The organism is Bacillus hominis (genome assembly GCF_030348325.1).
In the GTDB taxonomy this organism is placed as follows: Bacteria; Bacillota; Bacilli; order Bacillales; family Bacillaceae_G; genus Bacillus_A; species Bacillus_A hominis.
Window position 1 is genome coordinate 1748424 of the sequence record NZ_JAUCFS010000005.1, and the last position, 57671, is coordinate 1806094.

Sequence of the window (57671 nt, forward strand, 5' to 3'; positions counted from 1 at the left end):
ACTGTGTTTTATGAGGGAGCTGTTAATAGGGTATCCTTTTTTTGTGTCAATTTTAAAAACGTATTTCACTATCTCAAATAAGTTTGAACAAAATTTCATAAGTGTATTTACATTTGTTCAAACTGGAGTTAGAATGAAGTTGTTAAAAGATATGAGGAGTGAAGAAAATGAACATTGCAAAGTTAATTGATCATACAGTTTTGAAACCAGATACTAAGAAAGAAGATGTTATGAAAGTTTTAGAAGAAGCAAAGAAATATAATTTCGCTTCTGTTTGTATTAATCCTACATGGGTAAAATTAGCTGCTGAAGAATTAACAGGCCATGATGTTGATGTTTGTACAGTTATTGGATTCCCCTTAGGTGCAAATACAACTGAGACAAAAGTATTTGAAACGAAAGATGCTATCGCAAAAGGTGCAACTGAAGTTGATATGGTAATCAATGTAGGTGCTTTAAAAGATGGCGACAACGAATTCGTTGAAAAAGACATTTATGAAGTAGTACAAGTAGCAAAAGGAAAAGCTCTTGTAAAAGTAATCATTGAAACTTGCCTTCTAACAGATGAAGAAAAAGTTCGTGCTTGTGAATTATCAGTAAAAGCTGGCGCTGATTTCGTAAAAACTTCAACTGGATTCTCAACTGGCGGAGCAACTGCTGAAGATATCGTATTAATGCGTAAAACAGTAGGACCAAACGTTGGTGTAAAAGCATCAGGTGGTGTTCGTACACGTGAAGATGCAGAAAAAATGATTGAAGCTGGAGCTTCTAGAATTGGCGCAAGTGCAAGTGTTGCAATCGTATTAGATGACAAAAATAGCGTTTCAGATAATTACTAATCAATAAAAGCTAGAAAGAAATTGGGGAAAACCAGTTTTTTTTCCTAATTGTGAAAACGAATACATTTTAATAAAGAAATAAATTGTACAGATTACTCGATATGTGAAACGAGTAGGAATTTTAGTTGGATTATAGTTCTTGATGGTTAAGTAAATCAAAAAAATAGAAATGGGGATATTATAATATGACAACAGCTCATAATACCGCGAAAGTTGGAGAAATTGCAAAAACAGTTTTAATGCCAGGAGATCCGCTACGTGCGAAATACATTGCGGAAACATATCTAGAAAATCCAGTGCAGTTTAATAGTGTACGTAATATGTTTGGTTATACAGGAACTTATAAAGGAAAACAAATATCTGTAATGGGATCAGGTATGGGAATGGCAAGTATTGGAATCTACTCATACGAATTATATAAATTTTATGATGTGGAAAATATTATCCGTGTTGGTAGTGCAGGAGCTTATACAGAAGAACTAAACATACATGATATTGTGCTTGTAGATAGTGCATGGAGTGAATCAACATTTGCAAAGGCTCAAGCAGGAGTAAATGGTGATATTCAGCTTCCTAGTGAGTTATTAACGCAGAAAATTGAAGATACTGCAAATAGCATTCATTCTCCTATTGTTAGAGGTAGAATTCATTCAAGTGATGTATTTTATCATGAAACTAATGTTCCAAATCATGTTGATTTTTATAATGAACATAATTGTATTTGTACAGAAATGGAAAGCTATGCATTATTCCATACTGCAAGAATATTAGGAAAACAAGCGGCGTGTATACTAACTATCTCAGATTCTTTAGTAACCCATGAGCAAATTAGTGCTGAAGCAAGACAAACATCATTCGATAAAATGATGAAAATTGCATTAGAGGCTTGTTTGTAAAGTTTAGAAATATGAAATGTCAATACATGTAAGAGCATGTATTGACATTTATATTTTCGAAAATAGGAGCTTTTTGAGTACCGTCATATGCCTATCAAGCTAATATTTTGAAGTATTTCCGTATCCATCAACTTAAGAGAAATAAAGGCACCAAAGATGAAAGAATGAGCTGAATTCTCAGAGGAACTTTCTGTAGAGAAAGAAAATTTTCTTTTAGGGGATATATGAAAACATTAGCTTAATAGTGATATGACGAAACCCTTAGAATGGCTGGGCGATTTTTTGTTATTTATGAAAACGTTTCCTTTTGAACGCCATAAGAAGAAACGAACAAAAATCGGCATAACTGTGCACAAGGAAGCCTCACTAATGAAACAACAGGTGTAGAAATTACTGAAACGATTCTTTTACAAAAGGATCAATTGGTAGTTATAGGCCAGATAATCATGAATCAGGGAGACAATTTCCTGAACAACAAGAAAAGAGGAATATAGCTATGTCTATCATTAATGAAGATGTGAGCATGAAGAAAACTCAGGAATATAGTGCTAAGAAAGCAGTACCCGTAATCTTACTGTTATTTCTATTATGTTTGGTAATTGACAATTCGTTTAAGATTATTTCTGTTGACATGGCAAAGGATTTCCACATTTCAGTGACAACAGTTAGCTGGCAAGCAACACTAGCTGGTCTTGTAATTGGAATTGGGGCAGTGGTTTACGCAACTTTAGCGGATTCCGTTAGTATCAGAAAACTTTTTAGCATTGGTATTATTTTAATATGTGCCGGTTCAGCCATGGGGTATATTTTTCAACACTCGTTTTTACTAGTTGTTATCTCACGAATTATCCAAACTGCTGGTCTAGCATCAGCTGAAACCTTATACGTGATATTTGTAACAAAACATTTACCTGCAAATGAACAAAAGAAATTTTTAGGATTAAGTACAAGCAGTTTTGCTCTTTCACAGCTTATAGGTGCATTAACTGGAGGTTATGTTTCAACATATTTCCATTGGACAACTCTGTTTTTACTTTCTTTTGTAACACTTTTCACCCTTCCGTTTATTTTAAAGTATCTTCCTAAGGATGAAGCGAAAAACAGTAATGTAGATGTATTAGGATTATTTCTAGTTGGAGCCATTTCAGCATCCCTACTACTATATATTACCGATTTCAATTGGATTTACCTTCTCTTGTTTATTGTTGCAATTACCTTGTTCCTTACTTATATCAGCAAGAACTCCAAAGCTTTTATCGGAATATCATTCTTTCAAAATAAACAGTTTATCTCATTGCTTGGAGTTGCTTTTATAATTTACTCTGTACAGTTAGCATATATTTTCTTATTTCCATTTTTGCTTGAAAAGATATATGGTTTGAAGCTAGATACCATTTCACTATTATTGATTCCAGGCTATATAGCAGGTGCGATAGTCGGGGCTCTTTCTGGAAAAATTGCGAAGGTTTTGGGAAGCAAGCAATGTATTACAATCGCTATGTCTAGCATTATAGTCAGCTTACTATTAGGCGGATTCTTTGTAAAAACTTCTGTTGTTGTATTCATAATATCCATGATTTTATTCTCTAGCTCATTTGCTTTCATGTATGCACCATTACTTGATTCTTGCATTGGTACGATTGAGAAAGAAAAAACAGGAACAGCAATCGGATTTTATAATTTAACACTTAGTGTCGCTATGTCAATCGGAATTGCCTATACAGCCGCAATGATGGACCATTCCGCAATGAGAACAAATTTCCTAGGGATTATAAGCAATCCGGATGCTTCCATGTTTAGTAACATCCTATTCATTCTCGCACTCATTACCCTTTTTAGTTTATCTCTGTACTGGGTATTAGTAGGACGAAAAGCGACAAAATAGATTTATAAAAACCTTAAAATGATTATTTCATGTTAGAACCCCATATCCCATTGCTATCAGGCTAAGCATTGGTGAAAGAAGGTTTACATGATGTATACGCAGCTATTGATGCTTATACAATTAAGCCTGCCAAATCATTAGGTCTTGATAGTATAACTTATTCAATCGAGGTAGGAAAATCAGCTAAAGCTAATCTACTTTGTTTAGAGCATGGAGAAACTATCTAATTGAAAAAAGAGAGTGCCTTTTGGGAAAAGGGACTCTCTTTTCGTGTTTATATTATTGTAGCTTTGAAATAAAGGTTAATCAAAAATACCCCACAATCCAGAATTTTACAATAAAAATAAAGCATCCACTTTGAAAAAAGATTAATCCTTTGTTACTTATGTTGTTCAATAATAGTGCTCTTTAGTAGTATGTAAGAAGAATATCTCACGGGTTATTTACAAATAGTAGGGGAATATTTGACGCTTACCAAAGTAGCATCTTAATTTTGGGAAATGGCTGATTAGGAGATGTGAACAAAGCAAAAATAGCCTTCAATCAAGTAATATAGACATCGTCCGAAAAATTGAGTCGGGATAAAAAAGTTCTTTACTTGAGGAAGTTTCAAAACTGACTGTAGCTATATAAATAAAAGATAAAAAAGTTCTTTACTAATTTGAAAAACGCAGTAATTACACTACTTATTAGTAAAGAACTTTTTTATACAAAGACATAAGTGGTTTTAACAAATAAAAAAGTGCTGTACTAAATAAAAAGCTCTTTCACGAGTAAAAGGTTCTGTAACAGGTTAGGTTTGAAAAAATATTGATAGAAAAGAAAAAGCATGACAATTATATGTCATGCTTTTCTATTTTATAATTACAGACTTTTGTGTACTAGTACTAATAATTATTTGAAATAATTGTTTGAAAAGATGGAATTAAATAGGACATTTATATCATTTTGATCATCTCTTTTATATAAAGGAAAAATAAGAAATTAGAAAATGAAAACAAGCAATGAAAAGAAGAACTGAAAGTAGCTTACGCTGATGTTTATAAAAAGTTATAAAGCATTTCTTTGAATAAGGAATGCTTTTTGTTTTTGGTCGGAACAAAATTAAACAACAAAAACATTATCTAATATAATAAAAACTTATTGTAAAACGATAAATTTTATATTAAAATCAAAATCATAATAAATAAACGACGTGCTTTTTATGGAAAAGGTAACAACGTTATTTTTTAAATTAGAGGAGGTATAAATATGGACATTAACAATTTGATTATTGAAAATATGGATAACCCTCATGAGTTGGAGAGAATGTATAGAAAAGACCCGAAAGCTTTTAAAAAATCATTCTTACACGCATGGGAACAAAATCCTGATTCTCAGGTTCTGGGTATTTGGTATGAAAGATTGCATTTCAAGGAGACGGAAAATACAGGGAAAACTTCCTTGATTCAAAAAGGTTTCTTATTCATGGGCATTTTAGCCATTCTGGCCGGGATAAGCACTAGGATCATTTTCCATTTTGTCGAACAGGAAGCAATTGCTCCAATTAACTTGGCTTTTGGTATAATTCCCTTTATTGCTGCCTATTTTGTTTACAATAATACTCCGAAAAAAAGTGTTATTTATTCTCTTGCAGCGTTGTTCCTAATTTCTGGGTTGTATCTTAATATGCTGCCATTAAATTATAAAGACAGTATTATCCTTGCTTATTTACACCTTCCCATATTCTTATGGGTTTTGGTAGGGCTTGCATTTACAGGAAATGAATATTCAAAAGGCAGTACAAGATTAGCCTATATTAAATTTAATTTGGAATATTGTATTCTCTACGCCAGCATGGCAGTTAGCGGAATGGTACTAGCAGCATTAACCATGCAGTTATTTAGATTTGTTGACTTGGATATAGAAAACTTCTATTTTAGTAATGTCGTTTTATTTGGTGCTGCCGCTCTCGCTATTGTTGCTGCATACCTCGTATCAATGAATCTTAAACTTGCTAAGAATATTACACCATATATAGCTAAAATTTTTAGTCCTCTCGTACTGATCACATTGTTGATCTATCTTATAACGGTTATATGGGTCGGGAAAAATCCATTTTTGGACCGCGATTTCCTGATAGTCTTCAACGGAATACTCCTTGGTGTATTGGCCGTTACCATATTTTCCATTATCGAGAGCGACTCAGACGAGAAAAAGGACATTTCAGATTATATAAATTTTGCCTTAATTGTTCTTGCGCTTATCATTGACAGTGTGGCTTTGTCAGCCATCGTGTTCAGACTTTCTTCTTATGGGATTACGCCTAATAGACTTGCTGTTTTAGGAGTAAACATACTTATCTGGGCAAATCTAATTTGGATTATGCTCTCCTATATGCGTTTTCTACAAAACAAATCCGGGCCGTCAACTATCCAAGATGCCGTTACTAAGTATTTGCCGGTCTACGGACTTTGGGCAGCTTTCGTTATATTTACTTTTCCTATAATTTTTTAATTAGAAAGGATTTGTTAATGTAACGAAAAGTCAATCTTCTATAACGTATAAAATCTTTAGAGGCGATAATTCAATTTTGCATTTATATAATTTCTCGACAATAAAAAACGTCCCAAAGTAGGACGTTTTTTATTATGCGTATTGCTGTTTTTTCTTAATAAGCAACAACACTTGCGAAATAGTTGCAAGTACAGGCAATTCAATCAACGGCCCAATGACTAATGCAAGTGCAATAAGGGGCTCGTTAGGAAAAGCTGTCACAGCAATAGCAAGTGCAACAGGTGAGTTTCTCGCTAATGTTGTTAAGCTAAGGCTTACTGTATCTTCATAGGATAAATGCATAATACGTCCTACAAACTGTCCTAGTATAAAGTTAATCATGAAGAATAGTAGCACTGGGATAAGTAACAATAAAACAACATTCATGTTTTGTAATAAGTACTTACCTTGTGAGGCAAACATCGCTACTATTGCTAAACTTAAAAATACAATTTGAGCAGAGCTGAAAAATGGAATGAGTTTATTCTCAAGTGCATCAGTCTTTTGTATTTTATTCATAATGAATTTCGTGCCGTGAGCTAGTAAAAATGGTAAGACTAGTACGATAACGATGCTTTCTACTAAAACAGAAATCTCTACAGTTTTCATTACATCTGCAAATAAAAATAAATAAACCGGGAGCAATAATACTTGTAAAATTAAGTTTACAGGTAAAATGGATGTAGATAATGCGACGTTACCTTTCGCGATCTCTGTGAAAATTAAATACCAATCTGTACATGGAGTAACCATTAACATAATAAAGCCAACCCAAAGTGCTGGGTGATCTGAAAGAAATAACGCGCCTAATCCCAAAGCAAGAAAAGGTGTCCATATAAAGTTAATACCAAGGCTTGTTCCAGCAAATTTTAAGTTGCGGAATCCATTTTTTATATCCTTTAATGGAATGCTGAGGAATAATCCGTAAAGCATTAAAAACAAGAAGGGGACAATAAATTTTTCCGAATACATATGTACCATATTAAATTGTCCTAATATAACCCCGAATATAACAGCTGCAAGAATGATAAAGGTTTGAATTTTTTCTAAAGTGCTCATTAATTAATCCTCTCTATAGATGAATTTCCCTCTCTAGTTGTATTATACAAGGTATTTTACTTATGTGTTTTCGGATTTATTATTTTGACTGAGGGAATATCGCTTCTTATTGTTTTTAATTCGAGATTTTTTTCTTTTTTAAAAGTTACTTGACTAAAGTAAGTGATTATAATATACTCGCTTACATAAGGTAATTAAATAACAAAAAGTTTTGGTGGTTCAACTTAATAAGGTGTCGATTGGAACTTTTTCCTAGAATAAGAATTTTTATGATGATGAATAATGAATATGATAAGAAAGTTTAGGTGAAGAGAATGGGATTATTTAGCTCATTATTTGGTAAAAAAGAAGAAATTACGAAAGTAGAGGAGAATAAAACAATGTCAAAAGTATTATTTGTAAAAGCAAACGATCGTCCAGCGGAGCAAGCAATTAGTTCAAAAATGTATGAAACATTTGTAAGTGCTTATAAGGAAGCGAACCCAAATACAGAAATTACAGAGTTAGATTTATTTGCATTAGATCTTCCTTATTACGGAAATATCGCAATTTCAGGTGGATATAAACGTAGTCAAGGAATGGAGTTAACAGCTGAAGAAGAGAAGGCAGTTGCTACGGTAGATAAATATTTAAATCAGTTTTTAGAAGCTGATAAAGTTGTATTTGCGTTCCCATTATGGAACTTTACAGTGCCAGCGCCATTAATCACGTATATTTCATATCTTTCTCAAGCTGGAAAAACGTTTAAATATACAGCAAATGGTCCAGAAGGTTTAGCTGGTGATAAGAAAGTAGTTGTATTAGGTGCTCGTGGTTCAGATTACTCTTCAGAACAAATGGCTCCTATGGAAATGGCAGTTAACTATGTAACAAATGTGCTTGGGTTCTGGGGGATTACAAATCCGGAAACAGTTGTTATTGAGGGACACAATCAATATCCAGATCGTTCACAACAAATTGTTGAAGAAGGTTTAGAGAACGTTAAGAAAGTAGCGGCGAAATTTTAATTAATGATAGTAAATGGAAAAACCAACATGGATGACCATGTTGGTTTTTTAGTCTATTTCCTATGTTAAAAAATGTATTTTTATAAAATAAAAGAAAAGTTTGAAAATAGTATTGCAAAATATTATATATCAAACTATAATGAGTTCAAGAATAGTTGATACTTAAATTAAATATTCAGAAAATTCAATTAGTTAAAATTGGAAAATGAGATAAGGAAATTTGAATGGGGGTTATATTATGGCGAATAAAGTACCGTTTTCGTTCATAGTAGTTATCGGATTAATGTTATTTGCACTATTTTTTGGAGCAGGAAATTTAATATTCCCAGCGATGCTAGGTCAATCGGCAGGAGAGAATGTATGGATTGCTAACGCTGGATTTTTAGTAACAGGAGTAGGTTTACCATTACTAGGCGTATTAGCATTTGGTTTTTCGGGTAAAGACGATTTACAGTCATTGGCAGGTCGTGCTCACCCAGTATTCGGGATTGTGTTTACAACAGTTTTATACTTAGCGATTGGTCCGTTATTTGCAATACCAAGAACGGGAAATGTTTCTTATGAAATTGGCCTTAAGCCGTTTATGCCAGAGGGATTAGGTTCTACACCGTTAATTATTTTTACAATTATATTCTTTAGCATCACTTGTTTTTTTTCGCTAAATCCTGCGAAAATTGTCGATATTGTTGGGAAAATCTTAACGCCAATTAAGTTAACATTCATCGGTATTTTAGTAATCGTTGCTTTTATTCATCCGATTGGAGATATGCAAGCACCAGTGGAAGCTTATACATCACATGCATTCTTTAAAGGATTCCAAGAAGGATACTTAACGATGGACACTCTTGCATCATTCGTATTCGGAATCATCATCATTAATGCAATTAAAGAAAAAGGTGCGAAAACGAAAACACAAATTATGGTCGTTTGTGCAAAAGCGACAATCATTGCAGCATCTATTTTAGCAATTATATATACAGCTCTTTCTTATATGGGAGCTTCAAGTGTTGCGAAGCTTGGACATTTAGAGAACGGCGGAGAAGTATTAGCGAAAGTTTCTAACTACTATTTCGGATCATATGGCGGAGTATTATTAGGGTTAATGATTACAGTAGCTTGTTTAACAACTAGTGTGGGACTTGTATCAGCATGTTCTTCATTCTTCCATAAGTTATTCCCGAATGTTCCTTACAAAGCAATTGCAATCACGCTATGTGTATTTAGTGCAATTGTTGCAAACGTAGGATTAACACAGTTAATCGCAGTTTCTGTGCCAGTATTAACAGCAATTTATCCACTAGCAATTGTATTGATTTTCTTAACATTCTTCCATTCACTATTTAAGGGAAGAGCTGAAGTTTATCAGGTGAGTTTAATCGTAACATTTATCATCAGCTTATTCGATGGATTAAGTGCAGCTGGAGTTAACATTGAAGTAGTAAGCCAAGTGTTCACTAAATTCCTTCCGATGCAGGAAGTAGGATTAGGCTGGATCTTCCCAGCGATTATCGGTGGATTTATCGGATATGGCATTAGCGTTTTAAAAGTGAAAAATCAAGTTCAACCAGCAGCTAGAGCGGATAAGAAAATAGGTTAAAGAAAAAAGTTATAGAATTTTTGATTCTATAACTTTTTTTGTTACTATTGATAAGTATAGAAAAAATAAAGTAGTAGGGGAAAAGTACATGAAAAAAACAATTGATCATATCGGGATCGCAGTTCGAGATATAGATAGTACGATACGTTTTTATGAAAAGGTATTGTTAGGAACTTTAATAGATCGTTACGTAAGTGAGGCACCAGGTGTAGAAAGCGAAGTAGCCATTCTTGAAGTTGATGGTGATAGAATCGAATTACTTGCACCTACAAATAATACGACATCTCCAATAGCAAGATTTATTAAACAAAAAGGTAAAGGTGTTCATCACGTTGCATATCGTGTTGATGATTTAGATGTAGCTTTAGAAGAGTTAAAAGAACAAGGTATTCGAACATTAGAGCATACACTTCGAATAAATAAACATGGTAGACGATTAATCTACCTTAACCCAGCGGATACAGAAGGAACGATTATTGAGTATTGTGATTATCCGGAAGAGAAATAGAAGAAGGATATTTTTTTAAAAGGTGTTACGTAATAATGTAACACCTTTTTATTTATCCCGCTAATTGTGGGCAGTAAGACCCCCACCTCAAAAGTCGGCGAATGCGAGGGAGTTAGGTGGGAGATCGACTGCCTGTAAAAGCCCTACTGATTAAAGTTTCACTTTATGTATTTCACATTTTCTTCACAAATGATTCACGAGAACTTTTCTTCTTAGGGAACTTACATAAATATATTTTATGATATAATAACAATCAGCTTTAAAAATATAAGTTATATATATGAAAGTAGTTACTATTGTATTGGAAGTTTAGAGGTGAGGGAGAAATAAAGAGTCATACTGTATAGAAGTTTATACTTAATCAGGTTAATATTTTGGCGAAAAATAAAAGTTGGAAAGTAATGAAAGTGTAGCGATGAAGAAGAAAGAAGTGAAATGAGTGTGAAAGTAATGAGAAGGTTAGGGACATGGCTATTAATAGCATGTGTGCTTATTATATTGATACCAAAAAGCGCGTCTGCTCATGCGTATGTTGTGAAATCAAATCCTGCTGAAAATGAAACGTTGAAGAAAGCACCAACTGTCGTGAAGATTGAATTTGATGAGGATATACAAGTTTCACATTTTAATACATTGTTCGTAAGAGATACCTCAGGTAAAAGAGTAGATTTAAAAGATGCTCATATTGATAAGAAAAACAAAAAATTATTAGAAGCTGGGTTAAAAGAGAATCTCAAAAATGGTCTCTACTCTATTCAGTGGAAAGCTATTTCAGCCGATGGACATCCAATTCAAGGAGTTATTCCATTCCGTATTGGATTAGCAGAAGCGGGAGCAGACGATGTACAAGTAGAAGAGATGGGGTATGTCCCGCAAATCGATATGATTATGGAACGCGGGGTTCTATATACAAGTTTCTCACTATTTTTAGGAGTTCTATTCTTTAATCTTATTATATATAAAGGGAATGCAATAGAAGTTCACTCAAGGAGTAAGAGAATAATATGGATGTCATTAATTGGTATATTCATTGGCTTACTATTCAATCTACCATTGCAAGCGAAAATAAATGCTGATGTTTCGTGGTTAGAAGCATTTGATCCACTATTATTAAAAGAAACATTACAACTATCTGTTTTTGGTTATGTATGGATAACTCAAATGGCTCTTATTAGTACGCTTATAATTGTTACATATTTTGCGGTGAAGCGTGAGAAACTTTCATCGTTTAAAGTATGGAGCATTCCAATACTATTGTTTATTGGGTTACTCGTTATGAAAGCATTTAATAGTCACGCATTTGGTTTGAAGTTTAAAGACATTGCTGTCGTTATGGACTTTATACATTTATTCGCAGCTTCGTTATGGATTGGCGGTCTATCATCAATTATTCTTCTTTTACGTAAAGAGGATGACAAGTGGACTATGTATTGGGATGCAATTAGGCGTTTTTCACCATGGGCAACAGGTGCTGTCATAGTGATTTTATTAACAGGTCTTTTTAACAGTACATTTTTTATTCCCACGATTCATTCCCTATTTGATACGAAGTACGGATTGGCCTTATTAGCAAAGATACTTTTATTCGTCTTCATGGGGATTTTGGGAATTATTCATTATGTGAAAGGGAGAATGCGAGCGCAGCAAGGATTAGGAGCTACGGTGAAAGTAGAGTTTATCATTGGAATTATCGTTTTCATAATCGTAGCTTTTATGACAAACGTACAAACACCGCCGATGCCTCCTACTGGACCTTTTACAGAGAGTAAACAATTAGATAATGGATATGAACTTACTTTGCATGTAAGTCCTAATAAGGTAGGACAGAATACATTTCATATTACTTTAAAGGATGAGAATGGACAGCCTGTTACTGATATGGAACAAATTGTATTGACGACTCAATCGTTAGATATGAATATGGGCAAAGGCTCATTTAAAGTTTCGGCAGTTTCACCGGGAGAATATGAAGCGGAAGGCATGTATATTAACATGACAGGAAACTGGAATATACATGTTCATGGATTAACAAAATCTCTTGATAGCTTCGATACAGATTATAAATTTATTGTAGGTGGCAGATAAAGTGAAACTTTAATCAGTGGGGTTTTGTTCATCCCCACTGATTATTAGCCTTCACCAATCGGGCTTTTACGGGAAGCGGGGCTTCCACCTAACTTCTTTGCTCCAGCCGAATTTTGAGGTGGAAGTCTTATTGCCCGGCGAATAGCGGGATAAAGAGAAGTTACAGATGAAAAGGAGTTAAAAGAGAATGAAACGTATAAAGAAATTAGGAACAACAATGATAGCAACAATAATTGCAATGGGAATTTTTTCGTTACCTGTTAGTGCTCACGTAACTGTGCAACCAGCAACTTCGGATGTTAACTCATGGGAGACTTACACGATAAAGGTACCAGTTGAAAAAAATGTGGCAACAACAAAAGTTACACTAAAAATACCTTCTGGCATCGAGTTTCAACAGTATGAGCCAGTGCCAGGATGGAAAGTAGAAGAACAAAAAGATGCGGCTGGAAAAGTTAAAACTGTAATATGGGAAGCAACAGGAGAAGGGATTTTACCTGGTCAGTTTCAGCGATTTACTTTCGTTGCTAAAAACCCAGATAAAGAACAAAAAGTCGCTTGGGATGCATATCAACAATATAAAGACGGAGAAATTGTTGAATGGACAGGCGATGAGAAAGCTGAGAAGCCACATTCACTTACTACAATTGCAAAAGGTACGTCCTTAACTGGAGAACATGGAGAAGTATCTAGTGTAGGAAAGAATGAAAGTACAAGTAATATGCAAACAATAGCAATTGTCTTATCTATTTTAGCTATTGTATCATCGGTAGGTACGTGTATTTTTGTAGTACGCCGTAAAAGATAAGTAACATTAAAAGGTCTCATCGAAAATAATGAGACCTTTTTTATTGGTTTTAGGGAATAGTGAAAATGAGGATAGCGAAATTGTTGTAGTCACTATATAACAAAATTTATTGATGTATGGAAATCAATTGACGATTATTACGTCTTCCGGCAGAATATCATGTTCGAGCCAGTTTTCAATTAAAGTATTAAATAGTTTGGGATTTGCTAAAGAGATTCCATGACCAATTTTAGGAATGATAATACCTGTGCAATTAGTATTACTTTCAAGGATTTCAGTCATCGAGTCTTTCATGATTCTTTTTTCGTTATCTCCAACAGTTACTAATATATTACTACTAGCATTCTTAAAACCTTTTGGTATTGTGAACGACATGTTTTCTTCTAATATCCTCACAAATGTATTTTTACTTATTTGACAACTGTCATGATAATAGTTATTAAATTGTGTTTCATCTATGTACATTGATTTTGCTTGTATTTTGGAAAATGTCTTACTCTTTATTAGGGAGTAGGTTAAGCCAAGGGAGCTTATTAATGTTTTAGCGAAGGGAATTGGTTTAACTAATGCGCTATTTACCATAGCGTATTGAATTAAGTTTGGTTTCATGCTGAGCATAGCAATTAATACTTGAGCACCTAACGAAAACCCGATTACTATAACTGTTTTGCCTTCTCCTTTTTCTTCAATTAATTCAATGATTTTTTGAGCACTAAAGTTTATTGAGAAACGATCCTTACCCCTGTTTTTCCCTTGCTCGGGTAAATCAGGAACAAGGCAGTGAAAGTTAGTAAAATGTTTAACTTGATTGTCCCACATCTATCCACTGACTCCGCCTCCGTGAATAAAAACCATAAGTGGAGAGCTTGTATCTCCAAATTCTCTATACTGTAAAACCATATAATTCCTCCCTTATGATTGGAATTGTAAGTCCATCCATGTGTATTAGAGATAATATTTTTACAACTTAATTATCATCATACAATAAAAAAGAAAAAATTTCCTTTTGTTAAGATACTAAGTGACTGTACTGATAAAATGTTAAAAAAGAAAGAGCCTACAAACGGTAGGCTCTTTCTCATATTTATTTCACTTCAACTTGCTGCCTTACAGCAAGTGTTTTCGGCTTTATATTTACAAAACAAATACTTACCACAATAAATAAAAGTCCGATGAATAAGCTAATTGTAATGGCCTCATGTAAGAAAATTGAACTTACAATAATAGCAATAAGGGGGATAAGGAATGTATAAGCCCCAACTTTACTCGCTTCACCAGCTCCGACAAGTGTGAAGTAAGCGAGCCATCCCATTGCAATTACAAAGAATGAAATAAAGAGTAGTATACTTACAAATGGTATACTCCAAGCGATGCTAGACCAGCTTTCAAATTCTGAACCAAATCCGATTAAGCAAAGTCCGCCAATAATAAGCTGAAGTGTTACCATCCAAATGGCATTAACGCGGTGTCCAGTTTTCTTAATAAATACTGTGCCGAGTGCCCAGCCGATAGCACAGCCTAAGGCAAGTAGAACACCGATAATAGAAATATGTCCAGTTAAACTACTAGAGCTAATAACCCCTACACCAATAAATCCAAGAATAAGTCCGAAAATTTTCAAGCCATACATTGCTTCTTCAAGCCAAATCCATGAGAAAATGCCGAGTAAGACAGGTTGGAGAAATACGATTGCGGAGAATAGTCCGGCGGGCATGTATTGAAGTCCGACAGTTTGTAATCCGTAAAATAAAATAATATTGAGTAAAGATGAAATAAAGTATAGATGCCAAGTTTCCTTTAAATTTAACTGTTTGTATTTCGGTAATGCGAAAATAAGTAGGATAAATCCTCCTATTAATGTTCTAATCCCTGCAAAGAGTACGGGTGGTGTGTAATGCAGAGCGAATTTAGATAACGGCCAATTAATCCCCCACATAATAACGAGAAAGGCAAGGATTATGGTAGCTTTAGTTCGAGAAAGCTGTGTCACTGTAAGACCTCCTTGTTGTCATTCATTTCACTATGATATGATATCGACTATGATAAATAAAATGAATCTTTTTTATAAGGAGTATAAGTGATTAGTTATGACCATTACACAACTTCAAGTTTTAATAAAAACAGTTGAGTTAGGGAGTTTTACGAAGGCTGCCGGGATGTTAAATATGACGCAGCCAGCTGTAAGTCATGCGATTTCAAGCATTGAGTCAGAGTTAGGAGTTACCATTCTTATACGCGATAAACGAAAAGGGCTAATCGTTACGGATGTTGGAAGTAGAATTCTTGTACATATTAGAGAAATCTTAAGCGGCGTTGAGAAGATTGAACAAGAAGTGGCGATGGAGAAAGGGCATGAAGTCGGAACAATTCGAATCGGGAGTTTTCCGAGTGCCTCGGCATATTTTTTACCGAAAATGATTAATATCTTTCGTGAAAAGTATCCGAATTTAGAAGTAGTTCTTTGTGAGGGGGCGCTTAAAGAAGTAGAGGATTGGCTATTATCACGGGTCATTGATATTGGAATTGTTATTTTGCCAAATAAAGATATGGAAATAGTCCCAGTAACGAAAGGGAAGATGGTTGTAGTATTAAGGGAAGATCATCCCCTTTGTAAGAAAAGTTCTATTACGATAAGTGATTTAGAGAACGAACCGATTATACTATTTAAAGGTGGATATGAACCGCCGATTATTGATATGTTCAAACAAGCAAACGTGCCACTTCGAGTTGAGTATGCGGTTTCGACCGTTACTACATCATTAAATATGATTCAAGAAGGATTAGGCATTGCCATATTAGCTGAATTATCTTTAACGAATTTACCAAAGAACGTGCAAACGCGAGAATTGGAGCCGAAAGTGTGGCGAGAGATTGCTTTAGCTGTTCCTTCATTAAAGGAAGCTTCACTCGCTGTTCAGTTATTTATTGAAGAATTCCAAGAGTTGTTTACAGAGTAAGAAGGGATGTCTCATATAATGTAATGAGACATCTTTTTTATTTGCTTTAAAAAATCTGTAAAAAGGATTGACTTATCTTTTAGTTGTAACTATAATGATTACATCGAGGTGGTGATCAAGATGAAAATTAGTAGCCGCTTTTCTATAGCTGTTCATATTTTATCGATTTTGAAAAACAATCCATCTTCACTTTGTACTTCGGACTATATGGCCGAAAGTGTAAATACAAATCCGGTAGTCATTCGTAAAATAATGTCTTACTTGAAACAGGCTGGATTTGTTTACGTAAATCGCGGGCCGGGTGGCGCGGGATTATTAAAGGATTTACATGAAATCACATTGTTAGATGTGTATCATGCAGTGAATGTAGTAGAAGAAGACAAACTATTTAACATTCATGAACAACCAAATCCAGATTGTCCAATTGGAGCAAATATTCAAGCAGTGTTAGAGCTTATTTTAATTCAAGCACAATCTGCGATGGAAGAAGTTTTGAGAAATATTACAATGGGGCAGTTGTTTGAATCTTTGCAAGAGAAAATGAATGCGTAAAATAATATCTATATTTTTTTGTCATTAATGTAACTATTGTGATTACAACTATAAAGGTAAGGTGTGAAAAATATGACTGTAAAAATGAAAGTATACTCAGATTTTATCTGCCCGTTTTGCTTTTTGGCAAAAGGTCCGTTAGATGAAGTAGCGAAAGAGAAAGATGTAGAGATTGAATGGATGCCATTTGAATTGCGTCCAAGTCCATATTCTAAAATAGATCCTTGGAACGAACCGGATAAGTTAGGTTCATGGGATGCTTTCATTCGTCCTACTGCAAAGAAATTAGGAATTGAAATGCGCTTACCACGTGTTTCACCGCATCCATACACACATTTAGCTTTTGAAGGATGTGAATTTGCGAAAGAACGTGGACTAGGAAATGAGTATCATCACCGCGTATTCACTGCATTTTTCCAAGAAGAACAAAACATTGAGGATATTGATATTTTAACAAAATTGGCGGTAGAAGTAGGGCTTCCTGAAGTTGAATTTAAAGATGCTTTAGTAACTCGAAAATATAAAGAAAAACATCAAGCAGCAATTCAGCATGCATATGATGAAGCGAATATTATGGCGGTACCAACTGTCATGATTGGTGATGAAGTCATTCAAGGGCTTGCTAGTAAAGAAACGCTAGAAAGAGTAATTGATAAAGAAATCGAAAAGGATAAAACAAATTCATTTGAGGGAATGCAATGTAATACGGATGGATATTGCTAATTCGTCTTACATGAAAGAATCATATTGATTTGTTTAAATAAAAAAACATATATTTGGAGGAATTATTATGTCAGCAACTACAACAAACTTAAAAGAAGCAATTGTGAACCGTCGTTCAATTCGTAAAGTAACAAAAAATGATGCAATTACGAAAGAAAGAATTGAAGAAGTTTTAAAAACTGCTTTACATGCACCAACGTCTTTCAATATGCAAAGTGGCCGTATGGTCGTATTAATGGATGGAGAGCATGAAAAGTTTTGGGATATCGTAAAAGAAACGCTTAGATCACGCGTACCAGCAGAAAACTTTGAAGCGACTGTAGAAAGACTAAAAGGTTTCCATGCAGGCGTAGGGACAGTTCTATTCTTTGAAGATCAAGCAACAGTAGAAAAAATGCAAGAAAATGCACCATTGTATAAAGATCAGTTCCCATTCTGGTCTCATCAAGGAAATGCAATGTTACAACATACTGTATGGATGTTATTATCGGCTGAAGGAATCGGAGCGTCATTACAACATTACAATCCAATCGTAGATGCTGAAGTAAAAGAAACTTGGAACATTCCAGCAGAGTGGAGCTTAGTAGGACAAATGCCATTTGGTGAGCCAAATGAACAACCAGGGGAAAGAACATTCTTACCTACTGAAGATGTAGTGAAATTTTATTAAGAAATACAGTATGTAACAAGAAGGGATTTGTTACATACTTATCCAATTTAAAGGACAGCCCATATTATAATATGGGCTGTCCTTTAGCATAATAATGAAAAAGTTGTTATAGGAACAAATTTTTAAATATGGATTGATGACTTAAAATAAAAAATCTATTGTGTTTATCCCACTATTTGAATGCAGTCCCACTGATCAAAGTTTCACTGTATTATTTTGAAATGACAGTAAACATCCCAGTCATGTTTGGTGAGTAATCTTTAAAATCATATTTTTCATAGAAAGATTCTTTACCTTGTGATGCAAACAAACCGACAAATGCCTTATCAGGGGCATTCTGATTTAAGTATTCAACCAACATATGCATTATTTTTTTCCCAATCCCACTTTTCTGATAATCTGGATGAACCACTATATCTTGAATATAGAAATAGATAGCCCCATCACCAACAATTCTCCCCATGCCCACAATTTGTTCATTATCTTTGACTGTGATGCAGTGGATAGAATTCTTCAGTGATGTTTCCACCACTTCAAAATTCATATAATTAGTCCAGCCAACAGACTCGCACAAATATTTGTACTCTTCCAATGTTGGAATGATATTTTTAAACTCATATTTCTTCAAAATGTATCCTCCAAGTCCTCAATTTCAACAAATAAATAAATTCGACATTTTTTTATCTATTCCTCTTATGCAACTAAACTTCCGTTAGCTATTGAACATAGTCTATTTAATTTAGTACAGCTTATTTGTGTTAATTTGTAAGAGTTTAGGGAAGAAATATAAGAAATGATCTGGTGAAAAAGGAAGTGGAAATATGAGTGATGAGAAAAAATATACAGTGGTAGGTACTGATGTCGAGGAGGTAAAGCGTTTAAACAAAAATTCAGGTTTAACGTATAACCAAGTGAAGGAATTGTTAGCGAAGCAAATGCAAAAAAGAAATGATTAGATTGAAATAATTAAGCTTTTCAGTTAGCAATTTTCTAGAGAGAGTTAAGTAATAGATAACTCTCTTTTTTCAATATGAAAAATCTACTAAGGAGCAACAGTCTAAAAATAGACGTTCTCCTAAAATATAGAGTTGAAAAATAGTTTTTAGAAAAGTATTAGATGAAAAATCCGACATTAAAAAAGAAAAAAAGGATTCTTTCCAATTAGTAAGAAAGATTGTCTATAGAAGTTCATAAAATGTAATATATTCAATTTCCATCCATTGAAGGGGGAGGTTAATTTTTAATGAATGAAGTGAAAAATTTCTTTCGAAGTAGAGGGTTTCAACGGTTTCTCGTTTTAATAATATTAGTGCTTGTATTGTATGGATTAAAAAGTATGATTAATTTAATATTAATTACGTTTATTCTCACGTTTTTGATGGATCGATTTCAAAAGTTTATTTCAAAAAAGTTGAAAGTAAATAGGAAAGTGGTTATTGCTGGTTTATATATTGTATTAGTGACGTTTATTGTAACTACACTATATAAATATTTGCCTGTACTAACGATACAAATTTCACAATTAATTTATCAATTTAAATTATTTTTTCAAAACCCACCTGATAACGAGATAATTAAATATGCACTTTCGACAATTAACGGAATGGAAGTATCGAAATATATCGAACAAGGTGTAGATGTCATTTATCAATCGATAGCAAACATAGGAAAAGTCAGTTTACAAATACTACTTTCTCTTATTTTAAGCCTCTTTTTCTTATTAGAAAAAGAACGCATTATAGCATTTACTTCGAAATTTAAAGATAGTAAGCTGAAAATTTTTTATGAGGAAATTGCATATTTCGGTGAAAGATTTGCAAGATCGTTCGGAAAAGTGATTGAAGCACAGTTTTTAATCGCGGTTGTCAATTGTGTGCTCACTGTAATTGCACTTGTCATTTTAGGATTTCCACAGCTTCTTGTATTGGCTGTCATGGTCTTTCTACTCGGTTTGATTCCAGTTGCTGGTGTTATTATTTCCTTGTTTCCACTTTGTATAATTGCCTATAACGTCGGTGGGGTTATGTATGTTGTATACATACTAGTGTTCATTACAGTAATCCATGCCCTTGAAAGTTATTTTTTAAATCCAAAATTTATGTCTGCAAAAACGAATTTGCCAGTATTTTATACATTTATGATTCTTATCTTTTCAGAGCATTTCCTCGGAATATGGGGGCTTATTATTGGGATTCCAATCTTTATCTTTTTATTAGATGTACTTGACGTAAATAATGATGAACCGATTAATGATAATAAGTGATAGAAAATAGCCGATGTTTTCTCTTGATGAAAACATCGGTTATTTGTTATTTTTTCTTTGGAGGAGGAAGTTTAATGAAGGTATTTGCAATTAAAGCTATAATAACAGCAGCAAAAATAAAGACTGCGATTACACCAACTCCCATACCTGCCCATCCTCCTATAAGGAAGATACTTATCGGTATTGCTAACAAGCTTAAAATAATTAGAATCAATCCGAGATTCTTATCATATTTTTTAGTTGGAAATAGAGTTCTGATGATTAAGAAGAGGAAGAGAATTAAGGCTGCTACAGCTAGTAAGAGGATGACAATCGTCCAAGAATCATTCATGAAATCACTCCTTTTTATTATAGATAATATTACTGTTTAGATTGAGGATGAACAATAAAAATATAAAAAAGCAATCCAAAATAAGTTGGATTGCTTTTTGAATATACGATTAAAGAACTGGAGCCATTGTTTCTTTCAATACTTGAACAGAGTGATCGAATTTTAATTCTTCTTCTTCACTTAGTTCAACTTCTAAAATTTCACGAACGCCTCCACGGTTTAAGACAGCAGGTACGCCAATATAAACGTCTTGTTGGCCGTATTGACCTTCAAGATAAGCTGATACAGTTAATACGCTGTTTTCATTGTTTAAGATTGCTTTCGTTACACGAAGCAGTGACATACCAATGCCGTAGTATGTAGCACCTTTTCGTTCAATAATGTGGTAAGCTGCATCACGAACGTTTATGAAAATATCATCTAAATCTTTTTGGTTATATGTGTTGTCTTTTTCAAGAAGCGTTTCTAGTTTTTGGATACCAACTGATACGTGACTCCACACCGGAAGTTCTGTATCACCATGTTCTCCGATAATATAAGCATGAATGTTATGAGGTCCAATATCGAAGTACTCACCTAACATATAGCGGAAACGAGCAGAATCAAGTGTTGTACCAGAACCAATTACACGTTCTTTCGGTAAACCAGATTCTTTCCAAGTTACGTAAGTTAAAATATCTACAGGGTTAGTTGCGATTAAGAAGATGCCATCAAATCCGCTGTCCATAATGCTACGAACGATTTGTTTAAAGATTTTAGCGTTTTTCTCAACTAAATCTAAGCGTGTTTCACCTGGCTTTTGTGGTAACCCAGCTGTAATTACAACAAGATCTGCGTCTTTACAATCTTCATAGCTACCTTTCCAAACTTTTGTTGGAGCTGGTGCGAATGGCACAGCATGGCTTAAATCCATTGCTTCTCCTTCAGCTTTTGCCTCATTTACATCGACTAAAACAAACTCTTCAGCTACAGCTTGGTTAATCATACAATAAGCATAACTACATCCAACTGCTCCTGTTCCTACTAATACAACACGGTTAATACCATTTTTCATTTCAAAATTCCTCGCAATTTCATTATTTTATTATGTAAGATAACACGTCTTACCTCTATAGTTTCATATCTATTTTATTACATTTTATAAAAGATATTCAAGTATTTGAAAATGTATCCGGGCAATTCCTTGAATGAAACATAGGAATTCTGCTAAACGAATATAATTCAGTAAAATCCTTCGTAAAAGGGGAAGTGGCATGGGGAATCCATTATCGATGGAAAAAATGCTTCAAATTATTCATGAGGGGCTTGCAAAAACAAATAACCCCAAACGGATTACTATTGCCGGTGCAGGGATATCTGGATTAGTTGCAGCATCTTTATTAAAAGAAGCTGGGCACGAGGTAACGATTATAGAAGCAAACAACAGAATAGGTGGCAGGGTGTATACAATTCGTGAACCATTTAGTGCAGGATTATATTTTAACGCAGGTCCTATGCGTATTCCGGAGACTCATGATTTAACATTAGCCTATATTAGTAAATTTAAACTACCGTTAAATCTTTTTATTAATAAAACTTCTTCAGATATAATTTATACGAATAACATTAGAACGAGATTGAATGTGTTTGAAAATAATCCAAGTGTACTTGGATTTCCAGTTTTAGAAAAAGAGAGAGGGAAAACGGCAGAAGAATTAATGTTAGAGGTGTTAGAACCGATACTTAATTATATTAAGAAAGATCCTAATAAAAACTGGATTATTGTTGAAAAAAAGTATAAAGCATATTCGCTCGGTTCATTTTTAACTGAGTACTATTCAGATGGAGCAATAGATATGATCGGAGTACTTCTTGATATGGAAGCATACATGGGAATATCTTTAATTGAAGTATTACGAGAAATGATCTTTTTCACTTCAACGACGAAATATTATGAGATAACAGGCGGGATGGACGCATTACCAAATTCATTTTTGCCGCAGCTAAAGGATAATATTTTTATGTCATATAAAGTAGAGAAAATAATGCAGGAAGATAATAAAGTGATGATGCAAGTAAACCATGAACATACGTTAGAACAATTTATAGTAACGGGTGATATTGCTATTATCACAATTCCATTTTCAGCTTTGCGCTTTGTAGAAGTCCAGCCGTATCAGTTATTCTCATATTATAAAAGGCGTGCAATCCGTGAATTAAATTACATTGCTGCAACTAAAATTGCGATAGAGTTTAAAAGTAGATTTTGGGAAAGAGAAGGGCAGTATGGTGGTAAGTCTATTACGGATTTACCTATACGTTTTACGTATTATCCGAGCTATGGCATTCGTACACAAGGGGCGGCTATCGTTTTAGTGAGTTATACGTGGGCAGATGAGGCATTAACATGGGATAGTCTCTCGAATAGAGAACGTGTTCGTTACGCATTAAAAAATTTAGAGCAAATATATGGTAACGTGGTTTATAGTGAGTTTGTAACAGGCGCATCTTTTAGTTGGAGTCAAAATCCGTATTCTTGCGGAGCATTTACAGCTTTTGAACCAGGGCAAGAGCTTGAATTATTTCCATATATTACGCCGCCAGCTGGTAGGGTGCATTTTGCAGGAGAACATACGACGTTAACACATGGGTGGATGCAAGGAGCGATTGAGTCTGGAATTAGAGTTGCTCATGAAGTGAATGAAAATGAAACGATAATCTAGCAGTTTTGTTTACAAATAGGTGTTCTTTTAATAAAATGATAAGTATAAATCGTAATAATTACGCTTTGAAGGAATTTGAAGTAGAGAAATGGATGGTCGGTCGAATGAGTAAAGTAGAAATTCATATATTAGGTGGTTTTTTAGGTAGCGGAAAATCAACATTGCTGCAAAATTTATTATTAGCAGAAAAGAAGAAAAATCGAAAAGTTGCAGTTTTGATGAATGAAATCGGTGAATATTCGGTAGATACAGATATTATTGGAAAAGAGAATGTGTTAAGGGAACTTCTGAAAGGATGTATTTGTTGTACGTTAAAAGAAGAGCTTGAAATACAATTACATTCACTATATCAACAGGAAAGACCGGATGTAATTTATATAGAAACAACAGGCGTCGCACATCCAATTGAAGTGTTAGATGCATGTGTATCACCAATTTTAGCTCCTTTCCTTGAAGTGAAATCTATAGTAGTTGTATTAGATGCAGTGAGATGGTTAAACCGAAGTATATTAAGTGCAAATGTACAACAACTATTACATGAGCAAATGAAATATGGAAGTCATATTCTCATTAATAAATCAGATTTACTAACGGATGAGGATAAGAAAAAGGTTTTAGAAGAAGTGACAGTAATTAATGAACATGCGAAATTGTATGAAACGAAGTATTGTAATATATCTTTAGAAGATATAGAAGAAGCGGTACTTGGAAGTAATGATGAACATGAGACCTTGCATGTAAAACAGCATTTACATATACAAACGATGACATATCAATTTACGAAATCAATCGATCAAGATAAATTGTATGAATGGCTTTCAAAATTACCTGATGGCATTTATCGTGTGAAAGGTTTCGTGAAATTCCATGGGGATAAATACCCACACTTATTACAATATTCATTTGGAGTACCAACTTTATTAGAACAGGATTTCGGTTTCCCGACAAACTTGGTGATAATAGGGGAAGGGCTAGATAAGAAACAATTGGTTGAAGGGTTAGAGAAGGTCGAAAATAATTAATCAATTGTTCTATTCATGTTTTTTTATGTAAGCTGCAAATAATTGACTTAATGAATGAAGTCAATTATTTGCAGCTTTTTGCGTGATGAATACTGTAATGAAACAGTAATTTCATTTGAACAACGGAATATATATTGATTGTATGTCCGTTTCCATTTAATAGGAAGGTGATTATAGATTTATGCCGAATGTAGAGGTTACTACAAGAGTTTCCATTACCAATTTTAAAGTCATGATTACGGACAGGGGAATTTGGCGTGTTTGATTCTATCGGAAAGTAAAGTATGGGGAGGATCACAATGTCGATGAAAAAACGTAAATGGCTAAGAACGGTGGTTACTGGTTGTGTTTTAGGATCGTTATTAGTAACTGCGGCTTGTTCGGGAAAGAAGACAAGTACAGAAGATGAAAAAACGATTAAGGTAGGGGTTCTTGCTTCACTAACAGGCCCGCTAGAATCGTATGGAAAACAAACGGTAAATGGATTTGAATTAGGGTTAGACTATGCAACTGGTGGAACAGGGAAAGTAGAAGGAAAGAAGATTAAGTTTGTTGTAGAAGATACGGAAACGAAAGCAGATGTAGCGGTTAAGAAGGCTACGAAATTATTAGAAGAAGAGAAAGTTGATTTTTTAGTAGGATCATCTAGTTCAAGTGATACATTAGCAGTTTTACCACTAGCTGAAGAGTATAAAAAGATTATGGTTGTAGAACCAGCAGTTGCTGATAGTATTACTGGGAAGAACTGGAATAAATATATTTTTAGAACAGGAAGAAACTCTTCGCAAGATGCGATTGCTGGGGCTGCCTCAATTGCTAAAAAAGATGTAAAGATTGCGACGTTTGCTCCAGATAATGCTTTCGGTCGTGAAGGAATTGCAGCATTTAAAGCGGGAGCGAAGAAATTAGGTGCGAATATTGTAAATGAGCAATACGCGGATACGAATGCAACTGATTTCACTGCGAATATTCAAAATATTATTAGCTCAAAACCAGATTATTTATTTATCGTTTGGGCAGGTGCGAATTCACCATGGAAACAGTTGAAAGATATGAATGTGGAAGCGCAAGGTATTAAAATTTCTACTGGTGCCCCTGATATACCAGCATTAAAAACGATGGATGCGCTAATAGGGATGCAAGGGTTTTCTGTTTATTATCACTCACTTCCAAAGAATAAGGTGAACGATTGGCTAGTAGAAGAACATAAAAAACGTTTTAATGGTGCTGTTCCAGATCTGTTTACAGCAGGAGGAATGTCAGCGGCGATTTCTATCGTCGAAGCTTTGAAGAAAACGAAGGGAGATACAGATGTAGATACACTTATTAAGAAAATGGAAGGGATGGAATTTGAGACACCGAAAGGAAAGATGAAATTTAGAGAGAAGGATCATCAAGCATTACAAACTCTTTATTCTATAACTCTGAAAAAGCAAGAGGGTGTTGATTATCCAGTACCAGTGTTAGAGCGAGAATTAACAATGAAAGAAACAGAACCGTCTGTTCAAAATAAATAGACTGAATTTTCTGTTGTTTTTTATAAAGAGGGGATACCCTCTTTATACTTATTTCTTTCATAAACATGGCTTTCAGTGGGAGGGATTTCATGACACATTTGTTAGAGACGAAAAATCTTTGTGTATCTTTTGGGGATCATCATGTTATTAAAGGTGTTAATTTAACGGTACAAAAAGGAAAGCTCATTTCAATTATTGGACCGAATGGTGCTGGAAAGACAACGCTATTCAATTTACTAAGTGGGCAAATTTCTCCGACGAAAGGCGAAGTTTATTTTAAAGGGCAGGATATTACAAAATTATCAATTTCAGATCGAACGCGCTTGGGGATTGGTCGTTCTTTTCAGTTGACAAATATTTTTCCAGAGCTAACAGTACTTGAAAATGTGCGTTTAAGTGTTCAATCGTTTGTTCAGGATTATTATAGTTTCTTTCCAAATGCAGCCAAGTTAAAGCAGCAAACTGGAGAAGCGAGACGTCTTTTGAAGACAGTACTCCTTCACGAGAAAGGGGACGTATTAGCTAAAGACTTAGCTCACGGAGAAAAAAGAAAGTTAGAGCTTGCTATGTTGTTAGCATTAAAGACAGATGTATTACTATTAGATGAGCCGACAGCAGGTATTTCAGTTGAGGAAGTTCCGGCTATATTACAAGTAATCGAAAATATTAAAAAGAATCCAGAGAGCACAATTGTACTTATTGAGCACAAAATGGATATGGTGCTAGATTTATCAGATCATCTTATCGTTTTATTTCATGGTGAGTTATTGGCTGAAGGGTTACCGGAAGAAATGATGAAAGATGAGCGTGTACAAAGTGCTTATTTAGGGGGATTATACAGTGGCACTATTACAAGTGAATAATATAGAGACGTATTTAGATCAGTTTCATATTTTACAAGGAGTGTCCCTTTCGGTTGAGAAGGGAACGATTACAGTATTGTTTGGAAGAAATGGAGCTGGAAAAACAACAACATTGCGGTCGGTTATGGGGTTTCACCGGATAGCAAATGGAGAAGTTTATTATGATAACACAAAAGTAAATGGATTATCTACACATTTAATTTCAAGAAAAGGTATAGGTTATGTGCCAGAAAATCAAGGTATTTTTCATGATTTGACAGTAGAAGAAACATTCGCACTTGCTAGGGGAAAAATAGGAAAAGAATCTGAAGAGAAAATAGATTGGATGCTCGAACTATTTCCAGATTTAAAGCAGTTTTGGAATAAGAAAAGTGGGCTCTTAAGCGGGGGACAAAAGCAAATGTTGGCTATTTCAAGAGCATTTATTAATAGTGATGGACTATTGCTTATTGATGAGCCGAGTAAAGGGCTGTCTCCAATTATGATAGAAAAATTAATGGTAGCTATTTTGAAAATGAAGGAAAAAACGACTGTTTTACTTGTTGAACAAAATTTTATGATGGCTAGTCAAATCGGTGATTATTTTTACATTATGGATAATGGGCGCATTGTGCATAACGGTTTCATGGAGGAACTGCGGGAGGATAAGGAAACATGTCATAAATATTTAGGTATTTCTTAACATTGATACGGGGGGATAGAACGTGGATGTGTTAATTAACTTATTTGTAAACGGCGTTTCGACAGGGATGCTTATTTTTTTATTAGCTTCTGGTTTATCACTTATTTTCGGTTTAATGAGCGTACTGAATTTTGCGCATGGCGGTTTATTTGCATGGGGAGCATTTACAGGCGTTTGGTTATTCAATATGACAGGTAGTTATTTATTAGCACTAATTGGAGCAGTCGCTATGGGGATGTTTCTCGGTTTCATTTTAGAAAGATTTCTTATTAGACCAGTGTATGGAAACCATGTTCGGCAGCTTCTCGTTACACTCGGAGGAATGCTCGTTCTTAGCGAGTGCATCAAAATATTTTGGGGTCCTAATCCAATTGCTGCAAAATTACCGTTATGGCTTCAAGGAAGTTTTACATTTGGAGGAGTTATCTTAATAAAATATCGCCTATTCGTTATTTTAGTTGGGATACTAATTTACATCGCTTTACTATTGCTGCTGAAAAAAACAAAGATAGGACTTATGATTCGCGCTGGTGTAATGGATAAAGAGATGGTTCAAGCTCTCGGAATTAACGTGAAAGCGATATTCTCGTTTGTTTTTTTATTAGGAGCAGGGATGGCGGCGTTAGGTGGTTTTCTACTAGCACCATATTCAGGAGTTATTTTCGCTGAGATGGGCATGCAGTATGCAATTTTAGCCTTTATAGTAGTTATCATTGGAGGATTAGGTAGCGTACAAGGTTCAGCGATAGCTTCTTTAATCGTTGGATTAGCCGGTGCTTTTACAGCGTATTATGTGCCAGATTTATCTCTTGCAATCAATATGTTAATGTTACTATTTTTCTTAATAGTGAAGCCAACGGGACTCGTTGGTGAAAAGGGGTGACATGGTGAACAGCATATCGGGTCGAATTAAAGTATACTTCGGAGTTTTTATGCTCATTTGTTTAAGTGTATTTCCATTCGTAAATGATTCACGGAGCTTGTTAATTTTGTTCACTCAAATCTTCATCTTTGCTATTTTCGCTATGAGTTTTGATGTTCTCCTTGGATATACGGGTATTGTTTCATTCGGTCATTGTATGTTCTTTGGAATAGGGGCGTATGGTGTGGCACTCTTATTTGATCGGCAAGGAGTGTCTATAATGAACTTTTTTATAGGCATAGCAGCTGCTATTATTATTTCGGCCATCGTTAGTTATATTATCGGTATGCTGTCATTACGTTTGAAAAGTCATTTTTATGCAATGTTAACGCTCGCTATTTCTCAGCTGTTTTTTGTACTTGCTGAAAAATGGCGTACGCTGACTCACGGAGGAGATGGATTTACATTTGGTGTACCAGATATATTCCGTGATCGCTTTACGTTTTATTACGTAACGCTTATATGTTTAATTTTCATTTTTATTTTGTTACGTCTTTTCACAAAATCTTCTATTGGAAAAGTGTTAAAGGCAATTTCACAAAATGAACAACGTGTTGAAGCGCTTGGATATAAAGTTCTCCATTATAAAATTATCGCAAGTGTAGTGGCAGGAGTAGTTGCTACGATTAGTGGGGGATTATTTGTTATCACATTACGTTTTGTAAATACGACGGTATTTTCAATTGAAATGACGCTAAACGCATTATTGATGACAATGATTGGAGGAGTTGGAACATTAATTGGAGCAATTGCTGGAGCTGGGATTATTGAATCACTGAAATATTATTTATCAGAACTAGCGACAGAGTATCCGATTTTTGAAAGATGGACGATTATTCTTGGTTTATTATACATTATCGTGCTACTAGTTTTTCCAAAAGGATTAGTTGGAACGATTAAGAAGTTGAAGAATTTTAAAAGAAGTAAGAAGGAGAAGAGTACAGGGGTGGAGCAGAACGTGTGAAATGTATGAATTATAAGGTAAGTCTTCAAGATAAAAAGGGATGTCCTAGTAGTTGAACATTTTAACTAGGTAACATCCCTTTTTATTTTATTAAGCGGATAGTATATGAAGTTATATTAAAGATTCAAAAAGGGATATCTATTTATCCGTAAAATACGAAAAGTATTAATTAAATAGTTCACCTGGAATTGCTTTTTCTAAATCTCGATTTGTAAAGAAATTAATAGATAGTTTTTCAACCTCGACATTTTCAATGGGTACTAATTTATCATTACTAATCGGTAAAAAAGCTATCCCATTTCCCTCAACAATAAACTCTTCAATAAGCGAATAAGAATCTAACTGTTGAAGTTGATGCTGAGATAGATTGTTTTTTTTTAGAAATTGTATTGTCATATTTCTAAAAGGACACTTTTTATCGTTACTAACAAAGAAAAGTTCTTTTGAAAAGTCAATGGTACACTGTTCTTTCGCTTTTAATAAGCCTACAGAAATTGAAGTGGTGAATACTTTTTTAAACGCTGCATCAGGATAATCCTCATAAGTTAGGACCATATCAACTTTTTGTTGCTGTAGTAGTTTTTGTAAATGGCTACTACTTTCTATATATATTTGATAATTCCTGAAATTTTCTTTAATACGCATACTTAAATAATTAGTCAAAATAGATTGTGATGTCGCTATTACATAAGAAGAAGCACTTGTTTTAATTTCATTTTTCGCTTCTTCTAATAGAGCTAATATTTTATTCGTGTAGTCTAATAAAATATCACCAGAAGGTAACAGGGAAACACCTTTGTTATCTCTATGTAGTAAAGGTGTTTCTAATTCTTGTTCTAATTTTTTGATTCGCTCAGTTACATTTGGTTGTACATAGCCTAACTCTTTAGCAGCTTTACTAATAGATCCTTCGTTAGCTACAGTTTTAAATATGATAAGATCATTTATTTCCATTCATTTCATCCCCTTATACGGTATCATTATAAATGATACCAAATATAATTTATACCTATTTTACGTCAGCCAATCATCGATTTATCATTATGTATATAACATCGAAAGTGAGTGATAAACATGATTGGAATGCAATATAAGATCATTTTTCCAAAGGATTATGATATGGGGACTATTAGAGAAAGGGTAAAAAAGAATGGTTATAAAACGGATGGTTTTCAAGGGTTGAATTTTAAGGCCTATTTAATTACTGAGACAGGTAAGGATGGGAATTTCGATAACTGTTATGCACCTTTATATATTTGGAATGGTCATGAAGGGATGAACAAATTTATATTCGAAGGGTATTACGATAATATTTTGCAATCGTTTGGGTGGCAGCAAATAAATATAGGTGTTCCAGTAGTTGTTAATTTAAGTAATGATTTTAGAAAAAGTAGATATGCTGTTGAATATGCAGGGAGTATTTCTCAAAGTAAATCGCTGATTGGGACGCAATTAAATAAAGTAAATGAAAATGTGCAAAACATAGAAAAATGTTTAGGAAATGTAATAGTTTATAATCCGGATAAGTGGGGATATAGTCAATTCAGTTTTTATAAGGAAAAGCCTGAAATAGATGTAATGGACGACGTTACTATTTATGAGATTTTACATATTTCACGATGATATGTTGTTGAATGCTAAATTAAGAAAAAGGAATGAAAATGTATGCCTTTTGTGAACGTTTATTATCATGAAAATATATTAAATAAAGAAGAGTTGAAAAAGATAGGTGAATGTATCCATCTTTCATTAATTGAACATTTTAACATCCCTAAAAATGATTATTTTCAAATGTTTTTACCTTATCAACAAAATCAATTTTTGTATAATCTATATTATTTGTTGGAAAGAGGAGAAATGAGAACTGAGAATATGATTCATGTTTCTATTACATGTGGACCTGGAAGAACAGTGCAGCAGAAAAAAGGTTTGTATCAATCTGTATCCTTTAAAATTTCAGAATGTTCCAATGTAAAAGTTGCTGACATTTTTATTACACTACATGAGACAGCTGCTGAAAACTGGTCATTTGGTCAAGGGATAGCACAACTGATAAAAATGAAGGGAGCAAAATGATGAATGAACCAATTGAATTTTATATTCACAAGAAAATGAGGGAAATAGCACCTGTATTTGCTCATTATAGTGAAGAGATATTATTTGAGGAAGTGTGGCGGGATGCCACTGTAACATTAAGAGAAAGAAGTTTATGTACATTGTCGGCACTAATCAGTCTCGGTAATACAGAACAATTACCATTTCATCTGAAGCTAGCTAAACAAAATGGGATTATGGAGACTGAATTAGTTGCATTAATAACACATATGGCTTTTTACGTTGGTTGGCCAAAAGCTGTGGCAGCTTTAAATATAGTAATGAATGAAATGGAAAGTTAAGAATAATGATTTTGGGAGGTATTTTTAACATATTTCTACTTGCATTACTATCACTTGAGTGGTAAAGTGATAGTAAGATCAACGCTAGGAAGTGATAAAACATGCGTGAAAATACGATAGGATCGCTAATATGGTTACGTTTAATACGATTTACGAACCAAAGTAATCAGATGTCAAATGAGTTTTTAAAACGTTTTGATTTAACGACAGCTCAATTTGATGTGCTTTTGCAAATACGGACTTATCAGCCATTAACACAAATGGAGTTAGCAGAAAAGGTTACCGTTACACAAGGCGGTATTTCTCGAATGTTAACACGTCTTGAAAAAGAAGGATATATTATACGAAAACAAGATTGGAAAACGAAAACAATTAGTCTTACAGAGCAAGGGGAAGAGGCTTTAGAAAGAGCATTGCCAGAGCAACTTGCATTTCAATCATCATTTTTTGATGACGTATTAAATGAAGATGAGCAGAAGATACTATACGAGTTAATGACAAAAGTTCATAAGCATAGTGAAAAAAAAGAATTACCGAATGAGTAATTTTTTTTACTCATTCAATTGACTAATCAAGTGATAAAGAGGAGGAAGTTTTATGTATACAATTCCAGGACATCACCACATTTCTATGGTGACAAAAAATGCGAAAACAAATAATGATTTTTATCAAAAAGTATTAGGATTACGCCGAGTGAAAAAGACAGTCAATCAAGATAATCCATTTATGTATCATTTGTTTTATGGCGATTTAACAGGGAGTGCCGGAACTGAATTATCATTTTTTGAAATGCCGAATGTAGGAAGAACAATCCGTGGTACAAATGCAATAACGCAAATAGGTTTGCTAGTACCTTCAATAGAAAGTCTTACATTTTGGAAGAGACGTTTTGAGTCGCTTCAGGTGGCGCATGGGGAAATTACAACTTACGCCGGCCGAGACGCACTGCACTTTGAAGATCCAGATGGCCTACGGTTAGTACTATTAAATAATAACGGTGAAGAGGTGCCTGAATATTGGACTGCATGGGATGAATCTTCTGTAGAGCAGAAGCACCGTATTTTAGGCATGGGAACAGTTGAAATGACAGTGCGCAGTTTAAATAAATTATCAAAAACATTAACAGGCTTGTTTAGTTATAAAGAAGTATCTCGTTCAGACGATGAGGGGATTTATCAAGCTATTGCTGGTCAATCTTTTGGAGAAATTTTGGTGAAACAGCAAGAGGGAGAGAGTGAAAGACCTGGAAAAGGAAGTATTCATCATTTAGCTATTCGTGTAAAAAATGATGAAGAACTGAGTTACTGGAATGAAGCTGTGAAAAATAAAGGGTTCCAATCAACAGGGATTATCGATCGCTTTTATTTTAAAAGTTTATATTTCCGTGAATCAAATGGCATTTTATTTGAAATTGCGACTGATGGGCCAGGATTTACAGTAGACTCAGCAGTTGAAGAATTAGGAAAAGCACTAGATTTACCACCGTTTTTAGAAGAGAGAAGACAAGAGATAGAAGCGAAACTAATACCACTGGATTAAAGGAGAGAGTAACTATGGAAAAATACCGCATGGATACAAGTAAAGGAATTGAATTTGGATTATATTCAATTGGGGATCATATTTTAAATCCGCATAATGGGAAACAATTAAGTGCAGGGGAGCGAATTCGTGAGCTTATTGAAACAGCTAAGTTAGCTGATACAGCTGGACTTGATGTATTTGCGGTTGGTGAAAGTCATCAAACTCATTTTGCAACGCAAGCCCATACAGTTATTTTAGGGGCCGTTGCACAAGCGACGAAAAATATTAAAATTGCGAGTTCTGCAACAATCTTAAGTACATCAGATCCCGTTCGAGTATATGAGGATTTTGCGACTATTGATTTAATTTCTAATGGTCGTGCTGAGATCGTAGCTGGTCGTGGTTCTCGCATTGGAGGATATAGTTTACTTGGTTACGATGTAAATGATTATGAAGAGCTATTTGAAGAGAAAATGGATCTTTTATTAAAAATTAATAAAGAAGAGAGCGTGACATGGAATGGGCAGTTTAGAGCACCACTTGAACACGCTTCGATTATTCCAAGAGCTAAAAATAATAATTTACCAATTTGGCGTGCGGTTGGTGGTCCACCAGCTAGTGCAATAAAAGCGGGGCGCGCAGGTGTTCCGATGATGATAACAACACTTGGCGGACCAGCTATTAATTTTAAAGTGTCAGTAGATGCTTATCGTGAGGCGGCTGCGCAAAGTGGGTTTGATCCAGCAAGTTTACCGATTGCTACAACGAGTTTATTTTATACAGCAGAAAATTCACAGGATGCGCTAAGTGAATATTATCCTCACATTAATGCTGGAATGATTGCGTTACGTGGAGGCGGATATCCGAAGCAACAATTTACAAATGCGCTAGATTATCGTGATGCGTTAATGATTGGTAGCCCACAGCAAATTATTGAAAAAATGCTTTATCAATATGAATTATTTGGACAACAACGTTTTATGGCACAAATTGATTTTGGCGGTGTACCATTTGATAAGATTGAAAAAAACATCGAATTAATTGCTACTGAAATTATGCCGGCTGTTAGAAAATATACAACGAAATAATGATAAAAGTACCGGGAATATAATCTATTCTCGGTACTTTTTTATTTAGTCAGTTTGGAAAAATGACGAAAAAATGAATTTTTAGTCTAAAAAAAGGAAAGGATTTTTCTATTTGTGAATAACAATATTGATGATTTGAATTTTGGAAATACATTTTTCTCTTGACAAAAATCCAGCTTATTTTCGGATTTGATTCGAGGACATTTTTTAAGAGGGAAGTCAAGCGTATGAAGAGAAAAACGTAATAATAATTGATATAAGAGTAAGTTGTATGTTTGGAAAATACGTTTTTTAAATGTGAGAAATTTAATTCAAAAAAATTACAAAAGACATATTTCAGACAAAATCCTGTCAATAATACGTCAAAAATCACCTGAATTTATTATGTAAGTATATTATACAATTCGATTAACGAATAAAACACTACTGAAATAGTGAAAAGGTAAATCGTAGGAAGAAAGTTCTTTTGTAATTATCTAAAAAACTGACAATCTATATTTTCAGAATGTACATAAACGAATTTATCTTTTTGTATTTCCAAATGATTGAATTGTTCGTTATGAAGTGAATTCATACAATTCAATCGATATTACGATATAAAAAATTATGAAGGAAGTGATTTAAGCATGGATACGCTCGAATTGGCACGAATACAATTTGCATCTACAACGATTTTTCATTACTTTTTCGTTCCGCTGTCTATTGGTTTAGCTTTTATCATTGCGTTAATGCAAACGTTGTATGTGGTAAAGGGACAAGAAGTTTATAAGAAGATGACAAAGTTTTGGACACAAATATTCCTTGTTAACTTTGCAGTAGGTGTTGTAACAGGTATTTTACAAGAATTTCAGTTTGGTATGAACTGGTCAACATATTCACGTTTTGTTGGTGATGTTTTCGGACCGTCACTGGCAATTGAAGGTTTATTAGCTTTTTTCATTGAGTCTACATTCCTAGGTTTATGGGTATTCGGTGAGGATAAACTTCCGAAGCGAGTTCACCTTTTATGTATTTGGCTCCTCTCAATAGGAACAATGTTATCAGCATTTTGGATTTTAACTGCAAGTGCATTTATGCAGTCCCCAGTAGGATATGAAATGGCTGCAGATGGACGTGCGCAGATGAATGATTTCTTGGCGATTATTCAAAATCCACAACTATGGGTGCAATTCCCGCATACAATTACAGCGGCACTTGCAACAGGCGCATTCTTTATTGCTGGTGTTAGCGCATGGAAAATTGCAAAACAACAAGAGACTGAGGTGTTTAAGAAGTCTTTCCGAGTTTCTATCGTTGTCGGAACAATTTCAACAGCATTGGTATTATTTTTCGGTCATGCACAAGCGCAAAATTTAATTAAGACACATCCGATGAAAATGGCGGCAGCTGAAGCATTATGGAATACGAGTGAGGATCCAGCGCCATTTACAGTATTTGCGAAAATTGATACAGAGAAGAAAGAAAATTCGTTTGAAATTCAAATCCCTTATATGCTAAGTCTATTGTCATACGATAAATTTAGCGGTCAAGTTGAAGGGATGAATCAAATTCAAAAACAATATGAAGAAAAATATGGACCTGGAGATTATATTCCGCCAGTACATACTATGTTCTGGAGTTTTAGAGCGATGGTAATGAGTGGAACATTCATGCTTCTTCTAGGAGCTTACGGCTGGTTCTTATCAAAAAAAGATCGTTTAGCTGAAAAAACTTGGTATTTAAAATTAATGGTATGTGCAATTGCACTACCGTTTATCGGAAATACAGTAGGTTGGATTATGACTGAAATGGGACGTCAGCCTTGGGTTGTCTTCGGTGTTATGAAAACAGAAGATGCAGTATCTCCAAACGTTACATTTGGAGAAGTATTATTCTCTCTTGTTTCATTCACATCACTATATGTAATTATTGGAGGCATTACTGTTTACTTATTCGTTCGTATCATTAAAGGACATGCGAATAAGAAAACGAAAAAGGATTATCAAAGCCATGATCCATTTGATAAGGAGGAAGAGTATGTTATCTCTTAATGAGTTATGGTTTCTAATTATTTCAACCTTATTCGTTGGATTCTTTGTACTTGAAGGTTTCGATTTTGGTGTAGGAATCGTTTCAAGGTTTTTAGGAAAGAACGATTTGGAAAAGCGTATATATTTAAATACAATTGGACCGTTTTGGCACGCAAATGAAGTATGGCTTGTTTGTGCTGGTGGTGCTATGTTTGCGGCATTTCCGCACTGGTATGCAACTTTATTTAGTGGGTTCTATATTCCGTTTGTGTTTATGCTTCTTGCTTTAATTATAAGAGGCGTTTCCTTTAAATTCCGTGCGAAAATAGAAAATCATAAGTGGAAAAGTTTCTGGGATTGGGGCATGTTTATTGGAAGCATGCTACCTCCTATACTTTGGGGAGTTGCAATTGCAAACTTTATGACAGGTGTACCAATTGATGAAAGTAAAAATATGGTAGGCGGATTCATGAAATTACTTCACCCATTTGCGTTACTTGGAGGAGTTATGTTTCTTCTTCTATGTATTGTTCATGGTTTGCAATTTCTTACTATACGTACAACAGGGAAATTACGAGAACGCGCACGTATTGCCGCAACAAAGATGGCACCTTTTGCATTAATAACACTTCTTGTTTTTGCAGCTGTAGGGTTATGGAAAACAGATATTTTCACCGCACATGGTTCAGAGTGGCTAATGGTTCCGATTGGAGCTTTTGTAGCACTATTTGTTTCTACTTTATTAAATAAAAGAAGAAGAGATGGTTGGGCTTTCTTTATGACAAGTTTAACAATCATTTTGCTAAGTGCAAGTGTGTTCATCGGTATGTTCCCACGTGTCATGATTAGCTCATTAGGAGCGGCGAATGATTTGACAATTTATAATGCGGCATCAGGACCTTATGCATTAAAACTGATGAGCTATTTCTCTCTTGCTATTTTACCGTTTGTTATCGGTAGTCAAATATGGAGTTTCTATGTATTTAGACAACCTGTTAAGTCAGACAAAGATTTGGAGTACTAATGAAAAGAAAAAGAGGACTTCCGTCGTATCCTGGTAGCCGAGTTTTATATGTAACTTTAAGCCTTATTAGCATTTTAGAGGCGTGTAGTATTATTGCACAGACAGTGTTTTTAGCACGAGCAATCACATTTTTATTTCATGGAGAAACAGTGCAAGCTGTGCTAAATGAAACTGTTTATTTTGGGATCACGTTTGCAGCACGCCAAATGTTGGTGCGAACATCGCAAATATTGGTTGAGCGTTTTGCTGAAAAAACAGGATTGGCATTACGTAAACAGTTAATAGAAGCATATTTCACATTAGGGCCGAGATTTGTCCAAACGAATGGGACTGGTCATCTGGTTACTTTATCGATAGAAGGTATTGAGAAATTTAAAACATATATTGAATTGACAATTCCTAAAATGATTAGAAGTAGTATCGTACCAGGACTAATTGTTCTATATGTTTTTACACTAGACATTGAGTCTGGAATCATTTTAGTTGTAACGATTCCAATTGTAATCATATTTATGATTCTTCTAGGATTAGCAGCGCAAAAAATGGCGGATAGTCAATATGAGACATATCGTGTACTTTCTAATCATTTCGTAGATACGTTAAAAGGATTAGAAACATTAAAGTATCTAGGGAAAAGTAAACAGCACGAAGGAAAGATTGAAAAAGTAAGTAAACGATATAGAAAAGCAACGATGCGTACTTTGCGAGTTGCTTTTCTTTCTTCTTTTGCATTAGATTTCTTTACAAGTTTATCAATTGCATTTGTAGCAGTTGGATTAGGGATACGGTTAATAGATGGAACGATAATACTATTACCAGCCCTTACGATTTTAATTTTAGCGCCGGAATATTTTCTGCCGATAAAACAAGTTGGAGCGAATTATCATGCTACATTAGATGGACAACTTGCAATGGAGCAAATAGAAGAAATTTTACAGAAACAAAAAGAAATAGAAAAGAAAGATTCAAATGTAGATATAGTATGGAATTCTTCTAGTAGCTTGAAATTACAAGATGTAAAAGTAAATAACGATGAATCTGAAAAGGCTATATTAGAGGGGATTGATTTTACTTGGCAAGGTAACGGTGCTATAGGCATTATTGGTGAAAGTGGGGCAGGGAAATCAACGTTAATCGATGTGTTAGCAGGATTTCTTTCTCCTTCGGGTGGGAAGATGTTAGTAAATGGTGTGGAAATTGATGGATCTACTCGAGAAGATTGGCAAAAAAATATTGCCTATATTCCCCAGCAACCTTATATTTTTCCGCTTTCATTAAAAGATAATATTTGTTTCTATGAAACGAATACAACTGATAAAGAAGTTGAGAGAGTTATTAATGAAGTTGGTCTTCGTTCGCTCGTTGCATCATTACCACATGGGATGTACGAAAGAATTGGAGAAGGTGGACGTATGCTTAGTGGCGGACAAGAACAACGTGTCGCTATGGCACGTGCACTTTTAAGTAAAAAGCCAATCATTTTATTAGATGAACCTACAGCACATCTTGATATTGAAACTGAATTTGAAATAAAGCAATCGATGTTACGTCTGTTTGAAGGTAAGCTAGTATTTCTTGCAACGCATCGTCTGCATTGGATGAAGAAAATGGATCATATTCTTATTTTAAATAAAGGGGAAATTAAAGAAAGTGGAACATATGAAGAGCTTTTAAAGAATGAGGCATTACATTTTCATAGGGAAGAGAGGGGAGAGCGATGAGTAACTGGATTAAACCTCATATACAGCAAAATAAAGGTAGAATGACGTTGACTATTTTCCTCGGGCTTCTTGGAGTTAGTTCAGGTGCGATGTTACTTTTCATTTCAGGTTATTTAATTTCTAAATCTGCTCTCAGACCAGAAAATGTAATGGTTGTATATGTTCCTATAGTTGCAACGCGTGCGTTTAGTATAGGGCAAGCTGTCTTTCATTATTTAGAGCGTTTAGTAGGGCATGACGTCGTTCTACGAATTTTAGAAAAAATGAGGACAAAACTATATAGAATTGTAGAACCACAGGCGTTATTTTTGCGCTCAAGATTTCAAACAGGTGATGTACTAGGTGTATTGTCTGATGATATAGAACATTTACAGAATCTATATTTACGTACAATATTCCCTAGTATATTAGCGTTAGTTGTATATAGCATTTTCGTACTTGTTATCGGTGCATTTGACTTAGTATTTGCACTTATCGCAGCTTGTATGTTAGCTGTTATTGTTTTTCTTCTTCCATTCGTATCACTACTTTTGATGAAACGACATCATGTTGCTTTGAAGCGAGGAAGAAATCGTTTGTATCAACAATTGACAGATGCTGTATTTGGGTTATCTGATTGGCAGGCGAGTGGTAGAAAAGATGAATTTATTAATGCGTATGTAGAGCAAAATGTCCAGCTGTTAAAGAGAGAGAAGAAAGTAAAGCGCTGGTACCATATTCGAGACAGTATCATTCATTTAATAGTGGGCATTGTCGTCATTTCGATGATTTTGTGGACTGGAAATCAATCTGCAAGTGAACAGATTGCTCCTACAGTTATTGCAGCATTCGTATTAATGACATTATCTGTGACGAATGTGCTTATTCCTGTATCAGATGCTATTGATCGAATTCCATCTTATGTAGAATCTGTTCATCGGCTTAATGGCGTAGAAAGTGATAGCGCTTTGGATGATGGTAAGGAGTTACCTGGAAATAAAGAATACGTTGTACCAAAACATGTAGATATTGAACTGAGTAATGTGTCGTATAATTACCCGAATAGTAATGAATCCGTATTAAAAGATGTATCATTGCAAATAAAGGCAGGAAAGAAAATTGCTATTTTAGGTAGAAGTGGGACAGGAAAATCTACTTTACTAAAATTGTTAACTGGTGCACTACGTCCGGTGAATGGCCAAGTTATATTGAATGGTGAACAAGCTCATACGGATTTTTTGTCAAAATATATTTCTGTATTAAACCAAAAACCACATTTATTCGATACGACAATTGGAAATAATGTGCGGATCGGTAAACCAGAGGCTAATGATGAAGAGATATGGAAAGCTTTAGAGAAAGCACAGCTAGCACAGCACATTGCTTCTCTTCCTAATGGATTACAAACAAAAATGCATGAAATGGGAAAGCGGTTTTCTGGCGGAGAAAGGCAAAGGGTAGCATTTGCAAGAACTCTTATGCAAGAAGCATCAATCATTGTCCTTGATGAACCGACTATCGGTTTAGATCCTAAAACGGAATTAGCTTTAATAGAAACAATGTTTTCTGCAACAGAAGAAAAGACTGTTATTTGGATTACACATCATCTTGTAGGAATTGAACATGTAGATGAAGTTATTTTCCTTGATAGTGGCCAAATCGCTATGCAAGGTAGTCACGAACAGCTACTGAAAGAAAATGAGAAATATCGTAGGTTATACGAGCTTGATAAAGGTATATAAGAATGAAATGCAAAAAACACAAATTCTTGATAGTTCAAGGTTTGTGTTTTTTGTATTTGTGGTGAAATCATATAGGCTGTATAAGCTAGTTGATCATGAAATGGTTATATATTTGTTAGAAAGGGTGTTTAAAACCTATCCTTTCAAGGCAATACTTGAGCCATAGTGAATGGATTGTTGGAAGGCGTGATTATATGTTTGAAGAGGATGGCATTGTTTTAATTATGGAGCCTGCTGATGAACGGAATATGAGAAAATTTATTTTTACAATACCGAAGTCAGTTTATGAAAAAAAAGAGATTTTATTACATTACGGAACACCTTTAGGTCAGGGATATACGGATATTATAGAAGATATTATTAGTATACATATAGACATAGATATCGTAGCGGTAACAGGGCGTGTGAGAGGATAAAGAGGTGGGAGTTATACTGACCTTGAAAACAGACATACTTAAAATAGGTGTGTCTGTTTTCATATTAAATGAAGATAGTTTCGAGGTACATGTTGAACAGGATAATAATGATTTTTCTAGAATGTATAAGAGGAAGAGTAAAAAATAAGATATGATGTGATAAGGTGTATAAGAAGAAAACAAAGTGTTTATAAATGAATAAAAATATGACAATTATTTAGGAGGTAAAAATGAAGTTTACAAAAACAATGTTACTTTCAATTGTAGTTTCAATTGGTTTGATGGGATGTTCGCTAGTAGAGGAAGGAAAGAACTCCATAGATTATGCTCAAAAAGCGACAGACTATGTAAATGAAATAAGTGCATTTGCAAATGAAGCACCAGCATTAGCTGAAAAGGCTGTTAATGATGGAGAAGCTCGAAAAGAACTAGAAACGAAACTCACTGAAATTAAACAAGATATACCAGCTTTTAATGAATTAACACCACCGGATGTAGCGAAGGATCTTCACCAGCAAATCGTCGGATATAATGAAAAGTTAAATACATTAATTGATACATCTATGCAAAAGATAGAGGAAGGAAAAATGAATGTAGAGCAGTTTAAAGACTCTGAGCTTATGCAGACGATAGAACAAGTTCGTGATTTGAAAGATAAGGTTCAAAACTTAGGGCAATAGCAAAAAGATCCGTTTATCATAAACGGATCTTTTTGCTATTGTATACAATAGACGATTACACCAATGACAATAATAATATTGCCAATGACTTTTCGTTTCGTTATTTTTTCCCCTAGGAAGTACCAACCGAAAATTAATATAATGATATAACTTAATGATTCTAATGCAGATGCTTGCTTTAATGCCAAGCCTTTTAAGGCGATCACATTTAATCCGGCGTTAATTACAAATAAAAAGTAGCCGATGATAACATAAGGATTCACATATTCTTTTATTCTAGAATCGTATTTTTGTAAAGTGGCCTTTTTTAATAATATTTGTGAGTAATTAGCTAAAACTATCCCGAAAATAAATAATAACATATAACTATTCATCTTTTGTCACCACCACAATTCCGACGATAATAATAGCTGCGCCAAGTATGTGATTCCACTGTATCGTATCTCCAAATAGAAATACTGACCAAAGCATTGACCACAGTATTAGAATCCCACGGTGTGAATATGCTTTTGATATTTCGAAATGCTTAATTACTTGTTGCCAAAGAATTGCATATCCGAATAAAAGTACAACAAGTCCAAAGTAAGCAATAAAAAATGAGATTGATGCAATAGGGAATTGAGCTGCCCATTTCATGTAAACCATAATGATAGAATATATCAAGAAGGCCACATGTAAAAATACATAGTTTTTAATAGTTGGTTTCATATATTCACTCTCTTTTACTTTATATACACGTATGTAAACTCGATGTATATAATCAATAGCTTCTTATTATATAAAAGGCATATTGAAATGATTTTTGTTTATTCCTTCACATTCCAAAATATATAGTATCATGTCTTCTTATGTAAAACAATAGAAGGCAATACGTAGCTTTAGAGCTGAAAATAATAGAGGTAGTAGAGTTAGATTTTCCACTGTTCTATAATTTGTATCGTTTTATTTGTTGCATCCATCTCCACTTGAATACCTATTGGCATAGTAATCATCGGATGAGTATGACAACAATCAAAATCGGCTAGAATAGGAATCTTTTGATTTTGTAGTACTTCTAGTAGTATTTCGTAAGGTTTTCGATTTGTACCACAATCATCAAATTGCTCATGTTTTCCAAGAATGATACCAGAAACTTTATTAAATACGCCGTTAATCTTCAGTAATGAAAAACTTCTTTCAATAGTAGCTGCATCTTTTGAGCTATCTTCAATAAATAGAATGTCACCATCTTGAATATGTGGCATGTACGGGCTACCCCAAATGCCTTGTATTGTGTTTAAGTTCCCACCAATAATCCGTCCAGTAGCTTTTCCGCCAATTACTGAAATCCAGTTGTTCGGTCGAAGTTCTTTTTCCTTCGTTTTTTCTTCCCAATTAATAAATTCATCTGACCAAAATAACGGCTGGTTTATGTTGTAAGGAAGGTGTTGATCAGTTAATAAAGTATCCGCAAAATATTTGTACGTGTAATCTACGAAAGGCTCAAATTCACCAAAAGAAGAAACAAGTGCTGGACCATAAAATGTAGGAATTCCTGTTTTTGCATAAATTCCTAGTAATAATGCTGTTGCGTCGGAGTAGCCAATCATTATTTTAGGGTTCATTTGGAAAGCTGCATAATCAATATAGGGTAATAATGAATTAGAATTCATTCCCCCAATTGTCGACATAATACAGGAGATGTTAGGGTTTCTAATCAATTCATTTAGCTCCTCCGCACGCTCTTGAATACTTCCGGAACGATAAAAATCAGATTGACCTGTTAGTGATCCCTCTAATATACGAAATCCTTTCTTTTGTAAGTATGATTTTGCTCGCTCAAATCTTTTGGGAGAAGTATAGGTTACTGGTGAAGAGGGAGAGTAGATGCCAATTGTATCGCCATATTTTAATGATTTTGGAAGTATCATTTGTATAAATCCTTTCTATTATATAGTGTTTTTGTGTTTGTGTATTATTGAATATTCTTATATTTCGTTGTTTTTAGTGTAACACATATGAAAAAGAGAAAGAGGTTGAAATTATAATTGCTGTAGATGAATAAATATGCTTTTTACCTTGACGATATAAAGTAATTGTTGTTATGGTTAAACATGAGTGTATAAAAGGTTTGCTAAAGGAGTTTTAGAATGAAGCGGTTAAAATGGGGAAGATTAACGATCCTATTAGTAGTAATTCTGGGTATATGTTGGTTCTTTTTCCAAGGAGTTCAAAAGAGTGAAACAAATATAGATACTCAGCCTTTACAAGTGGCAGAGCTACCTAAAACAGGGCTATCTGAAAAAGTAGTTCCACCAAAATATATACCACCAGAAATTGATGCAAAAGCAGCTGTTATTATCGATGCGAGTAATGGAGATGTTATTTATCAAAATAATGAAAATGAAGCTGTTGCCCCTGCTAGTATGTCAAAAATGATGACAGCATATCTCGTTTTAGAGAGTATACATAATGGGAAAGTCCGCTGGGAAGATCCAGTGAAAATAAGTTTAAAATCAGCACAAACAGAGGGTGCAAAAATCCCAATGCAAGTAAATGATACGTTAACTGTTAAAGACCTATATTATGCTTTAATGATTGAATCGGCTAATAATTCGGCTGTCGCTTTAGCAGAACATGTAGCTAAGACGGAAAAAAACTTTGTTCAACTTATGAATGAAAAAGCCCAGCAGTTAGAAATGTCAGATAAAGCTAAATTCGCGAATGCTTCCGGATTACAGGAGCCCGACGGAAGTGAAACAAAAATGACAGCAGCTGACGTAGCAAAATTAGCGTATCATCTTATAAAAGACTACCCAGAGATATTAGAAGTGACTCACTTACGTCAAAGTCAGTTAGCATTTAATAATGTTAATGTTACAAACACAAATGAGATGTTAAACAAAAATAATAAAGCTTTATATATAGAAGGAATAGACGGATTAAAAACAGGGTTTACAGATAGCGCAGGGTATTGTTTTACAGGTACTGCAAAACAAGGTGATACTCGCATTATTACAGTTGTCATGGGGACTTCAAGTAAAACAAAACGTTTTACAGAGACGAATAAGTTAATGTCTTATGCATTTGGATTAGTTAATTAAGTAAAGCAGTTTATTGTTACTTATTTTTGGTAACGATAAACTGTTTTTTTATTTAAAACATAGGAAGTAAAAAGGTAAAAAATGTGAGTGTTATTATTTGAGTTTAGTATTGTTTGTTGATATTATAAAGTTATGAACTTATTAATAATAAGTTTATGGGGCGCAATATGATGTATACATATGAAATAGCCTCAAATGAATATTGGAGGGAATTGTGATGGCAAAAGATTTTTACTCAGCGATTGAAGACAGAAGATCTATTTATGCGATTAGTAAAGAGCAAGTAGTTTCTGATGAAAGAATTCAAGAAGTGATTTATCATGCTGTGAGACATACACCTTCGGCTTTTAATTCTCAAAGTGCAAGAGTTGTTGTATTACTAGGTGAACAACACGACAAATTATGGGATGTTACGAAAGAAACGTTACGAAAAATTGTACCTGAAAATAATTTTGTACCTACTGAAGAGAAAATGAATGCATTTAAAAGTGGCTATGGAACAGTTTTGTATTTCGAAGATAGTAAAGTAGTAGAAAGTTTGCAAGAGAACTTTGCACTATACAAAGATAATTTTCCTACATGGTCTCAGCAATCTTCTGGAATGTTGCAATTTGCGATTTGGACAGCATTAGAGATTGAAGGTTTTGGTGCTACACTACAGCATTATAATCCGTTGATTGATGAAGAAGTAAGGAAAGAATGGGATGTACCTGAAAACTGGAAGTTAACTGCACAAATGCCATTTGGTAAACCAGTAGTTTCTGCAGGAGATAAAGAATATCAGCCATTAGAGACTCGTGTGAAAATTTACAAATAAAATAAAAAATAGAAGGTGAACAGAGATATAATCTGTTCACCTTTTTATACGTGGTATGGGCTTTCGTACTGAATTGTTTTCATCTGCTCTTTTAATTCGTATTTCTTTGTTTCAATAGTTGTTATTTTTTTAAATGTTGCAAATGATAATAATCGCGTAAAAGCATAGTATAGTTCTATATTTTTATGTATGTGATCGTCTATTATTTTTTCCACAAATGCAACTCCTCTTTTTATGTGATTATACATATTTTATCAATTAATCCCTAATAATTCCATAGTTAGTGAAAAAACAAATAGTCAATTGCGTTTCTTGGAATGGGAATGCTTACGAGTAGGATGGGATTTTTGTGTATGAAATCTTACAAATCACCACTTTGTTTAAAATCATAGATAGTATAGAAAAATAGTTTTTTAAAAATATTATACTATTGATAAACGAAGTGTTTTTTGTCATGATAAGAGTGTGCCTCATGTAAAAGAACTTTCTAGAAAAACATATTGTGTTTATGTATTAGATTAATGGAATTTTTATATTAGATAAAAAGTGTGAATTCTATATTGAAATAACATAGGGAATTTTAAGTTTTGATGTAATACATAAGAAATTTGAAGAAATCGTTGCAAAAACACACAGTTTAATGGTAAAGTTCACATGAAGTTCACACGGAAGTCACTTCAATCGTTTAAAATGAACGACGTGTGAAAAATAAAACTCTTGCTAAAAAATGGAACTGGATGAATATTTTACTTTGATAATATTGTAAAGTACTAAGTTTATAGTTTTTCTCAAGAGGATAGTAGGGAAAGGAAGTAAAGACAACTTATGAAAAAAGTAATCGCAGGTTTAGCAGCAGCATCTGTAGTAGGCGTAGCAGTTCCAGGAATGGATTCTGCTCATGCACAAGTTTCAAATGATGCGCTAAAAGAAATTAATGGACAAACTCAAACTCAAACGACTGTAACTGAAACAAAAACAGTAGAAACAACTTCTGAATTAAAATACACAGTAACAGCTGATGTATTAAATGTTCGTTCAGGTGCTGGTACAGGACATAACGTTATTTCTAAAGTAAAAGAAGGTCAAGTACTACAAGTAATTGGACAAGAAAACGGTTGGTTCAAAGTTAGTGTAAATGGTCAAACAGGTTATGTAAGTGGGGACTTCGTAACAACTGGTGGCAATAAAGGAACTACTGTTCAACAAGGAACAGGTACTTACACAGTAAACGTTTCTTCACTTAATGTACGTACAGGCCCAAGCGCGTCTCATACTGTTTTAGGTTCTGTAAATAAAGGTAAAACAGTTCAAGTTGTAGGTGAAGTTCAAGATTGGTTTAAAATTAACTTCAATGGTGGAACTGGATACGTAAGCAAAGACTTCGTAACAAAAGGTGGTTCAGCTGTATCTAATGAAACACAGCAACCAACTACAAACAACAATAATACTACAGTTCAAACTGGTGGTTCATATGTTGTTAATACGGGTGCTTTAAAAGTACGTACAGGTCCAGCTACATATAACCCTGTAATTGGTGGGGTAACAAACGGTACAGTATTAAACGTTACTGGTGCTGAAAATGGTTGGTATAAAATTAACCATAACGGCCGCACTGGCTACGTAAGTGCAGACTTTGTTAAGTTTGTAAAAGGCGGAGTGAACAATGTAGTTACTGGTGGTAACCAAGGTACGAACCAAGGACAAAACCAAGTACAAAAACCAACAGCGCCAACAGGTGGAGATACATCTTCAATCGCTGGATTCGCTAGATCTTTAAATGGTTCAAAATATGTATTTGGTGGTCAAACTACTGCTGGTTTCGACTGCAGTGGATTCATTCACTACGTATTAAATCAAACTGGTCATAAAGGCGCTCGTCAAACAGTTGCTGGATACTGGGGCTCTAAAACAAAAACTAGCAATCCACAACCAGGTGATTTAGTATACTTCTCTAACACTTATAAATCAGGTCTTTCTCACATGGGTGTTTACTTAGGAAACGGTCAGTTCATTAGTGCAGAGAATGAAAGTGTGGGTGTAAGAATTAGTTCAATTAATAACTCTTACTGGAGCAAACATTTAACAGGTTACACAAAAGCATACTAAGAAAAAGTATTTTATATACTTTTCGTATAGAGAAAAGGCTTTCCAGGGAAACTTGGGAAGCCTTTTTCATAGTTGGATAAACTGTCAGTATAGTAGTATTTATCCCGCTATTTGCGGGATAATAATCAGCGGGGGATGGACAACCTCCGCTGATCAAAGTTTCACTTTATGTCAATTTTCCATGCAAAAACTTAGCATATAAATCATGAAAATAGTTTGGACGGAATAAGTTTGCTGCATGTCCTGCTAACGGGATTTCTTTATATAAAACGTTTGGAAGAACGGTCTTTAAATCAAAGAGACACGATTTATAGAGATGGTCATGTTCGCCCATTACCCATAATATAGGGTGAGGAAGTGCTTTTAATTTAGATTTCAAGTCGAATTCTAAGCGATGTCGCAATGACTCAGCAATAATGGACGAGTGTAATTGTAACCCAAAACGATAATAAATATTTCGTGAAATAACAGCGAAAGGATTTGCTTTTAATATCCCGCTTGGAAAAATAGTATTTGCATACTGAGAAAGCCAAGATGAATAGTCATCTCCACGCTCCTCCCAAAACTTTTGAAATACGTTATATAAACGGGAAGGATTATTATAATGTCCACCAATATGACAAATGCTTAATACTTTTTCTGGGTGCATTTGTGCAAATGTCGTAGAGATATAACAGCCATAGCTTAAAGCGCAAATATGGGCCTCTTTAATTCCCTCTTTTTCATACAAATTCAATAATTGATCTACGAGGCGCTGTATTGAAAAGTCGATAGCTTCTCCTTTATCGTCGCCGTGACCTAATAAGTCATAAGTTATAATATTGTAGGAGGCAGAAAATCGTTTATGCTCTTTTTTGAAGGCGCGGCGATTGCCAACTAATCCATGAATAAAAATGATTGTTTCCTTTTCGGAATGTTTATTTGTTTGCAAAAAGGATACTCCTTTCAATAACTGGAGATTTATATAGTATTTTAAATTAGTTATCTATAATTTACATAGAATAATATTAAGTACCAGGTAATAATATCAGATGTTTATATCTGTTGTAAAGATGAGTTTGTATGTATATTTTGTAAAAATAAAAAAAGTGTGTTTACATTCAGTTTACATTTGTATTGTATTCTAATTTTAGAAAGAAAAGTTTGGCTTAACACGAGGAGATGAACATGAATGGAAGTTAGAAATGAAATGAAGAAAAAAGGGAGTTGGAGGCAGTTTTTACGCCTTATTCAAGATACAAATCCTCCGAAAGGAATTCTTGCTTTTGCGTTATTAATGAGTTTGCTTTCTACGGGAGCGAGTTTATTTATCCCGATGTTAACAAAAGGGTTAGTAGATAATTTTTCACTTTCGTCAATTAGTACCGGACAAATTGTTGGGTTAGTTGCCTTCTTTGTAATGCAAACCATTGCTGCAGGATTGTCTATTTATTTACTGAATTATATTGGACAGAAGATTGTAGCTGGACTGAGAGAACGTTTATGGAAAAAGGTGCTTATTCTACCTGTACCTTATTACGATCAAAATAGAACAGGCGATACAATTAGTCGTATGACAAATGATACAGGTGTTGTGAAAACGTTAATTTCTGAGCATTTGTCAAATTTATTAACAGGCGGTATTTCGATTGTTGGATCATTAATCGTATTATTTGTTTTAGACTGGAAAATGACAGCTTTACTCTTAACGGTTATTCCATTATCTGTACTAATTTTAGTTCCACTTGGACGGAAAATGTATAAGATTTCAAAAGCGCTTCAAGATGAAACAGCATCTTTTACAAGTGTGTTAACACAAGTATTATCAGAAATTCGCTTAGTGAAATCTTCAAATACAGAAAAAAAGGAATATGAAACAGGAAATAAAGGGATACAAAAGTTATTACAATTTGGTTTGAAAGAAGGAAAAGTGCAAGCGTTAATTTCACCAGTTATGTCCTTTGTTTTAATGGCACTTCTTGTTATTATCGTCGGATATGGTGGAATGCGAGTTTCTAGTGGTGCATTAACAACAGGTGAACTTGTAGCGTTTATTTTATATTTAGTTCAAATTATTATGCCCATGAGCCAGTTATCTATGTTCTTTACACAATTCCAAAAGGCAATTGGTGCAACAGAAAGAATTAATACGATTTTAGAATATGAAGTAGAAGACCATGAAACTGGTGTGAAAGTTACAAATGCGAAGCAGCCGATAGTTCTTGAAAATGTACATTTTGAGTATAACGAAGATGAGAAAGTATTGAAAAATATTGATTTCACAATTGAATCTGGAAAAGTAACAGCGATTGTAGGGCCAAGTGGTAGTGGGAAAACGACGTTATTCTCATTGTTAGAACGTTTTTATGAGCCAAATAGTGGTGCTATTAAATTAGGAAAAGAATCAATTTCGAGCTATTCATTACAGTCATGGCGACGTCAAATCGGTTACGTATCACAAGATAGCCCGTTAATCGATGGGACGATTCGTGATAATATTTGTTACGGTGTTGAGGGAGAAGTAACGGATGAAGAAATCGAAAGAGTAGCGGCGATGGCATATGTTGATGCATTTATTCATGATTTACCAAGTGGATATGCAACAGAAGTTGGAGAACGTGGTGTGAAATTATCTGGAGGGCAAAGACAGCGAATTGCGATTGCTCGAGCGTTACTTCGAAATCCGCAAATTCTTATGTTAGATGAAGCAACTTCAAGTCTAGATAGTAAATCAGAGTCTGTCGTTCAAAAGGCATTAAACAACTTAATGAAAGGCAGAACAACGTTAGTTATTGCACATAGACTTTCTACTGTTGTAGATGCAGATAAAATTATCTTTATTGAAAAAGGGAATCTTACAGGAAGTGGCTCACATGATGAGTTATTACGGACACATGACATGTACCGTGAATTTGCAATGCAACAATTGAAAATTAAAGAAGGCGCGCTATAAAATGAATAATCAGTGGGGATTGTACTCCACTGATTATTTATTTTAAAAAATTATTTAAAGGATGCTAAATAGAAAGGAAGTGGTTCCTTTGATACCTAAAATTTTAATAGTAGACGACGATCCGCACATTAGAGAACTTGTTTCTGTATTTTTGGAACGAGAAGGTTTTCAAACATATGAGGCAATGGATGGTCTAGATGCACTTCAGAAAATGGATGAAGTGAAAGTTGATATGGTTATTCTTGATATTATGATGCCGAATATGGATGGATTTGATGTATGTTTTGAATTAAGAAAATACTATGATATTCCGATTTTGATGCTAACTGCCAAAGGGGAAACATCTCAAAAAGTAAAAGGTTTTCACCTAGGAACAGATGATTATCTTGTAAAACCATTTGATCCTATAGAACTAGTAGTGAGAGTAAAAGCGTTACTGAAACGTTATCAAATTACAGTATCGCAATCGATTCAAGTTGGAAATGTATTATTAAATCGTAAAACATTTGAAGTTATCTTTGGAGAACAAACGGTTACGTTACCGCTAAAAGAATTCGAGTTGCTCTTTACATTAGGCTCTAAGGCGGGAAGGACATGTTCGAGAGAGCAACTAATTGAAGATGTATGGGGATATGATTTTGAAGGGAATGAACGTACACTGGACGTTCATATTAATCGGTTACGTGAGAAGTTTCAAGAAGAAAAGTCGAAATTTAGTATTAAAACGATAAGAGGTTTAGGGTATCGCTTAGAGGTAAGTAAATGAGAAAAAGAGAACGAATGAGTAAGTTGAAGATGCTGAAAGTAATTGGAGCGGTAATAGCACTTTTTTCTTTTCTCACTATAATTTGGTCTGTAGCATTTTATGTATCATCTAGTATATTGGAAGCTCTTGAAATAAACGTATCACCTTTTATTGCTTTTCTAATTAGTGATATGGTCGGCTTTGTATTCATTGTTCTTATTTGGACATTGATCGGAATATTAATGAGACCAAAACGAGAGGCAATGATTTGGACTATTATTGAACCGATACAAAAAATTGCAAAAGGAGACTTCTCCGTAAAAATACGAAATGAAGAAAAGTATGATGGAGAAATTGGTGTACTCGTAAAAAGTATAAACGATATGACAGATGAATTGAATGCGATGGAGAAAATGCGCCAGGAATTTGTATCGAATGTTTCTCACGAAATACAGTCCCCCTTAACTTCTATAAAAGGTTTTGCTAGAGCGCTACAAGATAATAATCTTTCTGAGGAAAAAAGAAAGCATTACCTTACTATTATTGAAACTGAAACGACGAGATTATCTAAACTGAGCCAAAATTTACTGAAGCTCACCCTTTTAGAGTCGGAAGAGTATACACCAGAAAAAGTGAACTATCGATTAGATCAACAATTAAAGCAAATTGTGCTAAATAGTGAACCGCTTTGGGATGAAAAAGAAATTGAATTAGACCTTGATTTAGAAAAAGTGCATATAATTGCCGATCAAGAAAGTATGAGTCAAGTGTGGATAAATTTAATTCATAATAGTATTAAATTTACTCCAAGTGGTGGTACGATTACAATTCAGTTAAAAGAACATGAGGAATTCGTTGAGGTATGTATTCATGATACGGGAATTGGTATATCAGAAGAGCAGAAGCAGCATGTTTTTGAACGTTTTTATAAAGCGGATTCTTCACGAAATCGTACTTATGGAGGAAGTGGCTTAGGTTTGGCCATCGTAAAAAAAGTACTCGACCTTCATCAAGGAGAAATAAAAGTCGAGAGTGAGGAAGGGAATGGTGCAGAATTTATTGTGCGTATTCCGAATTATGAAGAAAAATAGTGTTAGAAGGTTTCCCTCCTAACACTATTTTTCTTTAAAAATGCATTTACCATTACTGCAATTATATTGATAAGCTTTTCCTTCGCTATTCATACGATATGAGTAATCTGATCCTTTATCTTTCTTAAAGTCAACGTATGCTTCTGCACCATTTCTATCACTATCTATATCAATAAAATGAACGTGTCGTATAGAATAATCCTTCTTTTCACTTAAACCTCTTTCTTGCAAATTTTTATGAATACCTTCTACTAATTGATCGAATAGTGACCAATTTAAATTAAGATCCTCAAATGATTCAGTATGTCTCCCTAAGATACCGTTATCTTGTATTATTTTTTTATTATCATCGTATTTATAAAAGTATGTAAAATATGGTTCATTTTTAAAGACTACCTTTGTATAGTAGCCTGTATTGTAGATTGGTGTATGCTCTCCAGATATACTTTGTATATCTTCTTCCGTATAATTTTTTATGTTTTTGAGGTAATCGGCTGTATCTTTTTCTATAACCTTGTAATGTAAAGGATTACCAAATGAAAGATACAACCCAAAAAATATTATGCATAGTCCGATTGCCAAAAGTGACAAGAACCATTTTTTTCTTTTCATACTTATACACTCTCCTATGAGGGGGTTTCCTTTATTTTACATTAATTATGATAAAGACGTACCATTAATTAATAATAATTTTCTATAGTTACTTATAAGTAACCTACGCACATGAAAGTGCATCATTGCCTTTTTACTTAAACATGGATACACTTTTAATATAATACATAACAGAGATGATTAAGGAGTGTTATACTTGGCAGAATTATTACAAGGTAAAAATGCTTTAATTACAGGAGCAGGTAGAGGGATTGGTCGTGCTGTAGCGATCGCATTAGCGAAAGAAGGCGTAAATGTAGGTCTATTAGCTCGTTCAGAAGAAAATTTAAAAGCAGTTGCGAAAGAAGTGGAAGCAGAAGGTGTAAAAGCTGTTATTGCGACTGCTGATGTATCTTCATATGAAGAGGTAACTACTGCAATTGAAACATTAAAAAACGGCTTAGGATCTATCGATATTTTAATTAATAACGCTGGTATTTCTAAGTTCGGTAAGTTTTTAGAACTAGAGGTTGCTGATTGGGAAAAAATCATTCAAGTAAACTTAATGGGTGTATACTACGCAACTCGCGCCGCTTTACCAAGTATGATTGAACAACAATCTGGTGATATCATTAACATTTCATCTACAGCAGGACAAAAAGGTGCACCAGTAACAAGTGCATATAGTGCTTCTAAATTTGGTGTTCTTGGATTAACAGAATCGTTAGCAATGGAAGTTCGTAAACATAACATTCGTGTAACAGCGTTAACTCCAAGTACAGTAGCAACTGATATGGCTGTAGATTTAGGGTTAACTGATGGAAACCCTGATAAAGTAATGCAAGCAGAAGATATTGCAGAATTTATCGTAGCGCAGCTGAAATTAAATAAACGTACATTTATTAAATCAGCAGGACTTTGGTCTACTAATCCGTAAGGGCTAAATTTATAAAAAAGAGGGACATCTATTCTGTAATGGAGTGGATGTCCCTTTTTTATTTTTTGTTTGAAACATAACTTTCGGTATAATTAAATGTACATGGTAGAAAAGCATTAAAAAGGGATAGGCCGTTTCTATGAATTAATAGCTATTGATTCACGTGCGTAAGTGCTACAGCGCTTCAAACTGTCGGAAGTAAAGGATACGATGGATTTGTAACGGCAGTCGTAAAAGAATGATGTAAGGAGATAAATAGAATGAAAAAGATGTTTGAAAAATTATAACGTGTATCGTGTACAATACAGTTAACTCGTGGGCCTCCGACATACATAACACTATATTTTATATTAAAAAATTGGAGGATATAAGTAGATGAGAACTGAAAAAGAAATGCTAGACTTAATTATAAATACAGCAAAAGAGGATGAAAGAATTCGAGCTGTCATCATGAATGGATCACGTGTGAATCCGAATGTGAAAAAAGATTGTTTTCAAGACTATGATATTATTTATGTTGTAAAAGAAGTACAACCTTTTACATCTAATCATAATTGGATTCATAGATTTGGAGAAATAATGATTGTTCAAATGCCGGAAGAAATGTCATTACTTCCAGCAGAAGAAGACGGGAAATTTCCGTATTTAATGCAGTTCACGGATGGGAATCGGATTGATTTAACGTTAGTTCCAGTTGATTTAATAACTAAGTTCGTTGGACAAGATAGTTTAAGTAAACTACTTCTTGATAAAGATAATTGTATGGGAAAATTCCCACCAGCAAGCGATAAAGATTACTTAATAAAAAAGCCTATAGAAAAAGAATTTTCGGATTGCTGTAATGAATTTTGGTGGTGCAGTACAAATGTGGCAAAGGGGCTATGGAGAGAAGAGCTTTCTTACGTGAAAGGAATGCTTGAAGGCCCAATGCGAGATATGTTAATCGTAATGCTAGAATGGCATATTGGTATGAAAACAAATTTTACAGTTAATACCGGGAAGTTTGGAAAGCATTTTGAGCAATATGTTGAAAAAAATAGGTGGGAGCAATTTAAAAGGACCTTTTCAAATGCAGAATATGAAAATATATGGGAGTCATTCTTTGTAATGGGTGATTTATTTAGGGAAGTTGCGAACGAAATTGCTAACACATATGGATATCAATATCCGCAAGATGATGATGACAAAGTGACGAGCTATTTAAAGCATGTAAGAAAATTACCGAAAGATAGTAAAGTGATTTATTAAGTATATAAAGCAGTAAGACTGTCCTAATTACGGACAGTCTTATTTTTGTTCATGAATAAGAATTTCTCTAACAAAGTGCAGCTGAATCACATATGAAATTTTAGGGAGGTTTTTATCATGTATTATTTTTATTCACCAGATATGTTCGTTCCATTTCAATGGGGATTAGAGCGAAATGTTTCGTATGCTTATATGCCATATAACTCATTTTATTATGGAGACTATATAAGCTCATTGCCATACGCTTTACATGTTCCTCAAAATTATGAAGCCCAAATGAAAGAAGAGGATCGAGGGTCATGGACACCATTTTCATGGGTCGAAAAATATGCGTATGCATTTTCAGGACCATACAATAAAGCGGAAGTAGCTCTGACATTTGATGATGGACCAGATTTAGTATTTACGCCAAAAATTTTAGATAAATTAAAACACCATAATGTGAAAGCAACTTTTTTCTTGCTTGGTGAAAATGCAGAAAAGTTTCCGAATGTAGTACAGCGTATTGCGAATGAAGGGCATGTAATTGGTAATCATACGTATAGTCATCCGAATTTAGCGAAAGTAAATGAGACCGAGTACCGGAATCAAATAATAAAAACAGAAGAAATATTAAAGCGTTTAGCTGGCTATGCTCCTAAATTTATACGTCCGCCGTATGGTGAAATACTTGAAAATCAATTGAATTGGGCGACTGAGCAAAATTTTATGATTGTACAGTGGAGTGTTGATACAGTTGATTGGAAAGGTGTAAGTGCTGATACGATTACAAATAATGTGTTAGGGAATTCATTTCCTGGTAGTGTCATACTGCAGCATTCAACTCCAGGAGGGCATTTGCAAGGGTCTGTAGATGCACTAGACAAAATCATTCCGCAGTTAAAAACGAAAGGAGCACGTTTTGTAACACTTCCAAGTATGTTCCAGACATCTAAAGAGAGAAAATAAAAATGTTAATAATTGGGGTGTTTAAAGTTGTATAGTATAATGAAAGTGTAAATTAGGAGGTGGATATAATTGATAGATGTACTAGTAAACATAGGAATGAGCATATTGATTGGTGTTATATTTATACTTGCTGCACTTATTCTTCAAAAAAATCCACCAACGGATATTAACGCAGCATATGGTTACCGTACGAAACGATCTATGAAAAATAAAGAATTATGGGATGCGGGTAACAGGTATAGTGCAGAAGTGATGAAACAGAACGGATTCATTATGATGTTAATTGGAAGTGTTATTAGTATACTGTTTAGATATCCACATACAATGATAGCGATTATGATTGTTATGCTATTGTTAATCATTCGCTTATTTATACGAGTAGAGAAAAGATTGAAGAGACTTGAACAATAATAAAAAACAAAACATGACTCCCGCGTAATATAAGCTAGGAGTCATATTTTATCCCGCTATTTGCGGGCAGTAAGACACCCACCTTAAAATTCGGCTGGAGCAAAGAAGTTAGGTGGGAGATTAACTGCCCGTAAACGCCCGATTGGTGAAGGCTAATAATCAGTGGGGGGATGAACAACCTCCACTGATTAAAGTTTCACTTTAATTACAAACTATTATTTTTTAGCAATTCTTTTCCTTGTTCTACAACAAATTCATAGTATTCAAGGTCATACGGATAAATATCTTCAAATGTTATCGTTATCGGATTACTGTTTAAAACAGAAATAACCGTTAAAGATGAAATATCTCTTTTTAATAGTTGTAGAAAAGATGTTGCATGTACTTTCATCACATCGTCTACTTCTTCACCTGGTGCAAATGAAAGTGGTTTTAGTACATTGTGAAAATACATATGACAAAACTCACGATCAGTAAGATTTGAAAGTTCATAATCTATTTTAAAGATACCTTTGTATGCTAAATCAGTAGTTTGAAAGGAAAGCCCCAATTCTTCTTCGATCTCACGTAGGCCACCAATTTGTACATCTTCATCATGCATAATATGTCCAGCTGAAGTAATATCCCATATACCCGGAGCTTCTTTTTTATTTTTAGAGCGTAATTGGAAATATAAAAACATATCTTCAGCATCTTTTTCTACAAACCAACAATGAAATGTTTCGTGCCAATCACCGTCACGATGCACTTCATCACGTAATTTTTTTCCGAGTGTATTTCCTTCAGTATCAAATATCGT

Annotated in this window: 58 protein-coding genes and 2 pseudogenes (1 of these 60 only partly in view); 46 read left to right on the plus strand and 14 right to left on the minus strand. The window is 34.2% G+C overall.

The features are described 5' to 3' along the window. The first annotated feature begins 167 nt into the window (after positions 1–167). From deoC to QUF93_RS11365, 5 genes are all read left to right on the plus strand, one after another. Complete coding sequence (gene deoC / locus QUF93_RS11345; RefSeq protein WP_289358835.1) at positions 168–839, plus strand: deoxyribose-phosphate aldolase; 672 nt, start codon at positions 168–170, stop codon at positions 837–839. A gap of 185 nt (positions 840–1024) precedes the next feature. Then, complete coding sequence (deoD, locus tag QUF93_RS11350) at positions 1025–1735, plus strand: purine-nucleoside phosphorylase (RefSeq protein WP_242213901.1); 711 nt, start codon at positions 1025–1027, stop codon at positions 1733–1735. Positions 1736–2231: 496 nt separating this feature from the next. After that, entirely contained in the window at positions 2232–3620 is a 1389-nt protein-coding gene (locus tag QUF93_RS11355) for an MFS transporter (protein ID WP_289358836.1), read from the plus strand. 71 nt (positions 3621–3691) lie between these two features. Beyond that, on the plus strand, positions 3692–3847 hold the full coding sequence (locus QUF93_RS11360) for a hypothetical protein (protein ID WP_353050841.1): 156 nt from the start codon (positions 3692–3694) through the stop codon (positions 3845–3847). A gap of 1024 nt (positions 3848–4871) precedes the next feature. Next, the gene (locus tag QUF93_RS11365; RefSeq protein WP_289358837.1) at positions 4872–6116 is read left to right on the plus strand and encodes a DUF4153 domain-containing protein; all 1245 of its coding nucleotides are present in this window, start codon (positions 4872–4874) and stop codon (positions 6114–6116) included. A gap of 132 nt (positions 6117–6248) precedes the next feature. Here the strand turns inward: QUF93_RS11365 and QUF93_RS11370 are convergent, their stop codons facing one another. Next, complete coding sequence (locus QUF93_RS11370) at positions 6249–7214, minus strand: arsenic resistance protein (RefSeq protein ID WP_289358838.1); 966 nt, start codon at positions 7212–7214, stop codon at positions 6249–6251. Positions 7215–7528: 314 nt separating this feature from the next. Here QUF93_RS11370 and QUF93_RS11375 point away from each other — a divergent pair, with 314 nt between their 5' ends. The 5 genes from QUF93_RS11375 (at position 7529) to QUF93_RS11395 (ending at position 13219) form a co-directional block, all read left to right on the plus strand. Next, entirely contained in the window at positions 7529–8221 is a 693-nt protein-coding gene (locus QUF93_RS11375; RefSeq protein WP_128281417.1) for an FMN-dependent NADH-azoreductase, read from the plus strand. Positions 8222–8459: 238 nt separating this feature from the next. Next, a complete protein-coding gene (gene brnQ / locus QUF93_RS11380; protein WP_289358839.1) occupies positions 8460–9818 on the plus strand; it encodes a branched-chain amino acid transport system II carrier protein in 1359 nt (452 codons plus the stop codon). A gap of 88 nt (positions 9819–9906) precedes the next feature. Beyond that, entirely contained in the window at positions 9907–10326 is a 420-nt protein-coding gene (locus QUF93_RS11385) for a VOC family protein (RefSeq protein ID WP_000750833.1), read from the plus strand. A gap of 435 nt (positions 10327–10761) precedes the next feature. Further along, the gene (locus QUF93_RS11390) at positions 10762–12411 is read left to right on the plus strand and encodes a copper resistance CopC/CopD family protein (protein ID WP_289358840.1); all 1650 of its coding nucleotides are present in this window, start codon (positions 10762–10764) and stop codon (positions 12409–12411) included. 187 nt (positions 12412–12598) lie between these two features. Then, positions 12599–13219 (plus strand): YcnI family copper-binding membrane protein, encoded by a 621-nt coding sequence (locus QUF93_RS11395; protein ID WP_289358841.1) that lies wholly within the window; start codon positions 12599–12601, stop codon positions 13217–13219. A 123-nt stretch (positions 13220–13342) separates the two neighbouring features. On the opposite strand, the pseudogene QUF93_RS11400 reads toward QUF93_RS11395, so the two are convergent. Together QUF93_RS11400 and QUF93_RS11405 are read right to left on the minus strand one after the other, a co-directional pair. Further along, positions 13343–14119, minus strand: a pseudogene (locus QUF93_RS11400) (alpha/beta fold hydrolase). Positions 14120–14303: 184 nt separating this feature from the next. Continuing rightward, positions 14304–15209, minus strand: coding sequence for a DMT family transporter (locus tag QUF93_RS11405; RefSeq protein ID WP_002118331.1), 906 nt, complete (start codon positions 15207–15209; stop codon positions 14304–14306). A 97-nt stretch (positions 15210–15306) separates the two neighbouring features. Between QUF93_RS11405 and QUF93_RS11410 the strand changes: the two genes are divergently transcribed. From QUF93_RS11410 to QUF93_RS11425, 4 genes are all read left to right on the plus strand, one after another. Continuing rightward, positions 15307–16176 carry a LysR family transcriptional regulator gene (locus tag QUF93_RS11410; protein WP_002118333.1) on the plus strand — a complete coding sequence of 290 codons (870 nt, stop codon included), beginning with the start codon at positions 15307–15309 and terminating at the stop codon, positions 16174–16176. A 120-nt stretch (positions 16177–16296) separates the two neighbouring features. Next, positions 16297–16728, plus strand: coding sequence for an Rrf2 family transcriptional regulator (locus QUF93_RS11415; RefSeq protein ID WP_289375289.1), 432 nt, complete (start codon positions 16297–16299; stop codon positions 16726–16728). 72 nt (positions 16729–16800) lie between these two features. Beyond that, positions 16801–17451: a DsbA family oxidoreductase gene (locus tag QUF93_RS11420; RefSeq protein ID WP_289358843.1), complete on the plus strand. Its 651-nt coding sequence runs from the start codon at positions 16801–16803 to the stop codon at positions 17449–17451. Positions 17452–17518: 67 nt separating this feature from the next. Further along, positions 17519–18121: a nitroreductase family protein gene (locus QUF93_RS11425; protein WP_002118337.1), complete on the plus strand. Its 603-nt coding sequence runs from the start codon at positions 17519–17521 to the stop codon at positions 18119–18121. A gap of 211 nt (positions 18122–18332) precedes the next feature. Here the strand turns inward: QUF93_RS11425 and QUF93_RS11430 are convergent, their stop codons facing one another. Then, the gene (locus QUF93_RS11430) at positions 18333–18749 is read right to left on the minus strand and encodes a GNAT family N-acetyltransferase (protein ID WP_289358844.1); all 417 of its coding nucleotides are present in this window, start codon (positions 18747–18749) and stop codon (positions 18333–18335) included. Positions 18750–18942: 193 nt separating this feature from the next. Here QUF93_RS11430 and QUF93_RS11435 point away from each other — a divergent pair, with 193 nt between their 5' ends. Continuing rightward, positions 18943–19077: a hypothetical protein gene (locus QUF93_RS11435; protein WP_002118339.1), complete on the plus strand. Its 135-nt coding sequence runs from the start codon at positions 18943–18945 to the stop codon at positions 19075–19077. 287 nt (positions 19078–19364) lie between these two features. Beyond that, positions 19365–20384, plus strand: coding sequence for an AI-2E family transporter (locus QUF93_RS11440; RefSeq protein WP_002118341.1), 1020 nt, complete (start codon positions 19365–19367; stop codon positions 20382–20384). 46 nt (positions 20385–20430) lie between these two features. Here the strand turns inward: QUF93_RS11440 and QUF93_RS11445 are convergent, their stop codons facing one another. Next, entirely contained in the window at positions 20431–20715 is a 285-nt protein-coding gene (locus QUF93_RS11445; protein WP_002118343.1) for a YesK family protein, read from the minus strand. A gap of 109 nt (positions 20716–20824) precedes the next feature. Beyond that, positions 20825–21769 carry an L-lactate dehydrogenase gene (locus QUF93_RS11450; RefSeq protein WP_289358845.1) on the minus strand — a complete coding sequence of 315 codons (945 nt, stop codon included), beginning with the start codon at positions 21767–21769 and terminating at the stop codon, positions 20825–20827. Between the two features lie 199 nt (positions 21770–21968). On the opposite strand from QUF93_RS11450, the gene QUF93_RS11455 reads away from it, so the two are divergent. The 7 genes from QUF93_RS11455 to QUF93_RS11485 all read left to right on the plus strand — a co-directional run bounded on the left by QUF93_RS11455 (position 21969) and on the right by QUF93_RS11485 (position 29387). After that, positions 21969–23417 (plus strand): flavin monoamine oxidase family protein, encoded by a 1449-nt coding sequence (locus tag QUF93_RS11455; protein WP_289358846.1) that lies wholly within the window; start codon positions 21969–21971, stop codon positions 23415–23417. A 104-nt stretch (positions 23418–23521) separates the two neighbouring features. Then, positions 23522–24439 carry a CobW family GTP-binding protein gene (locus tag QUF93_RS11460; RefSeq protein ID WP_289360972.1) on the plus strand — a complete coding sequence of 306 codons (918 nt, stop codon included), beginning with the start codon at positions 23522–23524 and terminating at the stop codon, positions 24437–24439. 299 nt (positions 24440–24738) lie between these two features. Then, on the plus strand, positions 24739–25956 hold the full coding sequence (locus QUF93_RS11465) for a substrate-binding domain-containing protein (protein WP_289358847.1): 1218 nt from the start codon (positions 24739–24741) through the stop codon (positions 25954–25956). 89 nt (positions 25957–26045) lie between these two features. Then, on the plus strand, positions 26046–26819 hold the full coding sequence (locus QUF93_RS11470; protein ID WP_002118350.1) for an ABC transporter ATP-binding protein: 774 nt from the start codon (positions 26046–26048) through the stop codon (positions 26817–26819). Further along, the gene (locus QUF93_RS11475; RefSeq protein ID WP_002148734.1) at positions 26797–27501 is read left to right on the plus strand and encodes a branched-chain amino acid ABC transporter ATP-binding protein; all 705 of its coding nucleotides are present in this window, start codon (positions 26797–26799) and stop codon (positions 27499–27501) included. Before QUF93_RS11470 ends, QUF93_RS11475 begins: the two co-directional genes overlap by 23 nt. A gap of 22 nt (positions 27502–27523) precedes the next feature. Continuing rightward, positions 27524–28384, plus strand: coding sequence for a branched-chain amino acid ABC transporter permease (locus QUF93_RS11480; protein WP_289358848.1), 861 nt, complete (start codon positions 27524–27526; stop codon positions 28382–28384). Positions 28385–28433: 49 nt separating this feature from the next. Further along, positions 28434–29387 (plus strand): branched-chain amino acid ABC transporter permease, encoded by a 954-nt coding sequence (locus QUF93_RS11485; protein ID WP_289360973.1) that lies wholly within the window; start codon positions 28434–28436, stop codon positions 29385–29387. 165 nt (positions 29388–29552) lie between these two features. On the opposite strand, the gene QUF93_RS11490 is transcribed toward QUF93_RS11485, so the two are convergent. Further along, positions 29553–30341 (minus strand): LysR family transcriptional regulator, encoded by a 789-nt coding sequence (locus tag QUF93_RS11490; protein ID WP_289358849.1) that lies wholly within the window; start codon positions 30339–30341, stop codon positions 29553–29555. A gap of 120 nt (positions 30342–30461) precedes the next feature. Between QUF93_RS11490 and QUF93_RS11495 the strand changes: the two genes are divergently transcribed. From QUF93_RS11495 to QUF93_RS11550, 12 genes are all read left to right on the plus strand, one after another. Next, positions 30462–31010 carry a DUF4865 family protein gene (locus QUF93_RS11495; protein ID WP_002118358.1) on the plus strand — a complete coding sequence of 183 codons (549 nt, stop codon included), beginning with the start codon at positions 30462–30464 and terminating at the stop codon, positions 31008–31010. A 42-nt stretch (positions 31011–31052) separates the two neighbouring features. Beyond that, a complete protein-coding gene (locus tag QUF93_RS11500; protein WP_289358850.1) occupies positions 31053–31463 on the plus strand; it encodes a tautomerase family protein in 411 nt (136 codons plus the stop codon). Continuing rightward, entirely contained in the window at positions 31460–31783 is a 324-nt protein-coding gene (locus tag QUF93_RS11505; RefSeq protein WP_289358851.1) for a carboxymuconolactone decarboxylase family protein, read from the plus strand. The genes QUF93_RS11500 and QUF93_RS11505 overlap by 4 nt, the downstream gene beginning before the upstream one ends. 101 nt (positions 31784–31884) lie before the next feature. Beyond that, positions 31885–32328 (plus strand): MarR family winged helix-turn-helix transcriptional regulator, encoded by a 444-nt coding sequence (locus tag QUF93_RS11510; protein ID WP_128281398.1) that lies wholly within the window; start codon positions 31885–31887, stop codon positions 32326–32328. A 52-nt stretch (positions 32329–32380) separates the two neighbouring features. Continuing rightward, entirely contained in the window at positions 32381–33322 is a 942-nt protein-coding gene (locus QUF93_RS11515) for a ring-cleaving dioxygenase (protein WP_289358852.1), read from the plus strand. A 14-nt stretch (positions 33323–33336) separates the two neighbouring features. Continuing rightward, positions 33337–34392, plus strand: coding sequence for an LLM class flavin-dependent oxidoreductase (locus QUF93_RS11520; protein ID WP_289358853.1), 1056 nt, complete (start codon positions 33337–33339; stop codon positions 34390–34392). A 626-nt stretch (positions 34393–35018) separates the two neighbouring features. Next, positions 35019–36422: a cytochrome ubiquinol oxidase subunit I gene (gene cydA / locus QUF93_RS11525; RefSeq protein WP_289358854.1), complete on the plus strand. Its 1404-nt coding sequence runs from the start codon at positions 35019–35021 to the stop codon at positions 36420–36422. Next, complete coding sequence (cydB, locus tag QUF93_RS11530; RefSeq protein ID WP_289358855.1) at positions 36409–37425, plus strand: cytochrome d ubiquinol oxidase subunit II; 1017 nt, start codon at positions 36409–36411, stop codon at positions 37423–37425. Before cydA ends, cydB begins: the two co-directional genes overlap by 14 nt. Further along, positions 37425–39146, plus strand: coding sequence for a thiol reductant ABC exporter subunit CydD (cydD, locus tag QUF93_RS11535; protein WP_289358856.1), 1722 nt, complete (start codon positions 37425–37427; stop codon positions 39144–39146). Before cydB ends, cydD begins: the two co-directional genes overlap by 1 nt. Next, positions 39143–40867, plus strand: a complete 1725-nt coding sequence (cydC, locus tag QUF93_RS11540) for a thiol reductant ABC exporter subunit CydC (RefSeq protein ID WP_289358857.1) — start codon at positions 39143–39145, stop codon at positions 40865–40867. Before cydD ends, cydC begins: the two co-directional genes overlap by 4 nt. 194 nt (positions 40868–41061) lie before the next feature. Next, positions 41062–41283 carry a hypothetical protein gene (locus QUF93_RS11545; protein ID WP_289358858.1) on the plus strand — a complete coding sequence of 74 codons (222 nt, stop codon included), beginning with the start codon at positions 41062–41064 and terminating at the stop codon, positions 41281–41283. A 230-nt stretch (positions 41284–41513) separates the two neighbouring features. Then, a complete protein-coding gene (locus tag QUF93_RS11550) occupies positions 41514–41963 on the plus strand; it encodes a DUF6376 family protein (protein ID WP_000673254.1) in 450 nt (149 codons plus the stop codon). A gap of 35 nt (positions 41964–41998) precedes the next feature. On the opposite strand, the gene QUF93_RS11555 is transcribed toward QUF93_RS11550, so the two are convergent. From QUF93_RS11555 to QUF93_RS11565, 3 genes are all read right to left on the minus strand, one after another. After that, complete coding sequence (locus tag QUF93_RS11555; protein ID WP_289358859.1) at positions 41999–42337, minus strand: EamA family transporter; 339 nt, start codon at positions 42335–42337, stop codon at positions 41999–42001. Continuing rightward, complete coding sequence (locus QUF93_RS11560) at positions 42330–42671, minus strand: EamA family transporter (protein ID WP_128281388.1); 342 nt, start codon at positions 42669–42671, stop codon at positions 42330–42332. Before QUF93_RS11560 ends, QUF93_RS11555 begins: the two co-directional genes overlap by 8 nt. 200 nt (positions 42672–42871) lie before the next feature. After that, a complete protein-coding gene (locus QUF93_RS11565; protein ID WP_289358860.1) occupies positions 42872–43873 on the minus strand; it encodes a S66 family peptidase in 1002 nt (333 codons plus the stop codon). 219 nt (positions 43874–44092) lie between these two features. On the opposite strand from QUF93_RS11565, the gene QUF93_RS11570 reads away from it, so the two are divergent. Both QUF93_RS11570 and QUF93_RS11575 read left to right on the plus strand, forming a co-directional pair. Continuing rightward, on the plus strand, positions 44093–45046 hold the full coding sequence (locus tag QUF93_RS11570; RefSeq protein ID WP_289358861.1) for a D-alanyl-D-alanine carboxypeptidase family protein: 954 nt from the start codon (positions 44093–44095) through the stop codon (positions 45044–45046). A 217-nt stretch (positions 45047–45263) separates the two neighbouring features. After that, positions 45264–45863 (plus strand): nitroreductase family protein, encoded by a 600-nt coding sequence (locus QUF93_RS11575; RefSeq protein WP_002118389.1) that lies wholly within the window; start codon positions 45264–45266, stop codon positions 45861–45863. A gap of 44 nt (positions 45864–45907) precedes the next feature. On the opposite strand, the gene QUF93_RS11580 is transcribed toward QUF93_RS11575, so the two are convergent. Then, the gene (locus QUF93_RS11580; RefSeq protein WP_289358862.1) at positions 45908–46078 is read right to left on the minus strand and encodes a hypothetical protein; all 171 of its coding nucleotides are present in this window, start codon (positions 46076–46078) and stop codon (positions 45908–45910) included. A gap of 610 nt (positions 46079–46688) precedes the next feature. Here QUF93_RS11580 and entFM point away from each other — a divergent pair. Beyond that, positions 46689–47969, plus strand: coding sequence for an enterotoxin EntFM (entFM, locus tag QUF93_RS11585; protein WP_289358863.1), 1281 nt, complete (start codon positions 46689–46691; stop codon positions 47967–47969). Positions 47970–48135: 166 nt separating this feature from the next. Here the strand turns inward: entFM and QUF93_RS11590 are convergent, their stop codons facing one another. Next, positions 48136–48900 carry an alpha/beta fold hydrolase gene (locus tag QUF93_RS11590; RefSeq protein ID WP_289358864.1) on the minus strand — a complete coding sequence of 255 codons (765 nt, stop codon included), beginning with the start codon at positions 48898–48900 and terminating at the stop codon, positions 48136–48138. Between the two features lie 240 nt (positions 48901–49140). On the opposite strand from QUF93_RS11590, the gene QUF93_RS11595 reads away from it, so the two are divergent. The 3 genes from QUF93_RS11595 (at position 49141) to hitS (ending at position 52737) form a co-directional block, all read left to right on the plus strand. Next, the gene (locus QUF93_RS11595) at positions 49141–50901 is read left to right on the plus strand and encodes an ABC transporter ATP-binding protein (protein ID WP_289358865.1); all 1761 of its coding nucleotides are present in this window, start codon (positions 49141–49143) and stop codon (positions 50899–50901) included. A gap of 88 nt (positions 50902–50989) precedes the next feature. Beyond that, the gene (gene hitR, locus QUF93_RS11600) at positions 50990–51667 is read left to right on the plus strand and encodes an envelope stress response regulator transcription factor HitR (RefSeq protein ID WP_002118402.1); all 678 of its coding nucleotides are present in this window, start codon (positions 50990–50992) and stop codon (positions 51665–51667) included. Next, on the plus strand, positions 51664–52737 hold the full coding sequence (hitS, locus tag QUF93_RS11605; protein ID WP_289358866.1) for an envelope stress sensor histidine kinase HitS: 1074 nt from the start codon (positions 51664–51666) through the stop codon (positions 52735–52737). Before hitR ends, hitS begins: the two co-directional genes overlap by 4 nt. A 24-nt stretch (positions 52738–52761) precedes the next feature. Here the strand turns inward: hitS and QUF93_RS11610 are convergent, their stop codons facing one another. Next, positions 52762–53349, minus strand: a complete 588-nt coding sequence (locus QUF93_RS11610; RefSeq protein ID WP_289358867.1) for a DUF3139 domain-containing protein — start codon at positions 53347–53349, stop codon at positions 52762–52764. Between the two features lie 196 nt (positions 53350–53545). Between QUF93_RS11610 and QUF93_RS11615 the strand changes: the two genes are divergently transcribed. The 5 genes and pseudogenes from QUF93_RS11615 (at position 53546) to QUF93_RS11635 (ending at position 56872) form a co-directional block, all read left to right on the plus strand. Further along, positions 53546–54265, plus strand: coding sequence for a 3-ketoacyl-ACP reductase (locus QUF93_RS11615; protein WP_002012353.1), 720 nt, complete (start codon positions 53546–53548; stop codon positions 54263–54265). Between the two features lie 120 nt (positions 54266–54385). Beyond that, a pseudogene (locus QUF93_RS11620) lies at positions 54386–54507 on the plus strand (O-methyltransferase); the annotation flags it as partial. Between the two features lie 133 nt (positions 54508–54640). Further along, positions 54641–55513 (plus strand): aminoglycoside 6-adenylyltransferase, encoded by an 873-nt coding sequence (locus QUF93_RS11625; RefSeq protein ID WP_289358868.1) that lies wholly within the window; start codon positions 54641–54643, stop codon positions 55511–55513. 117 nt (positions 55514–55630) lie between these two features. Then, positions 55631–56461 (plus strand): peptidoglycan-N-acetylglucosamine deacetylase, encoded by an 831-nt coding sequence (locus QUF93_RS11630; RefSeq protein ID WP_289358869.1) that lies wholly within the window; start codon positions 55631–55633, stop codon positions 56459–56461. 72 nt (positions 56462–56533) lie between these two features. Further along, a complete protein-coding gene (locus QUF93_RS11635) occupies positions 56534–56872 on the plus strand; it encodes an SdpI family protein (protein ID WP_289360974.1) in 339 nt (112 codons plus the stop codon). A 205-nt stretch (positions 56873–57077) separates the two neighbouring features. Here the strand turns inward: QUF93_RS11635 and QUF93_RS11640 are convergent, their stop codons facing one another. Next, a protein-coding gene (locus QUF93_RS11640) for an NUDIX hydrolase (protein WP_289358870.1) crosses the window boundary here: on the minus strand, positions 57078–57671 show its 3' portion. It continues 15 nt past the right edge of the window; only the last 594 of its 609 coding nucleotides appear in the window; the start codon falls outside the window, past its right edge; it ends in the stop codon at positions 57078–57080.

Coding starts and splice junctions, on each gene's coding strand:
- QUF93_RS11410 (WP_002118333.1), top strand. CDS start 15,307: ATGACCATTACACAACTTCAAGTTTTAATAAAAACAGTTGAGTTAGGG.
- QUF93_RS11465 (WP_289358847.1), top strand. CDS start 24,739: ATGTCGATGAAAAAACGTAAATGGCTAAGAACGGTGGTTACTGGTTGT.
- QUF93_RS11630 (WP_289358869.1), top strand. CDS start 55,631: ATGTATTATTTTTATTCACCAGATATGTTCGTTCCATTTCAATGGGGA.
- QUF93_RS11365 (WP_289358837.1), top strand. CDS start 4,872: ATGGACATTAACAATTTGATTATTGAAAATATGGATAACCCTCATGAG.
- QUF93_RS11560 (WP_128281388.1), bottom strand. CDS start 42,671: ATGAAACCAACTATTAAAAACTATGTATTTTTACATGTGGCCTTCTTG.
- QUF93_RS11510 (WP_128281398.1), top strand. CDS start 31,885: ATGCGTGAAAATACGATAGGATCGCTAATATGGTTACGTTTAATACGA.
- cydB (WP_289358855.1), top strand. CDS start 36,409: ATGTTATCTCTTAATGAGTTATGGTTTCTAATTATTTCAACCTTATTC.
- QUF93_RS11500 (WP_289358850.1), top strand. CDS start 31,053: ATGCCTTTTGTGAACGTTTATTATCATGAAAATATATTAAATAAAGAA.
- entFM (WP_289358863.1), top strand. CDS start 46,689: ATGAAAAAAGTAATCGCAGGTTTAGCAGCAGCATCTGTAGTAGGCGTA.
- QUF93_RS11625 (WP_289358868.1), top strand. CDS start 54,641: ATGAGAACTGAAAAAGAAATGCTAGACTTAATTATAAATACAGCAAAA.
- QUF93_RS11450 (WP_289358845.1), bottom strand. CDS start 21,769: ATGAAAAATGGTATTAACCGTGTTGTATTAGTAGGAACAGGAGCAGTT.
- QUF93_RS11375 (WP_128281417.1), top strand. CDS start 7,529: ATGGGATTATTTAGCTCATTATTTGGTAAAAAAGAAGAAATTACGAAA.
- QUF93_RS11445 (WP_002118343.1), bottom strand. CDS start 20,715: ATGAATGATTCTTGGACGATTGTCATCCTCTTACTAGCTGTAGCAGCC.
- QUF93_RS11515 (WP_289358852.1), top strand. CDS start 32,381: ATGTATACAATTCCAGGACATCACCACATTTCTATGGTGACAAAAAAT.
- QUF93_RS11545 (WP_289358858.1), top strand. CDS start 41,062: ATGTTTGAAGAGGATGGCATTGTTTTAATTATGGAGCCTGCTGATGAA.
- QUF93_RS11455 (WP_289358846.1), top strand. CDS start 21,969: ATGGGGAATCCATTATCGATGGAAAAAATGCTTCAAATTATTCATGAG.
- QUF93_RS11570 (WP_289358861.1), top strand. CDS start 44,093: ATGAAGCGGTTAAAATGGGGAAGATTAACGATCCTATTAGTAGTAATT.
- QUF93_RS11460 (WP_289360972.1), top strand. CDS start 23,522: ATGAGTAAAGTAGAAATTCATATATTAGGTGGTTTTTTAGGTAGCGGA.
- QUF93_RS11575 (WP_002118389.1), top strand. CDS start 45,264: ATGGCAAAAGATTTTTACTCAGCGATTGAAGACAGAAGATCTATTTAT.
- QUF93_RS11470 (WP_002118350.1), top strand. CDS start 26,046: ATGACACATTTGTTAGAGACGAAAAATCTTTGTGTATCTTTTGGGGAT.
- QUF93_RS11610 (WP_289358867.1), bottom strand. CDS start 53,349: ATGAAAAGAAAAAAATGGTTCTTGTCACTTTTGGCAATCGGACTATGC.
- cydC (WP_289358857.1), top strand. CDS start 39,143: ATGAGTAACTGGATTAAACCTCATATACAGCAAAATAAAGGTAGAATG.
- QUF93_RS11520 (WP_289358853.1), top strand. CDS start 33,337: ATGGAAAAATACCGCATGGATACAAGTAAAGGAATTGAATTTGGATTA.
- QUF93_RS11505 (WP_289358851.1), top strand. CDS start 31,460: ATGATGAATGAACCAATTGAATTTTATATTCACAAGAAAATGAGGGAA.
- QUF93_RS11415 (WP_289375289.1), top strand. CDS start 16,297: ATGAAAATTAGTAGCCGCTTTTCTATAGCTGTTCATATTTTATCGATT.
- QUF93_RS11355 (WP_289358836.1), top strand. CDS start 2,232: ATGTCTATCATTAATGAAGATGTGAGCATGAAGAAAACTCAGGAATAT.
- brnQ (WP_289358839.1), top strand. CDS start 8,460: ATGGCGAATAAAGTACCGTTTTCGTTCATAGTAGTTATCGGATTAATG.
- cydD (WP_289358856.1), top strand. CDS start 37,425: ATGAAAAGAAAAAGAGGACTTCCGTCGTATCCTGGTAGCCGAGTTTTA.
- QUF93_RS11435 (WP_002118339.1), top strand. CDS start 18,943: ATGAGTGATGAGAAAAAATATACAGTGGTAGGTACTGATGTCGAGGAG.
- QUF93_RS11370 (WP_289358838.1), bottom strand. CDS start 7,214: ATGAGCACTTTAGAAAAAATTCAAACCTTTATCATTCTTGCAGCTGTT.
- QUF93_RS11485 (WP_289360973.1), top strand. CDS start 28,434: ATGCTCATTTGTTTAAGTGTATTTCCATTCGTAAATGATTCACGGAGC.
- QUF93_RS11550 (WP_000673254.1), top strand. CDS start 41,514: ATGAAGTTTACAAAAACAATGTTACTTTCAATTGTAGTTTCAATTGGT.
- QUF93_RS11420 (WP_289358843.1), top strand. CDS start 16,801: ATGACTGTAAAAATGAAAGTATACTCAGATTTTATCTGCCCGTTTTGC.
- deoC (WP_289358835.1), top strand. CDS start 168: ATGAACATTGCAAAGTTAATTGATCATACAGTTTTGAAACCAGATACT.
- QUF93_RS11555 (WP_289358859.1), bottom strand. CDS start 42,337: ATGAATAGTTATATGTTATTATTTATTTTCGGGATAGTTTTAGCTAAT.
- QUF93_RS11440 (WP_002118341.1), top strand. CDS start 19,365: ATGAATGAAGTGAAAAATTTCTTTCGAAGTAGAGGGTTTCAACGGTTT.
- QUF93_RS11385 (WP_000750833.1), top strand. CDS start 9,907: ATGAAAAAAACAATTGATCATATCGGGATCGCAGTTCGAGATATAGAT.
- hitS (WP_289358866.1), top strand. CDS start 51,664: ATGAGAAAAAGAGAACGAATGAGTAAGTTGAAGATGCTGAAAGTAATT.
- QUF93_RS11490 (WP_289358849.1), bottom strand. CDS start 30,341: ATGGAAATAAATGATCTTATCATATTTAAAACTGTAGCTAACGAAGGA.
- QUF93_RS11395 (WP_289358841.1), top strand. CDS start 12,599: ATGAAACGTATAAAGAAATTAGGAACAACAATGATAGCAACAATAATT.
- QUF93_RS11495 (WP_002118358.1), top strand. CDS start 30,462: ATGATTGGAATGCAATATAAGATCATTTTTCCAAAGGATTATGATATG.
- QUF93_RS11565 (WP_289358860.1), bottom strand. CDS start 43,873: ATGATACTTCCAAAATCATTAAAATATGGCGATACAATTGGCATCTAC.
- QUF93_RS11425 (WP_002118337.1), top strand. CDS start 17,519: ATGTCAGCAACTACAACAAACTTAAAAGAAGCAATTGTGAACCGTCGT.
- QUF93_RS11595 (WP_289358865.1), top strand. CDS start 49,141: ATGGAAGTTAGAAATGAAATGAAGAAAAAAGGGAGTTGGAGGCAGTTT.
- deoD (WP_242213901.1), top strand. CDS start 1,025: ATGACAACAGCTCATAATACCGCGAAAGTTGGAGAAATTGCAAAAACA.
- QUF93_RS11390 (WP_289358840.1), top strand. CDS start 10,762: ATGAGTGTGAAAGTAATGAGAAGGTTAGGGACATGGCTATTAATAGCA.
- cydA (WP_289358854.1), top strand. CDS start 35,019: ATGGATACGCTCGAATTGGCACGAATACAATTTGCATCTACAACGATT.